Source organism: Roseomonas sp. WA12 (assembly GCF_054165765.1).
This window is the reverse complement of the sequence record NZ_CM135108.1, coordinates 1985360-2040130: the sequence shown is the minus strand read 5'-3', so window position 1 is coordinate 2040130 and position 54771 is coordinate 1985360. Positions and strand designations below refer to the sequence as shown.

Below are 54771 nucleotides of genomic sequence, written 5' to 3'. Positions count from 1 at the left end.
GATGCCTGGCTGGACCGCTCGGCCAAGCCCGCGCGGATGACGATCCAGGCGCCGCTGGTGAATCCGGCCTGGAAGGTAGAGATCACCGGGATCGCGCGCGCGACGTGACAGACGCCCAGGCGCGCCTCATGGGCTTTCTGCCTTGATCCTCAGCCAGGACGGGCGGGCCTGGCTGCGGCCGTTCCTGGCCACCATGGGGCTCGGGCTGCTAGTGGCCGTGGGGGTCTGGGACGACGAGCCCTGGCTGCCGCTGGCGGTGGCGGCGACGGCGGCGCTGGGCTTCGGTGTGCTGTTCCGGCTGTTTCCCGGCGGGCTGGATTTTGCGCTGGGCGCCGGGATCGGCTTCGCGACCTATGCGGCGCTGTTCGCGGTGATCGCGCGCTCGGCCTTCCCCGGGGCCTCGGCGATGATGCTCGGGGTGGCGTTCCTGGTGCCGGTCGCGGCTTTCCTGGCTGCCGTGGTGCACCGGCGCGCTCGGCTGCGGCGGATCGTGGAGCGGGGCGAGGGGCCGGACGAGCTGCATCTCCGGCGCATCGGGCGCTTCCTGGCGATGATGGCAGTGATCGCGGTGGCCAGCCTTTCTGTGCCGGCGAACCGGCTCTCCCCGGGCGCACAGGATACGGTGATGCTGGCGGGGGCGGGGCTAATCGGCTTCCTGGCGGCGCGGTCCGTGCGAGAGCTCGTGCGGCTGCTGGTCGACATGGCGCAGCTGATGGGGGCGCTCAGCGGGCGGGCGGTGGCGCTTGTGGTGCCGATCGCAGCCTATGCGGCGCTGTTCTCGCTCATCACCATCGTGTTCGCCTGCTTTTTCCGGGTGGCGGACCGGCTGTCGCAGCACGCGCTGTTCTCGGGGCCGGACGGGCCGATCCGGATCGGCTTCCGGGATGCGTTGCATTTCAGCGTGGTGACGATCTCGACCGTCGGCTACGGCGATATTTGGCCGACGGATGACGGGGCGCGGCTGCTCTCGGCTGTGGAGGTGCTGACGGGACAGCTGCTGCTGCTCTTCGGCTTTTACGAGATCACGCGGGACCGGCTCTCGGGCGATGGGGGCAAGGAGGGTTCGGCGGCGAAGGCTGACGGGGAGGAGGACGCGGCGGCCGAGGCCGAGACGGGCCGGGAGGCGGTACCCTCAGGGAGAGGTGGGGAGGAGCGCTGAGGGACTGGACAGCTGCCCGCGCGTCGCCGCATTTCGGTCCCCACTTCGCCGCCCCGGCCGAGCATAGCGGGCGGCAGATCAGTGCAGATGCGGAGTGGTGAATGGACGGGAATTGGCAGGGCCGGCGCGTGCTCGTCACCGGTGGGGCGGGCTTTCTGGGTTCGGCGCTCTGTCATGCCCTGGGCGCGGTGGGGGCAGAGGTGGTGGCGCTGGACGCGCTGCTGCCCGGCACCGGCGCGCGGCGGGCGAATCTGGAGGGGAGCGGGGCGCGGCTGGTCGAGGACGACCTGCGCGACGCGGACCTTCACCCGCTTGTCGATGGGATCGACGTGCTGTTCAACATGGCCGGGCAGACCAGCCATGCCGGCAGCCAGGCGGACCCCTTCACGGATCTGGCCATCAACGGGCATGCGCAGCTGCGGCTGATCGCGGCGCTGCGGCAGGGCGCGCCGGGCGCGCGGGTGGTGCATGCCTCCACGCGGCAGTTCTACGGGCGGCCTCAGGTGCTGCCGGTCTCCGAGGCGCATCCGATCGCGCCGCCGGACGCCAATGGCGTGTCCAAGTTCGCGGCCGAGCAGTACTGGCTTCTGGAGAACCGGGTGCACGGGCGGCCCGTGGCGGCGTTGCGGCTGACCAATTGCTACGGCCCGCGGATGCGGGTGATGGATGCGCGGCAGACCTTCCTGGGCATCTGGGTGCGGCGGGTGCTGGAGGGGCAGCCCTTCGAGGTGTGGGGCGGCGAGCAGCTGCGCGACTTTTCCTATGTTGACGACGTGGTGGCGGCCTTCCTGGCGGCGGCGGACGCGCTGGCCGGGCGGCCGGCCGAGGTGACGGGGCGGGCCTTCAATATTGGGGGCGACGCGCCGATCAGCCTGCAGGCGCTGGGCGATGCCATGGTGGTGGCGGCGGGTGAGGGGAGCTATCTGCTCAAGACCTTCCCGGCGGAGCGGGCGGCCATCGACATCGGGTCCTATCACGCCGACGATCGAGCTTTCCGGGCGGCGACGGGCTGGGCGCCGCGCGTGGGGCTGGCCGAGGGGCTTCGCCGCACGGTGGACTGGTTCCGACCCCGCCTTCCGGCCTATCTCTCCGACGAGACCTGAGGACTGACGCTTTCCATGGACGCCCCCGACATCATCGTGCCCCAGGCCGATCTCGGCGCCGCCTATCGTGCGCAGAAGACGGCCATCGACGCCGCGGTTTCGCGGGTTCTCTCCAGCGGGTGGTACATTCTCGGCCAGGAGGGGGCTGCCTTCGAGACGGAGTTCGCGGCCTGGCTCTCGGCGCCGGGTGGCGCGCCGGCGCCGTCGATGCAGGCGGTGGGCTGTGCCAACGGGACGGATGCGATCGCGCTCGTGCTGCGGGGGCTTAACATCGGGCCGGGCTGCGCTGTGGCGACCGTGTCCCACACCGCGGTGGCGACGGTGGCCGCGATCGAGATGGTGGGGGCGACGCCCGTGCTGATCGACATTGATCCGCGGACCTTCTGCATGGATGCGGCGGAGCTGCAAGCGGTGATCGCCAGCCCGCCGCCGGGGCTGCCGCCGATCCGCGCCGTGATCCCTGTGCACATCTACGGGCATGTCTGCGACATGGACGCCATTCTCGGCACCTGCCGCGCGGCCGGGATCGCGGTGGTGGAGGATGTGGCGCAGGCGCATGGGGCGCGGTTGGATGGGCGCATGGCCGGGACCATGGGCGATGCGGCGGCGTTCAGCCTGTATCCGACCAAGAATCTTGGCGCGCTGGGCGATGCGGGGGTGACTGCCACGCCTGATGCGGCGCTGGCGAAGCGCATGGCCGCGATCCGGCAGTATGGATGGCACACGCGCTACATCTCCGACGAGGTCGGGGTGAACACGCGGCTGGATGAGATGCAGGCGGCGATCCTGCGCGTGCGGCTGGGACTGCTGGATGCCAGCAATGCCCGCCGCCAGGCCATTGCCGCTGCGTATGACGCGGCACTGGCGGACGGCCCGTTTACCGCGCCCTTCCGTGCGCCCGGGGTGGAGCACGTGTTCCATCAATATGTCCTGCGCGTGCCGGACCGTGCGGGGGTGATGGACCGGCTGCGCGTTCAGGGCGTGATGACGGCCATTCACTACCCCGTGCCGGTGCATGAGCAGGGAGCGTATGCCGGGCGCATCGCCATGGGACCGGCGGGGTGCGCCGAGACCTCCCGCGCGGCGGGGGAGGTGATGAGCCTGCCGGTCTTCCCGGAGATGACGGACGCGCAGCTGGAGAAGGTTTGCGGGACACTTCGCGGGTTTCGTTGATCTTGCGCTAGCGGGCACGGTGAGACGTTGCCTGCCCCAAGCTCCCTCACCGGGGAGCCTGGGGCGCCGCCGCCGAGGGTTTTGACTGGCGTGCTGACCCTGCGCGCTGTTGCCCGAAACCTTGAAGCGGGGCCTGGGAGGCCCGTGCCTCCCCGGTGGAGGCGGGGTCGGGGAAGCAGCGCTTCCCCGGTGGGTATCAGCGCCGTCAGCTGAAGCCGCGGGCCAGTAGCTGCCCACCGAGCACGAGCAGCCCCAGGAAGAACCAGCGGCGGAAGGTCTCGGGGCTGACGCGACGGCGGAGGGCGTTGCCCAGGGCCATGCCGAGCAGGGTTGGAATCAGGGCGGCGAGGGATCCCCAGGCCAGGCTGGTGGTGAAGACGCCGGCGGTGCCCAGGGCGGTCGCGAGTGCCAGCGTCGAGACGGTGAAGGAGACGCCGAGGGCCTGGACCAGCTCGTCCCGCGTGAGGCCGAGGGCACCGAGATAGGGGACGGCGGGGATGACGAAGACGCCTGTGGCGCCGGTGATCACGCCCGTGGCGGTTCCGGCGACGGGGCCGGCCCAGGTTTCGTGGCGCGGTGGAACCCGAGGAAGTTTCCAGGGCAGGAGGCCCATGGCGGCGTAGGCGAGCAGGGCGGCGCCGAGGGCGGCCATGGCTGAGGTGGTGTCCGTGCCTGTGAGGAGGCCGGCCCCTAGCCAACTGCCGAGGAGGACGCCGGCGAGCATGGGCCAGAGACGGCGGAGCAGGGGCGCGAGGGCGGTGCCGCCGGCCATCTGCCAGAGATTGCTGATGATGGCGGGGATGACGAGGAGGGCAGCGGCCTCGGCGGGCGGCATGAGGGAGCCAAGCAGGCCCATGGCGATGGTGGGAAGGCCGAGGCCGATCACGCCTTTCACGAAACCGGCGAGGAGGAAGATGGCGGCGATGGCCGCGAGAGGCAGGAGGTCCATGGTCGTCCAGGGGTGGTGATGTGGCCAATTCTGTGGGCGGGTGGGCCTGCGATGCCTCGGTGCTGGCCGTAGCATGCGCGGGGCAGGGCGGGGTATCCGGATGGGATGGTCAGCACCGCCGCCCTTGCCGAGACCGCCGCCGCGCTGGGGGATCCCGCGCGGTTGAACATGCTTGCCGCGCTGATGGATGGGCGGGCGCTGACGGCTGGGGAGCTGGCGGGGGCGGCGGGCGTGGCGCCGACGACGGCCAGCGGGCATCTCGGGCGGCTGCTGGGGGCGGGGTTGCTGGCGGTGGAGAAGCAGGGGCGGCACCGGTATCACCGGTTAGCCTCGCCGGAGGTGGCGCGGGTGCTGGAAGGGCTGATGGCGCTTTCTGCCGCGCGGCCGGTGGCGCGGGCGCCGCGGACGGGGCCGCGGGACGCCGCGATGCGGGAAGCTCGGACCTGTTACGACCACCTGGCCGGGCGGCTGGCGGTGGGAATGGCGGATGCGATGGTCGCGCGCGGGCAGGTGGAGCTGACAGCGGATGGCGGGGCGCTGACGGAGGCGGGGGCGGGGTTTCTGGAGGGGTTGGGCGTTGCCGTGCCCTCCGGGCGGGGGCGGGCCTTCTGTCGGCCCTGCCTCGATTGGAGTGAGCGGCGCGCGCATCTTGCGGGAGCGCTTGGGGCAGCGCTTTGTCGGCGCTGCGTGGATCTGGGCTGGGTGCGGCGGGTCGCGGGGTCGCGGGCGCTGACCGTGACGCCCGCCGGACGGATGGGGCTGCGGGAGGCCTTCGGGTTGGATCAGCCGGGCTTGGTGGCGCGGTAGGGCCGGACGGATCGCATGCGCGGAGCGTCGGGGCTGGATCAGTCGTTGTCGGGGGAAATATCGGCGGCGCGGTAGCCCTGGGCATAGAGGAGGGCGCGGAGGTCGGTCTGGTCCACTCGGGCGCGGGCTGCGGCGGCCACGATGGGCTTGGCGCGGTAGGCGATGCCGAGGCCGGCGGCGCCGAGCATGGCCAGGTCGTTGGCGCCGTCGCCGACCGCGAGGGTGGCCGAGAGGGGGAGGGCTTTCTCGGCGGCGAGGCGGGTGAGGGTGGCGAGCTTTGCGTCGCGGTCGAAGACGGGCTCGGCGACCTCGCCGGTGAGGGACTTGCCGTCGTCGAGCAGGGTATTGGCGTGGTGGCTGTGGAAGCCGCAGAGCTGAGCCACGCGGGCGGTGAAGAAGGTGAATCCGCCAGAGGCGAGGGCGCAGTGGGCGCCGTTCGCGGCCATGGTGCGAACAAGGGCGCGGGCGCCGGGCATGAGGTGGGTTTGGGCCCATGTGGCCTCGAGCGCGTCGAGACTGAGGCCTTTCAGCATGGCGACGCGGGCGTGGAGGGCAGCGGCAAAGTCCAGCTCGCCGTTCATGCTGCGACGGGTGATCTCGGCGACCTCGTCCTTCAGGCCGGCATAGGCGGCGAGCTCGTCCAGCGTCTCCGAGGTGACAATGGTGCTGTCCATGTCGGCGATGAGGAGGAGCTTGCGGCGGCCCTCGGCGGGCTGGGCGATTGCGTCGATCGGCTCGGCGCCAAGGGCGGCCCGGGCGGCGGCGGTAGCCTGGTCGGGGTTGAGGTCGGCGAAGGGAAGGTCGGCCGCCTCGTTCGCGGCAAGCCAGTCCGGGGTGCCGGGGGCTGCGCCAAGGGCGGTGAGCGCGTCGCGCACGCGGGCGAGGGTGGCGGCCGAGAGCCCGCCCGGGGGTGCGACGAGGGTGAGGACATGCGACATGGGCGGGGTTCATGCCCCTGGGATCGCGATGGAGCAACCAGCCATAGCCGGAAGACGCGCCCTTCTGATCGCCGGGCCGACGGCCTCGGGAAAGTCGGCCCTCGCGCTGGCATTGGCGCGGCGGATCGGCGGCGTGGTGATCAATGCCGACTCGATGCAGCTGTACAGGGATTTGCGGATGCTGACGGCCCGGCCCTCCGCGGAGGAGGAGGCGATGGCGCCGCATGAGCTCTATGGTGTGCTGCCGGCGGCGCGGGCTGCCTCTGTCGCCTGGTGGCGAGAGGCGGCGCTGGAGGGGATGGGGCGCGCGGTGGCGGCGGGGCTGGTGCCGATCCTGTGCGGGGGGACGGGGCTGTATTTCAGCAGCCTGACGCGAGGACTTTCGGAGATGCCCGTCATCCCCGACGGGGTGCGGGAAGAGGCGCGGCGGCTGTTGGCGCAGGAGGGAGCAGCGGCGCTGCATGCACGGCTTCTCCAGGTTGATCCGGGCAGTGCCGCGCGGCTGCGGCCGGGGGATGGGCAGCGTGTTGCGCGGGCATGGGAGGTCTGGCGGGCGACGGGGCGGGGGATTGCGTCCTGGCAGGCGGATGCGCCGGCGACGGGACCGGCGCCTTTCGACTTTCACGCGGTGCTGATCGATCCGCCGCGGGATGCGTTGCGCGCAGCGATCGCGGCACGATGGGAAGGGATGGTGCGGGCTGGTGCGGTGGAGGAGGTGCGGGCGCTTGTGGCGCAGCGCCTGGATCCGGCGCTACCAGCTATGCGTGCGCATGGGGTGCCCGAGCTTTCGGCCGTGCTGGAAGGGCGGCTCTCACTGGCTGAGGCGGGCAAGCGGGCGGTGCTCGCCACCGGGCAGTACACGAAACGGCAAGCGACATGGTTTCGGCATCATTCGCTTGCGGACCCCCACTGCGCGCATACCATCAATGCGCGAATCGGCAGTGTTGCGCAACTTTCGGAAAGTCAGATCGGCGAAATCTTGTCGAACATGCAATTCGTGCATTGACGCTCGGGGGTGGGGGCCGTAGATCACCGGCCCGCGAAACTTTCCCCAGGAAACGCCGCATGTCCGCCACCCTGCCCGCCCAGACGGATTCCAGCACCCTGACGGGCGCCGAAATCGTCCTTCGTGCGCTGAAGGAGCAGGGCGTCGAAGTAATCTTCGGCTATCCCGGCGGCGCTGTCCTTCCGATCTACGATGCGCTGTTCCAGCAGAACGCCATTCGCCACATCCTGGTTCGCCACGAGCAGGCCGCGGTGCATGCGGCGGAGGGCTACGCGCGCTCCACCGGCAAGGTCGGCTGCGTGCTGGTGACTTCCGGCCCTGGTGCCACCAATGCGGTAACCGGGTTGGTGGATGCGCTGCTGGATTCCATCCCCGTGGTCTGCCTGACCGGGCAGGTGCCGACGCATCTGATCGGCAATGACGCCTTCCAGGAGGCGGACACGACCGGCATCACGCGGCCAGCGACGAAGCACAACTATCTCGTCAAGAAGATCGGCGACCTCGCGCGGACGGTGCATGACGCTTTCTATGTGGCGCGCTCGGGCCGGCCGGGTCCCGTGGTGGTGGATCTCCCGAAGGATATCCTGCTGGGGCGTGGGATCTATGAGGAGGCGCCGCGGGAGGAGCACCGGTCCTACCGGCCGGTAACGCGGCCAGAGCCGGAGCAGATCCGCAAGGCGGTGGCGCTGCTGAAGTCGGCCAAGCGGCCTGTGGTGTACGCCGGCGGTGGCGTCATCAATGCGGGGCCGGAGGCGAGCGAGCTGCTGACGCGCTTCGTGCGGATGGCGAACATGCCCTGCACGAACACGCTGATGGGGTTGGGCGTGTTCCCGGCCAGCGACCCGCGCTTCATCGGGATGCTGGGAATGCACGGCACGGTCGAGGCGAACCTCGCCATGCATGGCTGCGACGTGATGTTCAACATCGGCGCGCGCTTCGACGACCGGGTGACGGGGCGGCTGAACGCCTTCTCGCCGGGGTCCAAGAAGATCCATGCGGATATCGATCCGTCGAACATCAACAAGAACGTCAAAGTGGACGTGCCTGTCGTGGGCGATGCGGCCGAGGTGCTGCGCGCGCTGATCGCGGAGTGGGAGGCGGACGGCGCCGAGCAGGACCGCGAGGCGATCGCGGCCTGGTGGCGCGAGGTGGATTCCTGGAAGGCCCGGAACTGCCTGGCCTATGTGCAGGAAGGCAGCATCATCAAGCCGCAGCACGCGGTGAAGCGGCTTTACGAGATCACGCGCGAGACCGGGCGCGACACCTTCATCTCGACCGAGGTGGGGCAGCACCAGATGTGGGCGGCGCAGTATTTCGGCTTTGAGCGCCCGAACCGCTGGATGACCTCGGGCGGGCTGGGCACGATGGGCTACGGCCTGCCCGCGGCCGCGGGCGTGCAGATCGCGCATCCGGACGCGCTGGTGATCGACATCGCCGGCGAGGCGAGCATTCTGATGAACATCCAGGAGATGGGGACGCTGGCGCAGTACCGGCTGCCGGTGAAGGTGTTCATCCTGAACAACGAGTATATGGGCATGGTCCGGCAGTGGCAGGAGCTGCTGCACGGGTCCCGCTATTCCGAGAGCTATTCGGAGGCGCTGCCGGACTTCGTGAAGTTGGCGGAGAGCTTCCATGCGCGCGGGCTGCGGGCGACGGATGCGAGCCATCTGGACGAGGTGATCCGCGAGATGATCGCGCATCCCGGGCCGGTCATCGCGGATATCGCGGTGGACCAGAAGGAGAATGTGTTCCCGATGATCCCTTCGGGCGCCGCGCATAACGAGATGATCCTCGGCGCGGGGCAGCAGGGTGGCGTCGCGGGCGTGACGGATGAAGGCAAGGTGCTGGTGTGAGCATGTCCGAAACGTCGGCAGGTGCGGGGCAGCGAACGGCGACGATCGCGGTGCTTGTGGAGAATGAGTCCGGCGTGCTGGCGCGGGTGATCGGGCTGTTTTCCGGGCGCGGCTACAATATCGAGAGCCTGACCGTGGCGCCGGTGGATGAGGAGCGGCGGCTGTCGCGGATCACGGTCGTGACCACGGGCACGGACATGATCATCGAGCAGATCAAGGCGCAGCTGGACCGGCTGGTGCCGGTGCATACCGTGTCCGACCTGTCGCTGGAGGGGCCGCATCTGACGCGGGAGCTGGCCCTGATCAAGGTGGTCGGGCGCGGTGATACGCGGATGGAGGCGCTGCGGCTGGGCGATGCGTTCCGGGCGCGGGTGGTGGATGCCAGCCATGACAGCGCGACCTTTGAGATGACCGGCACGGCGGAGAAGATCGACGCCTTCGTGGCGCTGATGCGGCCGCTGGGGCTGGCCGAGGTTTCGCGGACGGGGGCGGTTGCGATCGCGCGCGGGCCGCGCAGTTTGGCTGCCTGACTTCGGCGGCGTAGGATTGCACTGAGACCCAAAGGGGGAATGCTGGGATGCGCGTTTACTACGACCGCGATGCGGATGTGAACCTGATCAAGGCCCGCAAGGTCGCGGTTATCGGCTTCGGCAGCCAGGGGCATGCGCATGCGATGAACATGCGCGATTCCGGCGTGAAGGATGTGGTGATCGGGCTGCGTCCCGGCGCTTCCGCGAAGAAGGCCGAGGCCGCGGGCTTCAAGGTGATGTCGCCGGCTGAGGCAGCTGCCTGGGCCGATGTGGTGATGGTGCTGACCCCCGATGAGGGCCAGGGCGACCTGTATCGCGAGCATCTGCACGCGAACATGAAGGAGGGCGCCGCGCTTGCCTTCGCGCATGGGCTGAACGTGCATTTCAACCTGCTCGATCCGCGCGCCGACATCGATGTGTTCATGATCGCGCCGAAGGGCCCGGGGCACACCGTACGGGGCGAGTACCAGAAGGGCGGCGGCGTGCCGTGCCTTGTGGCCGTGCACCAGAATCCCTCGGGCAACGCGCTGGAGATCGCGCTTTCCTACGCCAGCGCCATTGGCGGCGGGCGCTCGGGCGTGATCGAGACGACCTTCAAGGAGGAGTGCGAGACCGACCTGTTCGGCGAGCAGGCCGTGCTGTGCGGTGGTCTGGTTGAGCTGATCAAGGCCGGGTTCGAGACGCTGACCGAGGCGGGTTATGCGCCGGAGATGGCGTATTTCGAGTGCCTGCACGAGGTGAAGCTGATCGTCGACCTCATCTATGAGGGCGGCATTGCCAACATGAACTACTCCATCTCGAACACCGCCGAGTACGGCGAGTACGTGACGGGGCCGCGCATCGTGAATGCCGAGACGAAGGCGGAGATGAAGCGGGTTCTCGATGACATCCAGAGCGGCAAGTTCGCGCGCGACTGGATGCTGGAGAACAAGGTGAACCAGGCGAGCTTCAAGGCCACGCGCCGCCGGTTGGCCGAGCATCCGATCGAGCAGGTGGGCGAGCGGCTGCGGGGCATGATGCCCTGGATCAAGAAGAACCAGCTCGTCGATCAGACCAAGAACTAGGCCGTCGCGGGGGCCCGTGCCAGGACGGCACGGGCCCTTGCTCTATTCTGCGGGCGCGGGCTGCAGCGCGCCTCCGCGGCGCTCCATTGCGAGAGACAGTGCCGCCAGCCCAGCGGCGGCCACCGCGATGGCCGCCGCAATGAGGGGAAGCATCGGGTAGGTAGCGCCGTGAGTCAGCGCCATGCCGCTGATCCAGGCGCCGCTCGCATTTCCCAGGTTGAAGGCGCCCTGGTTGACGGTCGAGGCCAGGGTGGGCGCGCCAGGTGCCATCTGGATCACCCGCATCTGCATCGGGGTGCCGATGGATGAGATGGCGATGGCCCAGGCCAGGATGGCGGCGACGGCCGCGGCAGGCGTTGCCAGCACGCCCGACATCACCACCATCACGCTCGCCGCCACGAGCAGTAGGGCGATGACCATGGGCATCAGCCTCCAGTCAGCAAGCCTTCCGCCGAGGAGGTTGCCGATCGTCATGCCCAGCCCGACCACGAGCAGCACGGCGGAGATACCCTGGCCGGTGACGCCCGTCACGGTTTGCAGGGTCGGTGCGATATAGGTGAAGACTGCGAACATGGCGGCCGAGGCGAGCACGCTGATCAGCATGGCAAGCTGTACTTGCGGGCGGGCCATGGCGCGGAATTCCGCCGCGATGCCGCCGGTGCCGCGCGCGAGGTTGCGCGGCAACCAAAGGTGAAGCGCCAACATGGCAAGGCCGCCGATGGCCGCGACGCCCCAGAAGGTGGAGCGCCAGCCCGTAACCTGACCGATGGCCGTGCCGATCGGCACGCCCAACACGTTGGCGAGGGTAAGGCCCAAGAACATCAGGGCGATGGCACGGGCCTGGCGGCCGGGCGGCACCACCTGCGTGGCAACCACGGCGCCAAGACCGAAAAAAGCGGCGTGGGCAAAGGCGGTCAGCACGCGCGCGGCCATCAGCCAGCCATAGGAGGGGGCAAGCGCGCAGGCGAGATTGCCAATGACGAAGAGGCCCATGAGCGCGATCAGCACCGGCCGCCGCGGCGCACGCGAGGTGGCCAGCGCCATGATCGGTGCGCCCAGCACCACGCCGAGGGCGTAGCCGGAGACGAGGTATCCAGCCTGCGGGATGCTTACCCTCAGGTCCAGGGCGAGTTCGGGCAGCAGGCCCATGATGATGAATTCGGTCATCCCGATCCCGAAGGCGGCGATCGAGAGGGAGAGGAGCGGCAGGCCCATGGGTGCCTCCGGCAATGGTGCGGTGGAGCGTCGTCATTTGCTGCATCGCAGCATGGATGCAAGCGATGGTTCCGCATCCCTGCATCACGCATGCGGGACGATGGCCGTTTCGGTGCTTGCCCTTCTCCGGAGCGCGACGTAGCCTTCACGTCATGCAGGCGACCAACGCCCGTTCCGCGCCTTTCCGCACTGGCCCTTCGGCCGGCTTCGCCGCGCGCCCGGCTCTCGCCCTCCTCCTTCGACTTCGCCGCCCCTGGGCGTGACGCGCGGCTGACTGGCCCGCATCGCTCAGGGGGATCCCCGGGCGACGCGCCCGCATGTCTTCCACACGGCATTCAAGGAACGGCACAGATGGCCACCAACCACCCCAGCTTCGGCAATATTGCCGACGATCGCGTCATCATCTTCGACACCACGCTGCGCGACGGCGAGCAGTCCCCGGGGTTCTCCATGAACCTGGAAGAGAAGCTGCGCATGGCCGAGAGCCTGGCGGAGCTGGGCGCTGACGTGCTGGAGGCGGGTTTTCCGATCGCAAGCCCGGGCGATTTCGAGAGCGTGCACTCGATCGCCACGCGCTTCGCCAAGGGTGGGCCGGTGGTCTGCGGGCTGGCGCGGTCGGCGGATGGGGACATCATCCGGGCGGCCGAGGCGATCAAGCCGGCCGGGCGCGGACGTATCCACACCTTCATCTCGACCAGCGAGCTGCATATGCGCGTGAAGCTGCGCATGTCGGATGCGGATGTGCTGGCGGCGGTGGTGCGCAGCGTGACGCTGGCGCGGCAGCACACGGATGATGTGGAGTGGTCGGCCGAGGACGGAAGCCGCACCGATCCGGAATTCCTGTGCCGCTGCGTCGAGGCCGCAATCAAGGCGGGTGCGACGACGATCAACGTGCCGGACACGGTGGGCTATGCGCTGCCCGAGGACATGACGCGCATCTTCTCCATGCTGCGCGAGCGCGTGCCGGGGGCGGATGGGGTGATCTTCTCCACCCACAACCATGACGACCTAGGTCTGGCGGTTGCCAACACACTGGCGGCGATCCAGGCCGGGGCGCGGCAGGTGGAGTGCACGATCAACGGGATTGGCGAGCGCGCCGGCAACGCCTCGCTCGAAGAGGTGGCGATGGCGCTGCGGACCCGCGGGAACGCCATCGCGCGGAAGACGGGCATCCACACGCCGAACATCCTGCGGACCTCGCGGTTGCTGGCGACGATCACGGGTTTCGACGTGCAGCCGAACAAGGCGATCGTCGGGCGCAACGCCTTCGCGCATGAGAGCGGGATCCATCAGGACGGCGTTCTGAAGGATGCCTCCACTTACGAGATCATGACGCCGGAGAGCGTGGGCTGGACCACGAACTCCCTGGTGCTGGGCAAGCATTCCGGGCGCGCGGCCTTCCGGGACAAGCTGAAGGCACTGGGCTACGAGCTGGGCGACAACGCGCTGAACGACGCGTTCCGGCGCTTCAAGGACCTCGCCGACCGCAAGAAGGTCGTCTACGACGAGGACGTTTCGGCGTTGGTGGATGACGAGGTGGTTCGGCAGAACGACCGCGTGAAGCTGACGGCACTGACCGTCACCTCCGGCCTGAACACGCGACCGATGGCGACGCTGAAGCTCGAGATCGACGGCGAGGAGATCGAGGGCATGGCGGTGGGCGACGGCGCGGTGGACGCGACCTTCAACGCGATGCGCGTTGCCTATCCCCATGAGGTGGCGCTGAAACTGTACGCGGTGCAGTCCGTGACCGGCGGGACCGATGCGCAGGCGCGGGTGACCGTGCGCTTCGAGGAGCACGGCAAGCTTGTGGACGGGCAGGGGGCGGATACGGACACGATCGTCGCCTCGGCCCGGGCCTATGTGAATGCGCTCAACAAGCTGATGGTGAAGCGGGCGCGGACTGCGCCGGCGGAGATGGCAGCTCCGGCGGCCTGAAGGCCAGGGGGAGGTATCCCCCCTGGACCGCGTTCTGTGCGGCTGGCCCGAAGGCAAGCCTGAAGAAGATGGTGAGAGGCTCGGGGATATCCCCGGGCCTTTTCTCTTTACCCGGCTCGTAGGCGGGGGATCAGGGCTTCGGCATTTCCGGATTCGATGCGGCGCAGGGTGGCAACATCCAACCCGCATCCCGCCAGGCCCTGAACCTGTTCGAGGCTGGTGCGGTACGGGAAGTCGCTGCCCAGAACGAGTTGGCTGGAGGGGACGAGCTGCAGCAGGGCGCTCATGGCGACGGGGTTCGCGGCCTGAGCGGTGTCGTAAAGGAAGCGGCCCAGGGCGGGGCGGACGGCGCCGCCGGCGAGGCGGGCGGCCATGGCGGGGATGCGGGCCTGAAATTCCAGGCGCTCGATCACGAAGGGCATCGTCCCGCCGGCATGAGAAAAGATGAAGCGGATCTCCGGGTAGCGGGCAGCGGTGCCGCTGAACATCAGGCTGGCGATGCTGCGGGTCGTGTCGGTGCCGAACTCGACCACGGTGTCGAAAACGTTGGGGACCAGGTTCTCGCAGCATTGCGGGGAGAGCGGGTGGGTCGCGGCGACCGCGCGGCGGCGGTTCAGTTCTTCATAGAGCGGGTGGAAGGCGGCATCGCCGAGCCACTGCCTTCCGTAACTGGTGAAGAGGAGGACGCCGTCCGCTTTCAGCACATCCATCGCATAGGCGGCCTCGGTGAGGCTGCCGTCGATATCGGGCAGGGGAAGGGTGGCGAAGGCGCCGAAGCGGCCGGGGTGTCGCTGCATGAGCTCGGCCGCGTATTCATTGCAGACACGTGCCAGGCGGCGGCGCTCATCCCCCTCCACGAAGCTAAGGGCGGGGGTGCTCACGGAGAGCATGGCGACGTCGATGCCGGCAGCGTCCATGTCGGCAATGGTGCGCTCGGGAGTCCAGTCGCGGGCCACAGGGAGGAGATCGAGCTTCTGGAGGGCGGCGTCGCGCCAGGCCGGCGGGGTCAGGTGATGGTGGATGTCGATCCGGCGGGGGCGCGCGGCAGGCTGGGCCGTGACGGGGCCGGGTAGGGAGGCGGCGGTGCCGAGCGCCACGAGCCCGGACAGGAGGGAGCGACGGGGCAGGGCGGCGGTAGGGTGATGCCGGGCCGGGCGGGCTTTGCAGCCGCATCCGGCATGGAGGCCGCCCGCGTCGCAGGTGAGGCTGATCATGATCTGGCGTTCCGTTCCCTGCGGGACGCTCGTTCCGGCGGCCCTTTCGGAATGGAACGCCCCGTGGGGCGGGCGCGCAAGCGGTGCCGGAATCAGGAAGGGCGCCCCCGTAAGGAGGCGCCCCAATTGCTCTGATTGTCCTTTGGCCGCGGGAGTATGACCCCCGCGACTGACCGGCTCAGCGCCAGGCGGGACGGCCGAGGTTGATGTCGCGGCCGCTCGTCAGCGCGCCGCCGGCAGCACCGGCCGCGCCGCCGATGAGGGCGCCCGTGCCGGCATTGCCGCCGGTGATGGCGGCAACGCCCGCGCCGGCGCCGGCACCGAGAAGGCCGCCGGAGACCGCACGGTCACCGGTGCTGTAGCCGCAGGCGCCGAGGCTGAGGCTGGCAATGGCGAGGAGGGCGAGGCTGGTCTTCCGCATGAGCTTATTCCTTCGGGGTTGAACTATGTCCCTGGAACGCGCCTTCTTCGGCCTCGGTTGCGGGTTTGTCATCTTGCCCCAAAAAGACCCTTTTCCGGCTTGAGCGGCCCAGCCCTTGCGGCTAGTCACCCCATCGCCCGGCCCTGCCGGCCACTCCACGTTCTTCCGAGGTCAGATCCCCCATGTTCTCTCGCCTGTTCGGCTTCCTCTCCGCCGACATGGCCATCGACCTCGGCACCGCGAATACCCTGGTCTATGTGAAGGGCCGCGGCATCGTCCTGAACGAGCCGTCCGTCGTGGCCATCGCCGATATCCGTGGCCGCAAGCAGGTGCTGGCGGTGGGGGAGGAGGCCAAGCAGATGCTGGGCCGCACCCCTGGCAACATTGCTGCCATCCGCCCGCTGCGGGACGGCGTGATTGCCGACTTCGAGGTGGCGGAGGAGATGATCAAGCACTTCATCCGCAAGGTGCATAACCGGCGGAGCTTCGCCTCCCCGATGATCATCGTCTGCGTGCCCTCGGGCTCCACGGCGGTGGAGCGACGGGCAATCCAGGAGAGCGCCGAGAGTGCGGGCGCGCGGAAGGTATTGCTGATCGAGGAGCCGATGGCGGCGGCGATCGGGGCGGGGCTGCCGGTGACCGAGCCGTCGGGCTCTATGATCGTCGATATCGGCGGCGGGACGACTGAGGTGGCCGTCATTTCGCTGGGCGGCATCGTCTATGCCCGCTCCGTCCGCGTGGGCGGGGACAAGATGGACGAGGCCATCATCTCCTATATCCGGCGGCAGTTTAACCTCCTGATCGGCGAGAGCACGGCCGAGCGGATCAAGATGGGGATCGGCGCCGCTGCCCAGCCGGAGTTCGGGGAGGAGGGGCCGATCATCGAGGTGAAGGGCCGTGACCTGATGAACGGCGTGCCGCGGGAGGTCTATGTCTCCATGCGACAGATCTCGGAGAGCCTCGCTGAGCCGGTGTCCCAGATCGTGGAGGCGGTGAAGGTGGCGCTGGAGAACACGCCGCCGGAGCTGGCGGCTGACATCGTTGACAAGGGAATCGTGCTGACCGGCGGCGGCGCCCTGCTGCACGGGCTGGACGAGGTTTTGCGCGAGGCGACCGGTCTTCCGGTGAGCGTAGCGGAGGAGGCTCTCTCCTGTGTCGCGCTGGGCACGGGCCGTGCCCTTGAGGAAATGAAGCGGCTGCGCCACGTTCTCTCCTCCATGTACTAGCGTGTCATGGGCTATGATCGGGGAGCCGCTACGGTCGCCCGAACAGTAAGTTTTCTTCACGATCAATCTTCTGGGCGCCGTTCATCCTATATGGGCTGAGGCGTTGCGGGGCGGGAAGGGAGGGTCGGCTTGATACGTCTGAGTGTCCCCCTCCGGCAGGCCCTGGCGCGGCTCTCGGTGCCCGTGCTGATCGCCGCCGCCTTCGGCACGATGCTGCTGGGCAAGGCCGATACGCTTCTTGTCGAGCGCACCCGGATGGCTGTGGCCGACCTGCTGGCGCCTCTCTATTCCGTGGCGGCCGAGCCGATCGGGGCGGTGCGGGGCGCCGTCTCGGAAATGCAGGGGTTGCTCGACCTGCGGCAGGAGACAGCGCGGCTCCGGGAGGAGAACGATCGGCTGCATCGCTGGCAGGCCGCGGCCCTCGCGCTCGAGGCGGAGAACGCGCTGCTTCGCCGGCAACTCTCCTTCGTGCCCGATCCGGCGCCGCAGTTCCGCACGGCGCGGGTGGTGGCGGATGCGGGTGGGACCTATGCCAAGGCAGTGCTGATCGCGACCGGGCCGCTTCTCCATGTGGAAAAGGGACAGGTTGCGCTTGATGAGCGCGGCTTGGCCGGGCGGGTGACGGAGGTGGGGGCGCGGTCCGCCCGTATCCTTTTGGTCACCGACATGAACAGCCGGATCCCGGTGGTGCTGGAGGGCTCCCGCGCGCGGGCGATGATGGTTGGGACCAACGGCGCGCGGCCGCGGCTGCAGCACTGGCCGGCGGGGATGCAGCCGCAGGACGGGGACCGGGTGGTGACCTCGGCCGAGTCGGCGACCTTCCCGGCGGGACTTCCTGTGGGGATCGTGCATCTCGGCGAGACCGGGTGGCCGGAGGTGGAGCTGTTCGCGCAGCTGGACCGGCTGGATCTGCTGCGGATCTTTGAGTTCGGCCTGGCCGGTATTCTCCCGCCTGAGGCGGTCGCGCGGCCAGATCCATCCACCCGGCCGCGGCGGTAGGGGCGGCATGGCGCGTCCCGGACGCCCCGCCTCGGCCCCTGGCCTGCTGGCGCGGCTGGATGCGCTGGCGCGTGCGGCCGTGCCAGGGGTGAGCACGGCCATTGTCATGGTGGCGGCGGCGGCGCCCGTTGGCCTGCCGTCTTTGCTGCCGGCGATTGGCTTGGCGGGGGTGTTCTTCTGGAGCCTGTTCCGGCCGGCTTCCATGTCCGCACCGGTCGCCTTCGGGCTGGGGCTGCTGCAGGACCTTCTCGGCTTTGCGCCTTTGGGCATCGGGGTGCTGATCCTGCTGCTGGTGCATGGGTCGGCGCTGCGGCTGCGGCGGGTGCTGGTGCGGAAGTCCTTCCTGCTGGTGTGGCTGGCCTATTGCGGCTTCGCGGCGCTGGCGGTGGGGCTGGGCTATGTTTTGCACGCGCTGCTGGGCTGGCAGGTGCCGCCGACGACTCCGGCGATCGCCCAGCTGGGATTGAGCATCGGCATCTATCCCCTCCTCGCCTGGCTGATGGCCTGGGCGCATCGGGGGATGGAGCGGGCGGAGGCCCTAGCGTGAGGGAAAATCGGCGATGAGCGCGGCGCGGAAGGAGGAGGAGGCCCGGCGGGGGGTCTTTACCCGGCGTGCGCTGATGCTGGGGGCGGTGCAACTCGGGGCGTTGGGGTTCCTGGGGTACCGGCTGAACAAGCTGCAGGTGGAGGAGGGCGAGCGCTACGCGACGCTCGCGGAGGAAAACCGTATCTCGGCCCGGCTTCTCGCCCCGCCGCGCGGCCGGGTGCTGGACCGTGAGGGGCGGGTGATCGCGGGCAGCCAGCTGAACTGGCGGGCGTTGATCGTGGCGGAGGATGCGCGGGACGTGCCGGCGGTGCTGGACACCTTCCACAAGATCGTGCCGCTGACGGATGTGGAGCGCACCCGGATCGAGCGCGAGGTGCGGCGGCGGCGTCGATTCATCCCGGTTTCCGTCCGGGAGTTCCTGACCTGGGACGAGATGGCGCGCATCGAGATGAACGCGCCGGATCTGCCGGGCATCTCGGTGGATGTGGGGACGACGCGCGAGTATCCGGAGCGGGAGCACATGGCCCATGTGGTGGGCTATGTAGCGCCGCCGGCGGAAGCCGATATCGGCGAAGATCCGCTGCTGGAGCTCCCGGGCATCCGGGTGGGGCGCGCGGGCATCGAGCGGCATCATGACAAGGCGCTGCGGGGCCGTGCGGGGTCGATCCGGCTTGAGGTGAACGCGGTGGGACGCGTGATCCGGGAGCTGGACCGGCGCGAAGGGCAGCCCGGGCAGGACGTGCTGATCAGCGTGGATTCCGAGCTGCAGCGCACGGTGCGTGCCCGTTGCGAGGAGGGAACCAGCGCGGTGGTGCTGGATGCCCGGACCGGGGAGGTGCTGGCCATGGCCACGCAGCCATCCTTCGACCCGAATGTGTTCAATGCGGGTGTGTCCAACGCGCAGTGGCGGGAATGGACGAGCAAGCGGCAGACGCCGCTGATCAACAAGACGACCAACGGGCTGTATGCGCCGGGTTCCACCTTCAAGATGGTTGTGGCGCTGGCGGCCCTGGAGGCAAAGGTTTGCACGCCGGGGGACCGGGTGCCCTGCCCGGGCTATTACGACCTGGGCGACACGCGCTTCCACTGCCATTCCCGCTACGGCCATGGAAGCCTGGATATGCGGGCGGGCATCAAGCTCTCCTGCGACTGCTACTTCTACGAGATGGCCAAGCGGACGGGGATCGACCGCATCGCGGCGATGGCGAACCGCCTGGGGCTGGGCGTGGATCTCGAGATCGAGCTGCCGGGAACACGGCGGGGGCTGGTGCCGACGCGGGCCTGGCGGCAGGCGCAGGGCAAGCCGTGGAACCTGGGCGACACGGTCGTCCATGGGATCGGGCAGGGGTTCTACCAGCTCACCCCGTTGGCGCTGGCGACGATGACGGCGCGGCTGGCCACGGGGCGGGCGGTGCAGCCGCATCTGACGCGCCTTGTCGGCGGGCGGCCGGTGAAGGGGGTGCGGCCGGAGGACTGGCCATCCCTGGGCATTCCCGAGCGCGACCTGCGACTGGTGCGGGAGGCGATGTGGGCAGTGGTGAACGAGGAGGGCGGCACGGCGCGCGGGGCGCGGCTGCCGGGCAACCTCGGGCAACTGGCGGGCAAGACAGGGACGACGCAGGTGCGCCGCGTATCCCGCGAGCAGCGGGAGCGGGGGTTCCGGGTGGAATCCATGCCGCGGGAGTGGCGGCCCCACGCGCTGTTCGTTTGCTTCGCGCCTTATGACAACCCGCAATACGCCGTCATGGTGATTGTCGAGCACGGGACGAGCGGCTCGGGGGCGGCCGCCCCGCTCGCGCGCGACATCATGGCCGATACGATCAATCGATTCCGTCAGTCCTCGCCCACCGTCATGCCGGCCACGCCGGGCCGAGTGGCCGAGGCTGGGACGGGGATGCCTCGCCCATGATCCTTCGCGACCACGCCATCTACGAGCGCCGCCTGCTGATGCGCCAGCACAGCTTCGGTGTGCTGGAAAAGCTGTGGCAGGTGCCCTGGCTCTTCGTGCTGATGCTCTGCGGGGTGGCGGCCATCGGGTATGTGGCGCTGTATTCGGCGGGCGGCGGGGTGCCGGAGGCCTATGCGAGCAAGCACGCGCTGCGCTTCGGCTTCGGGCTGGTGCTGATGCTGTCCATCTCGCTGGTGGATATCCGGGTGATCGCGCGGCTGGCCTGGGTGGGATACGCCGTGGGGGTGGCGTTGCTGGTGCTGGTCCTGCTGCACGGGAATGTCGGCAAGGGTGCGCAGCGCTGGATCGATATCGGGCCGATCCAGCTGCAGCCTTCCGAGCTGATGAAGATCATGCTGGTGCTGGCGCTGGCCTCCTGGTTCCAGCGGGCATCCTGGGACCGGATGGGGAATGTGCTGTTCCTCATCCCGCCGGCATTGGCCGTGCTGGTGCCGGTGGCGCTGATCCTGAAGCAGCCGAATCTCGGCACTGCGCTGATCACCTGCATGATCGGAGCGTCGATGTTCTGGGCGGCGGGGGTGCGGTGGTGGAAGTTCGCCATACTGGCCGCGGGCGTGGGGTTCGCGGCGCCGATCGCCTATGAGCGGCTGCACGACTACCAGCGGGCGCGGATCACGACCTTCCTCGACCCCGAGAGCGATCCGTTGGGGGCGGGGTACAACATTATCCAGTCGAAGATCGCGCTGGGCTCCGGTGGGATGTGGGGGAAGGGGTTCCTGCAGGGGACGCAGGGGCATCTGAACTTCCTGCCGGAGAAGCAGACGGACTTCATCTTCACCATGATCGCCGAGGAGTTCGGGCTGGTGGGGGCGCTTGGGACACTCGGGTTACTGGCGCTGGTGATCCTGTTCGCGCTGCTGACGGCCCTGCGCTGCCGGCACCAGTTCGGGCGGCTGCTGGCGCTTGGGTTGGGGGTGAACTTTTTTCTCTATGTCTTCGTGAATGTGGCGATGGTGACGGGGAGCATTCCCGTCGGCGGGGTGCCACTGCCGTTGATCAGCCATGGCGGCTCCGCGATGCTGACGGTGATGCTGGGCTTCGGGTTGCTGGGCAGCGCCTATGTGCACCGGGACGTGGAGTTTGCGGCGGCGCGGGAGTAGTGCGCCCAACGACGCGCGAAGGGGGTTGACCTCTGCGACGGATCGGATAGAAGCCGCCTCCCGGGCAGACGCGGTTCGTCGGTCCGGTATGCTTTGGTTCGGGCGCATAGCTCAGTTGGTAGAGCAGCTGACTCTTAATCAGCGGGTCGTAGGTTCGAGCCCTACTGCGCCCACCATCCCCGGATCAGACCTTCCGATAATGTGTCTGGCTCCCTTGAGCGAGCTGTTTTTGTTTGTGCTTCCGGGAGGGCGGAACAGCACGCGGAATGGCAGCGGTCCACGTTACTCTTCAGAGTACGCGGTGGGGCGCGCTTCGGGATTGCGTGATTCCGTTTTCGACGTGCCCCGGGCGGCCAAACCTCCGCGGTTTCGAGCAGGTACCCTTCGGCGATAGAACAAGACGGATGGTGTAAGGGCGCGCCATGCCGGAGTTTGTTGCAGGATCTGGGCCGGGAGCAGGACCAGGCACATAGGCAAATTAAGCGACGGATTGACCCTAGGCGGTCCGGGCGAAAGTTTCGGAGATAAGAACGTCTGTGGCGCGCAAGCCACGAACTCGGAATACCCTCGCGCCTGACGCGCCACGGCCTCTGTTAGCAAGTCAAATCTACGCCATAATGGAGGCGTGATGAACACAAAGACGACATTTCTGCGCGCAGGCTGACTTTCGCCTGAGCACAATTTGGCAAGGGGTGCCGAAGATGTCTGCTGGAATTTCAGTCGATTTCGTGGTGGGGACGACCACGCGGGACGACGTGGTGGCCGAGCTTGATCGCCTGCGTGCTTGTGCGGCGCTCCGCGGGATGGACAGCCTGCAGGCTCTGCTGGAAGCCATCGTCAACGAGATGTCGGCTCCGTCAGGGGACTGACGGCGCGAGCGGCCGAGCCGCAGGCGGGCTGGGCCGCGCGCCAGCCCCGTATAAGGGGCTAGGGCGCGCGTTGTTGCTGGTGATCAGTCCCGACGGGGCATTTGGCTTTCAACCAGGGTCGCCCACCAGGACGCGCCGAGGGGCAGGACCGCGTCGTTGAAGTCGTAGCGGGGGTGATGGACCTGCGGGTCGGTCGGCGAGCGGCCGGCGCCCAGCATGAGATAGGCGCCGTCTTTGGCGTTCAGCATGAACGAGAAGTCCTCCCCGCCCATTGTGGGCTTCTCAAGTTCGACCACCCGGGTGTCGCCAACCACGGCGCGGGCGGCCCCGGCGGCCAGGACCGTGCTCTCCGGCTCGTTGATGGTGGCGGGGTACATGCGGTCGAAATACACTTCGGCCTTGGCGCCGAAGGCCTCTGCGATACCGGAGACGAGGGCCTTCACCTTGGTTTCCAGGATGTCGCCGATTTCGGGCTGGAACCAGCGGGCGGTGCCGCGGAGGTTCACCACCTCGGGGATGACGTTGAAGGCCATGCCGCCCTCGATCTTGCCGATTGTGATGACGGCACCCTCCACAGGCTCGACGTTGCGGGCGACCACCGACTGCAGGGCGGTGACGATCTGCGCGGCGATGACGATGGGGTCCACCCCCTGATGGGGCATGGCGCCGTGGGCGCCCTTGCCGGTGATGGTGATGCGGATGTCGGCGACGGCGGCCATCACGGGGCCGACACGCCAAAGGAAGGTGCCCTCGGGGGCGCCGGGCCAGTTGTGCAGGCCGAAGACGCGATCCATCGGGAAGCGGGTGAACAGGCCTTCCTGAACCATCACCTCGCCTCCGCCGCCCATCTCCTCGGCTGGCTGGAAGATCATGTAGGCGGTGCCGGAGAAGTTGCGGGTCTCGGCCAGGTAGCGGGCGGCGCCCAGCAGCATGGTGGTGTGGCCGTCATGGCCGCAGGCATGCATGACGCCGGGGGTGGTGGAGGCGTGAGGGACGCCGGATTCCTCGAGGATGGGGAGGGCGTCCATATCGGCGCGGAGGCCGATGGCGCCGCCCTGGCCCTTGCCCCTGATGACGCCGACCACGCCCGTGGTGGCGATGCCGGTGATCACCTCGTCGCAGCCGAATTCGCGCAGCTTCTCGGCGACGATGCGGCTGGTGCGAACCTCCTGGAAGTTCAGCTCGGGGTGCTGGTGGAAGTCGCGGCGCCAAGCCGTCATGTCGTCGTGGAATTCGGCGATGCGGTTAATGATGGGCATAGGGGCTCCGGTGGGCGTGTGCTGAGGATTCGCTAGCGCGGGGCGAAGGTGAGGGCCAGCCCTTCCTCAAGGCCGATGGGGTTCACGCCGAGTTCCGCGCGCATCGCGGTAATGTTGAAGGCCTTGTCTTCGGTAAGGCGGCGCAGCTCGGCGGCGCGGATGCGGGGGAGGCGGGGAATCAGGCGCAGCAGGGGGGCGGCGGCGATCAGGGGGGCAAGCGGGAGGGGGATGACGCGAGGCGGGGCGAAGCCGGCGGCGCGGCAGACAGCAGCCAGGAACTCGGCATAGGGAACGGGAGCGGGGCCTGCGACGGTGATGGCCTGGGGTTCCGGCCAGGCTCTGTCCAGCGCGGCGAGGACGGAGCGGGCGACGTCGGACTGGTGGATGGGCTGAACCAGGGCGTGGCCGCCGCCGGGGAGGGGAGCGACAGGCAGGCGGCGGAGAAGGGCGGCCAGGCGCTGGACGTTGTCCTCGCCCTGGGCGCCGTAGATCATGGTGGGGTGCAGGATGACGCCGGCTCGGCCGCTCTCCAGCAGCGCGGCCTCGCCGCGGCGGACGCCGTCGCCGTGCTCGTCCCGCCAGCGGGAGTAGCGGCGGGTGCTTCCCATGAGGACCACCGGCGCCTCGCTGGCCGCGAGGATGGCCGGGGCGTGGCGGGCATGGGCGCAGGAGGCGATGCGGGTGGCGCCGGCGAGCGCCGCGCGCAGGGCCGCAGGATCCCGCAGGTCGGCCAGGGCCGGTGCTCCGGGCAAGCCAGTGGCGGCCCACCGGGCGGCGTTGCGGACCACCGGGCGAAAGGGGGTGCCACGCTCAAGCAGGGCGCGGCAGAGGGCGGCACCGGAGCGGCCGGAAGCGCCGATGACGGCGACGGAACCTCCTTCTAGCGACATGTGCTCCAGCCTCCGCGGTCCAGGTGGAAATGGTCTCGATGGGCGGCGTTGTAGTCCGGGCCGAGGACGGCGCCGAATACCCGGCAAGCGGAATCGCGGACGGCGTGGAGGAAGGGCCCGGCAGGGGCGGGGGCGTCCCAGTCCCTGGGCAGGCCAATGCTGCGGCCGCTGGACAGGGTGAAGCCGGCCAGATCCAGGGCATCCGCGGTGGCGTGGCGGCTGCGGCGCCCACGCTCCTGGTGGTAGATGTTGCGGCAGTTGTAGGCGCCGAGATGGCGTATGCCGGTGACGCGCTCGCCGAAGGCCTCCTCAGCCGCGGGCTGCAGGCCGTGGCGCTCGAAGATGGTCCAGGCCGCGGCGAGAGGACAGTTCACCACGGGTGTGCTGGGGGAGTAGCGTAGCTCCCCTGGCAGGCGGACGGGCTCGGCGATGCCGCAGCCGTCGCGCAGTGGCTGGGCCGGCAGTTGCTGGAGCGGAATCCCGGAAAGGGCGAAGGAGGCGGCGCAGAGGCCAGGTTCGCGCCCCATGCGGGAGAGCTTGTATCGGGTCAGCAGGCCAGGCGGGGCGCGCAGGTCCAGCGGGGCGGTCGGGTCCCAGGCGGCAGGGAGAACCACCGCGCGGGGGAGCAGGGCGATCAGCGCCACCAGGAACGGGGGGAGGAGAAGGAGGAGCCAGCGGCGCATCGCTGTCGCAGATGGGGGTTACTGGCCAGGTGCGGCAGGGGTGCAGGGTGATGTGGTATCCTGTTACCACAGATGTTTTGCTTGACCGTGGGCGCGTGGGCGGCCATATCCCGCCTCACCTCTGAACTGAACTTTGAGAACATGCTCGAAACCCAGACCCGCTCGATCAAGCCGGCCGAGGTCCAGAAGGACTGGATCCTGATCGACGCCGATGGACTCGTCCTCGGCCGTCTCGCCGCGCTCGTCGCGAACCGCCTCCGCGGCAAGCACAAGACGACCTTCACCCCGCATGTGGATTGCGGTGACCATGTGGTCATCATCAATGCCCGCCGCGTGCGCCTGACCGGCAATAAGGCCGAGCAGAAGGTGTTCTACTGGCACACCGGCTATGCCGGCGGCATCAAGGGCCGTACCGCGCGGGAGGGCCTCGAGGGCCGCTTCCCCGAGCGCGTGCTGGAGAAGGCCGTGGAGCGCATGATCACGCGCAACAATCTCGGCCGTGCCCAGATGCGCAACCTGCATGTCTATGCCGGCGCCGAGCATCCGCATGCCGGCCAGGCGCCCAAGGCGTTGGATGTAGGCGCGCTGAACCGCAAGAACGTCGCCGCTGCGCAGAAGGCCGCCTGATCATGAGCGAGCAGACCACGGCCACCACGGCCACCTCCCTGGCCGACCTGAAGGATCTCGTCGCCGGCACCCCGGCCTCGCCCGAGAACGCGGCGATCACCCGCGAGCCGAAGCGCGACTCCCTCGGCCGCGCCTATGCGACCGGCCGCCGCAAGAACGCGATCGCCCGCGTCTGGATCAAGCCCGGCAAGGGTACGGTCGAGATCAACGGCAAGCCGGCGGCGAAGTACTTCGCCCGCCCCGTACTGCGCATGCTGATCGCCCAGCCCTTCCTGGTGGCCGATCGCTACCAGCAGTTCGACGTGTTCTGCACGGTCGTCGGCGGCGGGCTCTCGGGCCAGGCCGGCGCGGTGCGGCACGGGCTTTCCCGCGCGCTGACCAACTATGAGCCGGGCCTGCGCCCGATCCTCAAGAAGGCTGGCTTCCTGACGCGCGACCCGCGCGTGGTCGAGCGGAAGAAGTACGGCAAGCCGAAGGCCCGACGTTCGTTCCAGTTCAGCAAGCGCTGACGCCGGGCGGGTCCGGCGTCTCGCCGGTCCTGCACATGGACTGTTCATCTGGAGGGGCGGCCCGCAAGGGCCGCCCCTCTTGCGTTTCGGCAACCCCCAGCCCCAGTTTTCGATCCCCAAGGAGGGCCCGATGGCCAAAGGCAGCATTCCGAGCGTCTTCATCGACGGCGAGTCCGGCACAACCGGGCTTCAGATCATCGAGCGTCTTCACGGCCGCTCCGATCTCGCCCTGCGCTCGCTGCCGGCGGAGCGCCGCAAGGACCCCGAGGCCAAGCGCGAGATGTTCGCCGAGGTGGACTTGGTGATCCTCTGCCTGCCGGATGCGGCGGCGAAGGAGGCGACGGCTGTCGCGGCCGGGCTGGGAGCGCAGGCGCCGCGGTTGCTCGACGCCTCCACCGCACATCGGGTGGATCCGGATTGGGTCTATGGCGTGCCGGAGCTTGCGCCGGGGCAGGCAGCGGCCATCGCCGCGGCGCCGCGCGTGGCGAATCCCGGCTGCTACCCGACGGGCGGCATTCTGCTGATTCGGCCGCTGGTCGAGGCCGGGCTGCTGCCGCGCGACTATCCGCTCACGGTGAATGCCGTCTCCGGCTATTCCGGTGGCGGCAAGCAGATGATCGCCGCCTATGAGGAGGCGGAGGATGCGCCGGCCTTCGAGTTGTACGGGCTGGGGCTGGAGCACAAGCATCTTGCGGAGCTGCAGCACTACTCCCGCCTGGACCGGCGGCCGATCTTCGTGCCGAGCGTGGGCGACTTCCGTCAGGGGATGCTCGTCTCGATCCCGCTGCATCTGGACCTGCTGACGGGTCACCCGTCCCCTGCCGCGTTGGAGGCGGCGCTGTCGGCCTATTACGCGGATGCGGAGTTCGTGCGGGTGGTGTCGGCCGATGTGGGCGGGAAGATCGAGCCGGAGGCGCTGAACGGCACCAACCTGATCGAGGTGCGGGTCTATGGAAACGAGGCGCGCGGTCAGGCGGTGCTGGTCGCGCGGCTGGACAATCTCGGCAAGGGCGCCTCGGGGGCTGCGGTTCAGAACATGGAGCTGATGCTGGGGCTGGAAGCCGAGAACCGGCTGGGGCGCGCGGCATGAGCGGGCCGCTCTATCCTTTCCGCGGGCGCTGGCCGAGCATCCATGAGGGCGCCTTCGTGGCGCCCTCCGCCTCGGTGATCGGGGATGTTACCCTCGAGGAGGGAGCGAGCGTCTGGTACGGCTGTGTGCTGCGGGGGGACACGAACTTCATTCGCATCGGCGCGCGCAGCAATGTGCAGGACGGGACGATCGTGCATGTGAATGCCGGGACGATGCCGGCGGTGATCGGCGCTGACGTGACCATCGGCCACGCGTGCATCATCCATGCCTGCACGCTGGAGGACCGGGCCTTCGTCGGCATGGGCGCGACAGTGCTGGACAAGGCGGTGATCCGTGAGGGCGGGATGCTGGGCGCGGGCGGGCTGCTGGCGCCGGGCAAGGTGATCGGGCCGAATGAGCTTTGGCTGGGGGCACCTGCGCGGCTCGTACGCGTTATGTCGGCGGAGGAGCGGGCCGGCTGGGACCGGACCGCGCCCCATTACGTCGAGCTGGCGCGGGAGCACCGGGCCAGCCTTGGTGATGGTGCGCCCTAGGCCGGGATTTTCCCAGGGGTGACGCCGGTGCCGGAGGGGATCGAATGCGTCATCTTATCCTGATGCTGGTATTCGCCGTCGCGGGTTGCGCGGCGGATCCGGCGGGGGATGTACTGCCCGTGCCGCCGCTGGCGGGGCAGGGGACGCGCGATCCCGGGCTGAACGCGATTGAGGGCGCGGCGGAAGCCTTCGGGAACACCGAGGCGCTGCGTGGCCGCCCAGCGGATGCGGCGGTGGCGGTGAGCCGGCTGGAATGGGCGGCGCTCGCCGTGCCGGCCGACCGCAGCTTCTTCATCTATAGCACGATGACCGGCCCCGGTCTGACGGCAGCGCGGTGGGAGGTGCGGCGGGCCCTGGGCATCGCCACCGATGCGCCGGCGCCCGTGGTGATCGCAGGAATGGAGGGCGCGGCGGGAGCTCTGGCGCGTGGGGATTCGGTGGCGGCGGGCGCTGCGCTCTCCTCGCCCGTTTTCTCGCCGGACACGCTGGCCCGCCTTGCCGCCCTGCCGCGGCTGCCGCAAGCCAACCAGGCCACCCGGCGGGCGCAGCAGGATCTGGAGTTCGGGCGGTCGGACGACCAGGACCTGCAATGAGCCGGATCGGGGCTTGCGGGCGGGCCGTGACGCCGGGGCGTGGTCGGGGCAAGCTGGCGGACAGATGACAGCGAATCCCCCCGTCGCGCGGCGCCGAATCCTGGCCGCCCTGCTTGCCCTGCCGCCTCTCGCCGCCTGCGACGAGCTGCGACGGCCCAATCTCGTCTGGCCCGTGCCGCCCGGCTTGGTGCCTGCGGATGTCGATCCCGGGCGGGCGGCGGTTGCCGTGCTGGAACAGGGGCTGCAGGGCGCGAATGCTGGCATCTCCGGTAACCCGGTGCGGGTCGCGCGGGTGGCGGCGCTGCTGGAGTGGATGGCTGTGGAACTGATGTCCAACCCCCGCTGGGCGCCCGTGCCGGGGGATGCACGGGCCGGGATCGGGCTGGCGCGGGACGAGATGCGGGGGGCGCTGGGGGCCGATCCGCTGGCGGCCTCTCCGCGACTTGCGGCTGCGCTGGCGATGGCGCACCGGGCTCTGGCGCGCGGCGACCGGGCGGCAGCGGAGGCTGCGCTGCCTTCCGCGCTGTTCCCGCGCGGTGGTGCGGCGGCGCTGGCGCGGCTTTCGGATTCGGGGCCGCTGCCGCAGGGGGAGATCGCCAGCGGTGCGCTGGCCGCCGCGGTTCGGCTGCTGGACGAGACGAATGGCTGGGCGGCCGGGTTCGACACGCCCGTGCCGGCGGATCGCGGTGGGCGCGGGACCATGCCTTTCGGGATCTAGGACGTTCAGCGGGGGCTGGCCTGCGGCGCCCCCGGGGTGCCTGAAGCATTCGTCAGGCCAACGGTACTAGAACGCCTTCTGCCTCGGCCGAAGTGGCCGGGCAGTGGTTCGTTCCACCACCCGGCGATGTGGTTGGCCTGCCAGATCTTCGTCAGAGGCTGGCATGGCGGGGTTAGTCGCCCGCCATCACCTTCACATAACTGCCGGGCGCGTCCTCAAGCGCTGGCAGGGCGCCTGAACCGGGCTCGCGGGCCGGGACGGTGCTGCGATCCTGCGCGGTAATCCAACGCTGCCAATCCGGCCACCAGGAGCCAGCGAACTCGGTGGCGTGCTCGAACCACTCGGCGGGGTCGGCGGGGAAGGCGCCCGGGGCGTTGCTGGTGCCGACCCAGTGGCTGTATTTGCCGCTGTCGGGCGCATTCACGACGCCAGCGATGTGGCCGGAGGCGGCGAGGACGAAGCGGACCGGGCCGGAGAAGAGGCCCGTCGCGCGGTAGCTGCTTTTCCAGGGGGCAATGTGGTCCTCGCGCGTGGCAAGGATGTAGGTGGGCAGGGTGATGTCGCGCAGGTCGAGCGCCTCGCCGCCTAGCTCGATGCCGCCGGGACGCACGAGGTCGTTCTGCTGGTACATGCGGCGCAGGTAGAAGCTGTGCATCCTCGCGGGCATGCGGGTTGAATCGCCGTTCCAGAAGAGCAGGTCGAAGGGGAAGGGTTCCTGGCCCAGCAGGTAGTTCTGGACGACGAAGGACCAGATGAGGTCGTTGGCGCGCAGCATGTTGAAGGTGTCGGCCATTTCCGAGCCTTCGAGGAAACCGCGCTGGCTCATCTTGGCTTCGAGCGCCTGGAGCTGTTCTTCGTCGATGAAGACGCCCAACTCGCCGGACTCCTCGAAGTCCAGCATCGTGGTGAAGAAGGTGGCGGAGGCGATGCGGTGGTCTTGCCGCTTCGCCATATGGGCCAGGGTGGAGGCGAGCAGGGTGCCGCCCAGGCAGTAGCCAATCGCGTTGACTTGGCGCTCGCCGGTTGCCTGCTCGATCGCATCGAGCGCGGCGTAGGGGCCTAGGCGCATGTAATCGTCGAAGCCCATCTCGGCGAGGGATTCGTCCGGGTTCACCCAGGAGCAAACGAAGACGGTATGGCCCTGGGAGACGGCCCAGCGGACGAAGGAGTTCTTCGGGCGCAGGTCGAGGATGTAGAACTTGTTGATCCAGGGCGGCAGGATCAGCAACGGGCGTTTCATCACCGTTTCCGTAGTGGGGCTGTACTGGATCAGCTCCATCAGCGCGTTGCGGTAAACCACCTTCCCGGGCGTGACAGCGATGTTCTCGCCGATGGTGAACTTGCGCTCGTCAGTCATGTTGATGCGCAGCTTGCCGTGGCCCCTTTCCAAGTCCGTGAGGAGGTTGGAGAGGCCCTTGAGCAGGTTCTCGCCGCCGGTTTCGGCGGTGCGTCGCAGGACCTCGGGGTTGGTGAGCCAGAAATTCGTGGGGCTCATCGCGTCGACGAACTGGCGTGTGTAGAAATCGACCTTCTGCGCGGTCTTCGGGTTCAGGCCTTCCGCGCCATGGACCACGTTGGTGAAGTAGCGCGACGAGAGCAGGTAGGACTGCTTGATGAAGTCGAAGACCTCGTTCTCGCGCCAGGCGTCGTCCTTGAAGCGCTTATCGCCGCGTCGCTCGGCGATGACGGGCTCGGTCTGGCCGCCCATCATGCGGCGGGCGGTGTTCTGCCAGAGGGTGAGATAGTCCTGCCAGAAGCCGATCTGGGCCTGCACAATGCCGGCGGGGTTGGCCATCAGCCGCGCCGTCATCTCCAGGAAGGCGCTGCCGATGTTCATCGGATCGGGATTGGGGCGGCCCTCATTGGTGCTCTGCCGGCGGAGGAACTCAGTGACAATGCGCTGCCCGCGCTCGGCGACGTCGGCCATGGTGCGGCTGACCAGGGCGGGGTCGGGGAGGCGGAAGGCCGCTTCGGCGGCAGTGGAGGCGGCGGCCTTCTCGGGAGCCGGCGCAGATTGGGGCCGCGTGGTGCCTACCGGTGCGGCTGCGGGTGGGACCTGGTCGGGCTGAGCCTGGCTGGGTTGAGCTTCGGTGGGCGGAGCCTGGACGGGATGGGATTCAGCGACCGGGGTTGGGCCGCGCTGGGCTGCGGCCGGCGCCGGGGGAGCCTCACGCGAGGGTTCGGCGGGCGTGAGTTCCGGCGCGGGCGAAGAGGCGGCAATGGCCATGGCGAGGCGGGACGCCTCCGGCTCGGCGGCCGGGACCGGGGCGCCGGGCGGGTGGGCCAGCACCATCGGGGCCTGGATCTCGGGGGTAGGAATGGCGGGCTGGGATGGGGCGGGCTTGGCCTTCCGGGGCGCGGGCGGGCTGGCCTGCTCCTCGCCGCCCAGAGCGGCGGCGCCGGCTCTCGCGACCTCCTCGGTCTCCCTGGGCGGGGTGCGGCCTTTTGTCGGCTTCTGGCTCATCTCACCGTCTCTCCCTGGCCCGTGCGGCGGCCGGATCCCGGCGGGCCGAATGGCGGCCCGCGCCGTCAGCCCGTTGCTTCGGGGCCGGTCGCCCCGGCCTCGTCCTCGCGGCATCTCCCGGCGTGGCTTCCGCCGGGCGCCGTTCTGCGGCAAACCCCTGGGGTGAGGAGCGTGCGATGCAGCTAGGGGCCATGCCGTCCCGGACGGATTTCGTCCGGCGCGACAAAGCTAGGGACCGCGACGGGGCAGGACAAGCGCGCCCGGCGGCTCGAATGGCTGTTCGCGCCGCCGCAGCCGCCGCGTCGCTGGTGCTTGGCGGCTGCGTGGGCTCACCGGGTGAGAGCCCCTTCGAGTTCTACCGCCAGCTCTCCGGCGATGCGCTTCAGGGGCGGCCGCTGCCGCCGGGCATGCAGGAGCGCAGCCCGAATCTTGGCAGTGTGCCGCAACGGCCGGATCGCGGCCCGGCTTCCATGCGCTCTGAATTGTCGGACCTGCTGGCGGCCAACCGCGCGGCGGCGGCGAACCCGCCGACTCCCGGCGCGCCCGTGCCGGACCGGCCGGCAACCGAAGGGATGGCCGTGGTGCCCGCCGCGCCGCCGGCACCGCCCCGCCTGGCGCCAGCGCCCGCAATCGGCTCCGGAACGGCGACGGTGCTGCTGCCTGGCACTGAGGCGCCTTCTATCGGGGAGAGCGCCCCGGCCGCGCCGCCGCCCGAGCTGAACATTCCCTCCGCCCCCAATTTGGCGGCGCCGCCCAGCTTCGCGCCGATCGCGCCTCGCGGCCTCTGACCGCCGCCGCTATCCTGGCCCCCGCTGCTGCAAACCCCTGCCGACACCGAGCACCCGACGCCATGACCGACGAGTTCCACCGCATCCGCCGCCTGCCGCCCTATGTCTTTGCCGAGGTGAATGCTGCCAAGGCGAAGGCGCGTGGAGCGGCCGAGGATGTCGTCGATCTCGGGATGGGCAATCCGGATAGCCCGACGCCGCCGCACATCGTGGCCAAGCTGATCGAGGCAGTACAGGACCCGCGGACGCACCGGTACTCGGCGTCCAAAGGCATTCCCGGGCTGCGGAAGGCCCATGCGGCGTACTACGCTCGCCGCTTCGGGGTGAAGCTGGACCCGGAGACGGAGGTGATCGCGACGCTCGGCTCGAAGGAGGGGCTGGCGAATCTGGCGCAGGCCATTGCCTCCCCGGGCGACACGATCCTGGTGCCGAACCCGTCCTATCCGATCCATCAGTTCGGCTTCCTGATTGCGGGCGCTTCGGTGCGGAGCATTCCCTATACGCCGGATGACGAGATGCTGCGCGCGATCGACCGCGCGGTGCGGCATTCCGTGCCGAAGCCGACGGCCGTCATCGTCAACTTCCCGTCCAATCCGACGGCGCTGACCGCTTCCATCGAGTTCTATCGCGAACTGGTGGCCTTCTGCCGGCGGCATGAGATCTACATCCTGTCCGACCTCGCCTATGCCGAGCTGTATTACGGCGACGTGCCACCGCCCTCCGTGCTCGAGGTGGAGGGCGCGATGGATGTGGCGGTGGAGTTCACCTCCATGTCCAAGACCTACAACATGCCGGGCTGGCGCATGGGCTTCGCGGTGGGAAACCCGAAGCTGATCGCGGCGCTGACGCGGGTGAAGTCCTATCTCGACTACGGCGCCTTTACGCCGATCCAGGTGGCGGCAACCGCGGCGCTGAATGGGCCGCAAGACTGCATCGCGGAGATGCGGGCTCTGTACAAGGACCGGCGCGACGTGCTGGTGAAGGGGCTTCACGCGGCGGGGTGGGACGTGCCCTCGCCGGATGCCTCGATGTTCCTCTGGGCGCCGATCCCAGACCGGTTCAAGCATCTGGGGAGCGTGGAGTTCTCCAAGCTGCTACTGGCGCGGGCGAAGGTGGCGGTGGCGCCGGGCATCGGCTTCGGCGAGCACGGCGACGATCATGTCCGCATCGCGCTGGTGGAGAACAACCACCGCATCCGCCAGGCGCTGCGGGGGATCAAAAGCTTCCTGCAGGGCGACAATGTCGCGCCCGCTATGGATGAGGGCGCCAAAGAGGACGCGGTGCGCGCATGACCCGTCCTCTCGCGGTCGGTGTTGCCGGCCTTGGTACCGTCGGCGCGGGTGTGCTCGGGCTGCTGCGGCAGAATGCGGAGATCGTGGGCGCGCGAGCCGGGCGGCGGATTGCGGTGACGGCAGTGTCCTCGCGCGATCGCACGCGGGATCGCGGCATCGGGCTGGACGGGCTGCGCTGGTATGACGATGCCGTGGCGCTGGCGAATGATCCGGCGGTGGACGTTATCGTCGAGACGATCGGCGGCAGCGAGGGGCCGGCGCGGGCGCTGATCCAGGCGGCTCTGGCTGCGGGCAAGCCGGTGGTCACGGCCAACAAGGCGCTGCTGGCGATCCATGGCGCGGAACTGGCGGAGCTTGCCGCGAGATCGGGCGTGCCGCTGGCCTTCGAGGCGGCGGTGGCGGGCGGCATCCCGGCCATCAAGGCTATCCGCGAGGGGTTGGCGGGCAACCGCATCACCCGCGTGACCGGCATTCTGAACGGGACGTGCAACTACATCCTGACGCAGATGCGCGAGCGCGGCCGTGAGTTCGCGGAGGCGCTGAGCGAGGCGCAGAAGCTCGGCTATGCCGAGGCTGACCCGACCTTCGACGTCGATGGGATCGACGCGGCGCATAAGCTGGCGATCCTGGCGGCGCTGGCCTTCGGACGGCCGGTGGACTTCGGTGCGGTGCATGTAGAGGGGATCCGGGCGATCTCAGCCTTGGATATCCGGCTCGCGGAGGAGCTGGGATATCGCATTAAGCTCCTCGGCATTGCCTCCTGTGGCGAAGCGGGCGTGGAGTCGCGGGTGCATCCCTGCATGGTGCCGGCGTCCCACCCGGTCGCGACGGTGGATGGCGTTTACAACGCGGTGGTGGCCGAGGGTGACCATGTCGGGCGCGTGGTGCTGGTCGGGCGCGGGGCTGGAGCAGGGCCGACAGCCTCCGCCGTGGTTTCCGATCTCATCGACATCGCGCGCGGGCGGCATACGCCGGTCTGGGGCGCAGAGTCCTTCTCGGCGCTGCCCTCGGTGGGCATCGAGCGGCATTCCGGGGCCTATTACCTCAGGCTGATGGTGGTGGACCGGCCCGGGGTGATAGCGGATGTCACCGGCGCGCTCCGGGATGCCGGGATCAGCCTGGAATCCATGCTGCAGCGCGGGCGCGCGCCCGGGGAGGCGGTTCCCGTCGTCCTCACCACCCATGAATCGCGCGAGTCCGCGATGCGCGAGGCCATCGCCCGCATCGCGGCGCTCGACGCCGTGCTTGAACCTCCTGCCCTGATACGGATCGAAACCCCATGACCGAGCCCGCGACCATCAATCCCAACGCGCCGCTGCAGAGCGACCGTAACCTGGCCATGGAGCTGGTGCGCGTGACCGAGGCGGCGGCGCTTTCGGCCTCCCGCTGGATCGGGCGGGGGGACAAGAACAGCGCGGACGGTGCGGCGGTGGACGCCATGCGCCGCGCCTTCGACAGCGTCGCCATCTCCGGCACCGTGGTGATCGGTGAGGGGGAGATGGACGAGGCGCCGATGCTCTATATCGGCGAGAAGGTGGGCGCCGGCGGGCCCGAGGTGGACATCGCGGTTGACCCGCTGGAAGGCACTGCCATTTGCGCGCGCGGCATGCCGAACGCCATCGCGACCCTGGCCGTGGCGGAGAAGGGCGGGTTCCTGCACGCGCCCGACATCTACATGGACAAGATCGCCGTCGGCCCGGGGTTGCCGGAGGGGGTGGTGCATATCGATGCCAGCCCGCTGGAGAACCTGCGAAACCTGGCGCGCGCGAAGAAGGCGGAGATCGAGGATCTGGTGGTCTGCACGCTGGACCGCGACCGCCACAAGGACATCATCCGCGCCTGCCGCGAGGCCGGGGCGCGGATCATGCTGATCCCCGATGGCGACGTGGCGGGCGTGGTGGCCTGTTCGCAGCCGGAAGCCGGGGTGGACATGTATCTCGGCTGGGGTGGAGCGCCGGAGGGCGTGTTGGCGGCCGCGGCGCTGCGCTGCATTGGCGGGCAGATGCAGGGGCGGCTGATCTATGAGGATGACACCCAGCGCGAGCGCGCGAAGTCCATGGGGATTTCCGATCCCGACCGCATCTTCAACGTGGAGGACATGGCGCGGGGCGACGTGATGTTCTCGGCAACGGGCGTTACCACGGGCGCGATGTTGCGCGGCGTGCGGCGGCATGCGGCGGGAGCGGTGACGCATTCCATCGTGATGCGGAGCAAGACCGGCACCGTTCGGTACATCGAGGGGCACCATAATTTCACCCTCAAGCCGAACGCCTTCATTGCCTGACGGGGCATTGCCCAAGGGATCTCTCCCAGCGGCGCCTGGCGCTGAGCCCGGTGCCGTGCTCGGCGTCGAGCGCAGCGCGGCTGGGCGGCGCTGGGTGTGGCGCGAAGGGGATGCGCGAGTCGGGCTGGCGATCGCCCAGCGTCTGGACGTGCCGGAGATCGTCGGGCGGCTTCTGGCCGCGCGCGGGATCGGGGTGGAGACGGCGCAGGACTTCCTGGAGCCGAAGCTTCGGGCGTTGATGCCCGATCCGTCCACGATGCGGGACATGGAGCTGGCGGCCGAGCGGCTGGCCGCGGCGGTGCGCGCGGGCGAGCATGTGGCGGTATTCGCTGATTACGACGCGGATGGAGCCTGCGCCGGGGCGCTGATGACGCAGGTGCTGCGTGACCTCGGCGTGCCGGCGACGCATTACGTGCCGGACCGCATCAAGGAGGGCTACGGGCCGAATGCGCCGGCTGTTGCCGCGCTGTGCGATGCGGGGGCGACGCTGATCGTCTGCGTCGATTGCGGGATTGCAGCGCATCAAGCGCTGGACGCGGCGCGGGGCCGGGCGGATGTGGTGGTGCTGGACCACCACAAGGCGGAGGGGCCGCCGCCGGCGATCCTGGCGACGGTCAACCCGAACCGCCTTGATTGCGGCTCGGGGCTGCGGACGCTCTGCGCGGCAGCCGTGTGCTTCATGACGGCGGTGGCGCTGCATCGGAGCCTCAGGAAATCCGGCTTCTTCGACGGACGGGCGGAGCCGCCATTGCTCGACCTGCTCGACCTCGTCGCCACGGCGACGGTCTGTGACGTGATGCCGCTGACGGGGCTGAACCGCGCGTTCGTGGCCCAAGGGCTGCGGGTGATGGCGCGTCGGGCGCGGCCGGGGATCGCGGCGCTGCTCGAGGTGGCGGGTGTGAAGGATGTGCCGACGGCGCATTCCCTCGGCTTCGGGTTGGGGCCACGCATTAATGCCTCCGGCCGGATCGGGGAGGCGGATCTCGCGCTGCGGCTGCTGCTCGAGACGGACCCGTTGGAGGCGCGGACGGTGGCCGAGCAACTGGACGCGACCAATCGGCGCCGCCAGGAGGTGGAGGCGGAGGTGATGGGGACCGCGCTGTCCATGGCCGAGCGGGACGTGGCGGCGGGCCATCCGGTGCTGCTGATCCTTGGCGAGGGGTGGCATCCCGGGGTGGTCGGGATCGTCGCCGGGCGGGTGAAGGAGAGGTTCAACCGGCCGGTTCTCGTCGCGGGCGTGACGGGCGGGCTGGCTAAGGGATCGGGGCGATCGGTGCCCGGGCAGGATCTGGGGGCCGCCATCATCGCGGCGCGCCAGGCGGGGCTGCTGGAGACCGGCGGCGGGCATGCAATGGCGGCGGGGTTCAGCTTCCGCGCCGAGCGGCAGGAAGCCGTGCACGCCTTCCTGAACGAGCGACTGGCCGTGCCCGGCGGGTTGCCAGGAGTGGCGGCGCTGGTCGTGGAGGGAACGCTTTCGGTGGCGGCGGCCAACACGGCGTTGGCGGAGCAGATCGGGCGGCTGGCGCCCTTCGGCACCGGCAATGAGGAGCCGTTGTTTGCCATCCGCCATGCGCGGGTCGTCCGTGCAGACCGGGTGGGCAAGGAGGGCAACACCATCCGGCTGTTCCTGGAGGGCGAAGGAGGCGGGCGGCTGAAGGCCGTGTGCTTCCGTGCCAAGGAAGGGCCGCTGGCGGAGCTGCTGCTGGGCGCGCGGGGCCGGCCGCTACATTTGGCGGGGACGCTGCGGGCCGAGAGCTGGAACGGCGAGGTCACGACCAGCCTTCATGTGCTGGATGCGGCGCCGGCCTGACGCGCAGTGGGTTGTGCCGGGCGGCCTGGGGCCCTAACTCGCGGGCGCAAGCCCGGGGTGGCCTGACCGGCCGGCCCATGCACGCCCGAGATCGCGGAGCCCCCATGCACCCGAGCCGTTGCCTGATCGCCCTCCTTCTGCTTGCCGGCTGCGGCAGCGACTATTCCGCGGACACCTATTCCACCCGCGCAGTACAGCAGGCGAATCCGGCGCAGCAGGGTGTGATCATCGGTGCGCGGGAAGTGGCCATCTCCTCGGATGGTGCGCAGGGGGCGGCGGTTGGCGCGGCGGCCGGCGGCATTGTTGGCGCTGCGACTCCGGGCAGCAGCATGACTTCCGCCCTGGCCGGCGTGGGCGGCGGATTGATCGGCGGGCTGTTCGGCAACACCGCCGAACGCATGGTGAATGACAACCGCGGCACCGAGTACATCGTTCGCAAGACAAATGGCGAACTGGTGAGCATCACCCAGCGCGACGTGCCGCCGCTGCCGATCGGGCAGAAGGTGCTGGTGATCGCAGGGGCTCAGGCGCGGATCGTGCCGGATTACACGGTGCCGGTGGGGGATGCGGCTGGTGGGACGCCACCGGCGGGCGGGGGACAGCCTTCGGCCGTGCAGGCGCCGGTTCGGGCCGATCCGCCGGCTGCGGGCCTGCCCGCCGCCGCGCCGCAGCCCGCCGCCGAGAGCCCGGTACGGAGCGAGTTGCCGCCCGCTGCGCCTGCCGCGGAGCCGCCGCCCTCGCCGCGCGCGCCGCTCGTGCCGCCTGCGGCGCCACTTGCGCTCTGAGAGGTGCTGGACGGGGCGAAGCGGGCGTTGTAGTGACCGCGCGCCCCGGGTTTGCGGGGTAGGCCTGTCCCGTTCGTCTAGAGGCCTAGGACGCGGCCCTTTCAAGGCTGCAACACGGGTTCGAATCCCGTACGGGACGCCACTACCTCTGTAATTGCTGGGTTTTTCTGGTCTTCTCGCTCTCGTCCTAGAAGCGACCCACAATTCGCCCCGACCTTCGCAAGATCCGCGTTCCCTAGATTGGGCGCCTCGATTCGCAGCCCGGCGCACGCCTGTGGGGAGCGAGAAGGGCGAGGTCCTCTCCGCGGTTTACCGAACCTTCTTTGCGACAAAAGCTGGAACGGGGCGATCTCAGTGATACCCGGCCGATCAATCTAGGTGCTGATCCCAGACGCCGGGCAGCAAGGTCTTAGCTGTCACGTCCCTCACTCGGGCAAGTCGGGACGGATAGAAGCGGCATAGAAGGTTAGGATTGCCTCCGCCTCACCTGCGTCGTGATAAAGGACCGCCCTGGGTCAGCAAATTGGGCAGGTGAGGGATCGCGCCGCTTCTTCGCACGCGGCCCTGCAAACCTGGAAGCGCACGCAAGCCGCTTGGGTTTGACGCAGGACTTGCAGCGCCTTCGATCCGTTCCGGTCAACTTCGCCGGACCTTCCCGACGCCTCAACTCTGCGGTGGAGCTGCAGGCCAAGATCGAGCGGCCCGACCCCGAACAGGACCATGCTGGCGGGCTCGGGAACTTCAGTCGGGGCTGGCACTCATGGAGGACGGTCGATGCAGCCTCAACGATTGGCGCTAGAAAGCCCGCAGAGAATCAACATCCATTTCGGACGCGACTTTCTTCGTCCCTACTCGCCATCCTCACTTATTTTTACGCCCGACACATCGATTGCACGGCGTAAGGCAGTGACGATCGCACGAGAGGTGCGGGTGTGTCGCAGTTCGAAAGCCTTCACGGTACCGCTTGAGCAGTATGCGCGCGCAGCCAAGTCCTGGTGTGTCCAGCCAAGTTCCTTCCGAGCGGCCACGCACTGTTCTGGAGTCAGGCCAGGCGCCTCCCAATTCGAGGCCCTAGCCAAGGCTGATGCGTCTGGAGAGGGGCCTGCTGGAAGCTCTCTGGTATGTTTGGCTGGCGAGGTCATGGTGTGTTCCGACGTTCAGGTCGGTGCTCGGCAACGATCATGCCACCGTTCTAATTCAACATGTTAGCTGCTCGCGCCGCAGGCTATGTAAGGTAGCCCGACATCAGACAGCAGCGTTTGCCTCCGCTACCTTGGATCGATGTTTGCGCCTGCAGTCCTCAGACCGATTCGTCGGACCTCCGACCCGACCGCACTGGTAGATCGCTGAGATCGCTGGAATTGAGGCACAAACGCCCAGTCAACGGACCGGCTCTGCTTTCACTGTTCCCTAATCGTTCTCCTTCGGTCTAGCATCAGTCGCATGAGCCACCTTCATTATACCCACGCTCCTCCCACTGACTTGGACGTGCTGGCCGCTCGGCGCGCTGAGCTCGCCTATCGCCTAGCGGTCGGGCGTGGCTGCCCGAAATGGGAAGCTTGGGAACAGGCGGTGGCAGACTTCCGCGCTTGCCATCCGAACTGGCCGGTGGCGCTGGTGGAACGCGAGGCGGCGCGGACGGTCGGGGCTCTCGTTCTCAACCAGCGCACAGCTGCTGAGGCCAGAGTGAGGCAATCGGCGAATCGAATTCCGCTCGACCTTCTGGTGGACCTGACCACGCCCGAGACGGCGGAAAGCATGCGTGCGGCGACGCGCGTGGAGGAGTTGGGGGCCGGAGCGGTTTCGATCTTCCGTGGTGCTTGGAAGATGACCGGCAACGTCCGGCCAGTGAGTGCACAGCTTCCACTTAGAAGACAGTCGAGGAGCGACGTAACGCTCCACGTCTAGCCGGTTCGCCGTACCCCACGGCTCTTTTTTACTTTGCAGCGCTGGAACCGTAGCGAAATCGTCGCGGCGTGAAGCGTGCGGGCTTCCTGCCCGGGAAAACGTCTTGGAGCTTCGACCGTGGAGCGGCGCAAGCGGCAAGAGGTGACGGCTGGAGAGGTTCAGTTCACAACTGCCTCCCTGTCCGACCGGCAGGGTGGGCTGAGGATGCGGATGTTTTGGCGTGACTGACGGCCTCTACACGCGAGACAACCTGGCCGAATTCTGCGCGAAGTCGGGCTCGGCGATCGGGGAGCATACCTATGGTGCGCCCGAAGTGCGGTGGTGGGGGGAGCCTGCACGGCTGAGCATCGGGCGGTACTGCTCGATTGCCCAAGGGGTGGTCATCTTTCTAGGCGGGAATCATCGAACGGATTGGGTTTCCACCTACCCATTCAACAGTCTTCCAGCCTGGCCTGAAGCCGCAGGGATCGGCGGCCATCCTGCCACTCGCGGGGACGTCACGGTCGGCAGCGATGTCTGGATCGGGGAAGGTGCTTCGATCCTGTCCGGCATCTCGATAGGGCATGGGGCCGTCATTGGTGCCCGCTCCGTCGTCACGCGGTCTGTTGCGCCTTATGCGATCGTGGCCGGCAATCCGGCCAGACTCATACGGCGGAGATTTCCGGCCCACGTCGTCGATGCGCTTTTGGAGGCGGCTTGGTGGGACCGGACAGACGACGAGGTTCGGCCGCTTGTGCCGTTGCTTATGAGCGGAGACGTCGAGAGGTTGCTCAGTGCTCTTGGTGTTCGGACGAGGAGGCGTAGCTTCAGCAAGCTGCTGAGGTGGATGAGGTAGGACGGCCGTGCCGTGCGATCCGTCGCTGAACAGCGACGAAGGGTCGCCTGTTCTTCTGGATACCCTTGCAGGTCGAGGTGAGTGGCAGCGCGCTTCGCAATGCCTTGCCTGTGCTCGTCACAGTGACAAACGGGGGCTGCCACGTAGCGCCAGCCGTGGCTGGAACCTTTTCCATCCGGATCGCGTTCTTCTGGATTGGCACAACGGAGGAACGACAATGACGCTGAGCAGGTTGTTACTGCTGGGAGGCGTGGCGATCGGGATGGCGTTGTCTGCCGGATCCGCCTTCGCCGAACCTTGGAGAGGCGACGGCGGGTACCGGCGCTACGAGCGTCAGCATGACCGGCGCTGGTCGGAGCGGGACCGTTGGGAGCGCGATAGGCACGGTGGCTATGATCGCCGGCATGCGGACTACGAGAGGAGTCGCGCTTACGATCGGGGACGCCGGGATGCGCGCCGCGCTCCGGACACACGGGACCCTGTGGCAGCACTGGGGCTACGCGGGCGTTAAACGACTTGACGGGCTTGCATGACGCTAAAGCCGAGCTTTGGCGTCATGCGGTCGACGTCCTGCAGAATGTTTCAAACGGGGCGAGTTGCAGCGTCAGGAAAGGCGATTGAGTTCTTCGACGGGCCAGCCATGCAGCTTGCCCAGGATGTCGGTGAGGATTTCATCCGCCAGGACTAGGTCGGCAGCCCGAGCGTAGCGAACAAGGTCGTTAACGACCTCAATCCTGGGATCGCACGCCGCCTTGGATTCGGGCGCCGGGGCCTGTACGCGGGACGCTGTCTTGCCAGACTTCGCTCCCCGTGTGCCGCGCGAGGAGCCTTTTCCTGAATTGGCGGGCCATGACCCGAGGCGGGCGGTGCTCATGTTGCAATCCTACATGCGCTGCGACTGGATAGTTGTATCAAGTGTTTGTGATACAACTTCGACGCGCGCTGTAGAGACGATCGGTCCTCACTGCAAGCAGCATTGACGTTAGCAGCAGAAATTCTTGACGCTCCGACCATCGGCGAGTAAGGCGTCCCTCTCCGGGACATGTCCCGCTCGCCGGTCGGCCGCCCTCAGGGTGCCGGCTCCGTCGCCCCGCGAAGACTCGCGCAGCGACGCGATCGGTCGTGGGCGGTCCCAAACAGGATAGGTATATCCCGCCCGAATGTTCGAGGCGCTTTCCACCCGCCTGAATGGCGTTTTCGACAAGCTCCGCCGTCGCGGGGCTCTGTCGGAGGCTGACGTCAACGAGGCCCTTCGCGAGGTGCGCATCGCCCTACTGGAGGCCGATGTGGCCCTGCCGGTGGCGCGCGACCTGATTGCCAAGGTGCGCGAGCGAGCGGTCGGCGCGGAGGTGATCCGCAGCGTCTCGCCGGCCCAGCAGGTCATCAAGATCGTCAACGACGCGCTCGTCGAGGCGCTCGGGGGCGGGGAGGGGGCCGAGGCCTCCGGGCTGGACCTCAATGCGCCGTCCCCGGTGCCGATCCTGATGGTCGGGCTCCAGGGATCGGGCAAGACGACCACCTCGGGCAAGATCGCGCTGCGGCTGCGGAGCCGTGACAAGAAGAAGGTGCTGCTGGCCTCGCTGGACGTGGCGCGGCCGGCGGCGCAACTGCAGTTGCAGACGCTGGCGGGCCAGGCTGGGGTCACCTCGCTGCCGATCGTCGCCGGGCAGTCGCCGCTCGAGATTGCGGCGCGCGCCATGGATGTGGCGCGGCGCGAGCTCTACGACGTGGTGATCCTCGACACCGCCGGGCGCCTCTCCATCGATGATGCGCTGATGGAGGAGGTCGCTGCGGTGAAGGCCGCGACGCGGCCGCACCAGACCCTGCTCGTCGTCGACGCCATGACCGGCCAGGACGCGGTGAACACCGCGCGGAACTTCCAGGATCGCGTTGGCGTCAACGGCATCGTCATGACGCGCGTCGACGGCGATGCGCGCGGCGGTGCGGCGCTATCCATGCGGGCGGTGACGGGCGCACCGATCCGGCTGCTGGGTGCTGGCGAGAAGCTCGACGCGCTGGAGGACTTCCATCCCGACCGCATCGCCGGGCGTATTCTCGGCATGGGCGATATCGTGTCGCTCGTCGAGCGGGCGGCGGAGACGATCGACCGCGACGAGGCCGAGAAGCTTGCGGCCAAGATGCAGAAGGGGACCTTCGACCTGGAGGACTTCGCATCCCAGCTGAAGCAGGTCGGCAAGATGGGGAACCTCTCGGGGATCCTCGGCATGCTGCCCGGTATGGGCGCGATGAAGTCGCAGATTGCCAATGCGAAGATCGATGATGGGATGATCGGGCGTCAGTCCGCCATCATTTCCTCGATGACGCGCAAGGAGCGCAAGAATCCCGACATTATCAAGGCGGCGCGCAAAAAGCGCATCGCTGCGGGGTCCGGGGTCACGGTTCAGGATGTGAACCGGCTGCTGAAGCAGTTCGACGATATGTCCGCGATGATGAAGCGGATGAACAAGCTCGGTCAGAAGGGGCTGATGCGGGGCGGGCTCGGTGCCCTGCTCCCTGGCGCCGGAAACCGCAGACCTTTCTAGCCTGAGACAGAGAAGGACGACGACATGGGCCTCAAGATTCGCCTCGCCCGCGCCGGTGCCAAGAAGCGCCCCTACTACCACATCGTGGTGGCCGACAGCCGTTCGCCCCGCGACGGCCGCTTCATCGAGCGCCTGGGTTCCTACAACCCGATGCTGCCCTCCGACCATGCCGAGCGCGTGCGCCTGTTCGACGAGCGCCTGAAGCACTGGATCAGCCAGGGTGCGGTTGCGACCGACCGCGTGGCCAAGTTCCTCGGCAAGGCCGGGCTGGCGCCGATGCCGGTATTCGCTGAGCAGCCGAAGCAGTCGGCCCCGAAGAAGAAGGCGCAGGAGCGCGCCGCCGCGGCCGCTTCCGCCAGCGCGGCCTGAGGATAGCAGCGCCAGTCCATGTCCGCGTCGCGTCGCATCCTGGTCGGTGAGTTCGGCCGCCCGCACGGGGTGAGGGGGCTGATTCATCTCCGCTCCCACACAGCCGAGCCGGCGGCTATCGCCAGCTATGGCCCGCTCTCGGATGAGAGCGGGGCGCGGAGCTTCGCGCTGAAGTGGCTCTCGGAGGGGTTGGTGCAGGTGGAGGGTGTCGCGGACCGCGATGCCGCCGCCAAGCTGACCGGCACCCGTCTGTATGTGGATCGCGACGCGCTGCCTCCGCCCGATGAGGACGAGTTCTACCTTACCGACCTGATCGGCCTGCGCGCCGAGACGGAAGGCGGGGAGGTTCTCGGCACCGTTTCAGCGGTTGAGGACTTCGGCGCGGGCAGCGTGATCACGCTGCGAGACGAGGCCGGGCGGGAGACGCCGCTGCCCTTCACCAAGGCCGTCGTGCCCGTGGTGGAGATCGCGGCAGGACGCGTCGTCATCGTCATGCCGGGCGAGCAGGTCGTGCCGCCGCAGCCGGGAGAGGCGGAGGCCGGCGACACGCCGCGCCCCCGCCGTCCCTCCATGCGCCGCCGCAGCGGCGGGCGAGACGCAGCATGAGCTGGAACGCCACCGTCCTCACCCTTTTCCCGGGCATGTTCCCGGGGCCGCTGGGCACCTCGCTCGCCGGCCGGGGGATGGAGCGCGGGCTCTGGTCGCTGGAGGCGCGCGATATCCGCGCCGTCACCACCGACCGGCACCGCACGGTGGACGACACGCCCTTCGGGGGTGGCGCCGGCATGGTGCTGCGCCCGGATGTGGTGGATGCCGCGATCGCCGCCGCCATGCCGGAGGGCGATGCGCGCCCGCTGGTGTTCCTCACCCCGCGCGGTGCGCCGCTCCGGCAGTCGCTGGTGCGGGAACTGGCTTCCGGGCCGGGGGTGGTTGCGCTTTGCGGCCGCTACGAGGGGGTGGACCAGCGCGTGGTCGAGGCGCGCGGGATGATCGAGGTTTCCATCGGCGACTACGTCCTCTCCGGGGGCGAGTTGGCGGCGATGGTGCTGCTCGATGCCTGCGTGCGGCTGATCCCGGGCGTCATGGGCGCGGCGGAGAGCGCGGAGGAGGAGAGCTTTTCCGCGGGCCTGCTCGAGTATCCTCAGTACACCCGCCCTGCCGATTGGTGCGGCCTGCGCGTTCCGGAGGTCCTCCTCTCCGGTCATCACGCAGAGGTCGCCCGGTGGCGGCGCGAGCAATCGGAGGCCGTGACCCGCGAGCGGCGTCCCGACCTCCTGACCAATTCAGCGGCGCGTTCCGCGTCGCTCAATGAACAAGCGGCGCGTTCCGCGCCATTGCATCCGGCGGCAAGCCCCGCCTAAACGAGCGGAAGAGAAGGACCACAGCCATGAACCTGCTTCAGCAGTTCGAGCACGAGCAGATGACCCGCCTGGCGAGCACGCGCGCCACGCCGGACTTCGACGCCGGCGACAGCGTCCGCGTGATGGTGAAGGTGCAGGAAGGCGAGCGCATCCGCACCCAGGCCTTCGAGGGCGTGGTGATCGCGCGCTCGAACCGTGGCCTGAACAGCAACTTCACCGTCCGCAAGCTCTCCTATGGCGAGGGCGTGGAGCGTGTGTTCCCGCTGTACTCGCCGAACGTGGCGGAGATTCAGGTGGTTCGCCGCGGCAAGGTGCGGCGTGCGAAGCTGTACTACCTGCGTGGCCGCACCGGTAAGTCGGCGCGCATCCAGGAGCGCGCGGCGGTGCGCGGCAAGGGCGGCGCCTCCGCGGTGGCGGAGAGCCCGGCCGCTGCCAACGAGCAGCTGAACGAGCAGCAGGCGTAAGACGGGATGCGGCCCGCCAGGACAACCTGGCGGGCCGTTTCTCGATAGGTGAGAGGGGAAAAAGCATGTCGGCCACGAAGCCGCGTACCTTGTTCGACAAGATCTGGGACGCGCATATCGTCGAGCAGCTTCTGGACGGAACCTCCCTTCTCTACATCGACCGCCACCTCGTGCATGAGGTGACGAGCCCGCAGGCTTTCGAGGGGCTGCGGACCGCTGGGCGCCCCGTGCACCGGCTGGATGGCACTATCGCGGTGACTGACCACAACGTGCCAACCGACGCGACCCGTTTCACCGGCATCCAGGAGCCGGAGAGCGCGCTGCAGGTCGCGACGCTCGAGAAGAACGTGGCCGAGTTCGGGGTGAGCTACATCCCGCTGAACGACAAGCGTCAGGGCATCGTCCACATCATCGGTCCGGAGCTGGGCATCTCGCTGCCGGGCATGACGATCGTCTGTGGCGACAGCCACACCTCCACGCATGGCGCTATGGGCGCGCTGGCCTTCGGCATCGGTACTTCCGAGGTCGAGCACGTGCTGGCGACCCAGACGCTTCTGCAAAAGCCCGCAAAGAACATGCGGGTGACGGTGAACGGCAAGCTGGGCTTCGGCTGCACAGCCAAGGACATCGTGCTGGCCATCATCGGCAGGATCGGGACCGCGGGCGGCACCGGGCACGTGATCGAGTTCGCCGGGGAGGCGATCCGCGCGCTCGACATGGCCGGGCGCATGACGGTCTGCAACATGTCGATCGAGGCCGGGGCGCGCGCCGGGATGATCGCGCCGGACCAGACGACCTTTGATTATGTGCGCGAGCGGCCGATGGCGCCGAAGGGTGAGGCTCTGGAGCGGGCCATCGGTTGGTGGAGCACGCTGCCGACGGATGAGGGCGCGCATTTCGACAAGGAGGTCGTGCTCGACGCCGCCGACATCGTGCCGATGGTGAGCTGGGGCACGTCGCCTGAGGATGTGCTGCCGATCACGGGTGTGGTGCCGGATCCCGAGGCCGCTTCCGACGAGGCGCGGCGGGCGCAGCTTCGCCGCATGGTCGAGTATATGGGGCTGACGCCGGGCCAGCGGCTGCAGGACCTGAAGGTGGATGCGGTTTTCGTGGGGTCCTGCACCAACGGGCGGATCGAGGACATCCGCGCGGCCGCTGCGGTGGTACGCGGGCGCAAGGTGGCGCCCGGCGTGCGCGCCATGGTGGTGCCGGGCTCCGGGCTGGTGAAGGAGCAGGCGGAGCGGGAGGGGCTGGACGCGATTCTGAAGGAGGCCGGCTTCGAGTGGCGTGAGGCCGGGTGCTCCATGTGCCTTGGCATGAACCCGGACAAGATCCTGCCCGGGCAGCGCTGTGCCTCCACCTCCAACCGCAACTTCGAGGGGCGGCAGGGGAAGGGTGGGCGGACGCATCTGCTGTCGCCGGCGATGGCGGCTGCGGCGGCGGTGACCGGCTATCTGGCCGATGTGCGGGATATGTCGCGCGAAGGCGCGCCGGAGACGATGCAGTGACGCCCTTCACCACGCTCACCGGCATCGCGGCGCCGCTGCCGATGGCCAATGTCGATACCGACAAGATCATCCCCGCTCGCTTCCTCAAGACCATCGAACGCAAAGGACTGGGACGCGCAGCGTTTGCCGATATGCGCTTCAACGATGACGGCACCGAGAAGCCGGAGTTCGTGCTGAACCGTGAGCCCTATCGCGCGGCCGAGATCCTCATTGCGCATGAGAATTTCGGTTGCGGGTCCTCGCGCGAGCACGCGCCATGGGCACTGCTGGATTTCGGCATCCGCTGCGTCATCGCGCCGGATTTTGCGGACATTTTCTTCAACAACAGCTTCAAGAACGGGATCCTGCCGATCAAGCTGCCGCGGGAGATCTGCGACATGCTGATGGAGGATGCGCGCATGGGCGCGAACTCCCGCATCACGGTCGATCTCGCGCGCCAGGTGGTGGTGCGGCCGAACGGGGAGGAGATCCCGTTCGAGGTGGATCCACTTCGCAAGCACAGGCTGCTCAACGGGCTCGACGATATCGGCGAGACGATGCAGCGCGCCTCCGTCATCGAAGGCTTCGAGCAGAAGCAGCGCGCGGCGCAGCCCTGGCTCTACGGCTGAGAGTCCCGCGTCTCCCAAGGAAGTTCTGATGTCCGCAAACAAGAAGCTGCTGGTGCTGCCTGGTGACGGCATCGGCCCCGAGGTAATGCGCGAGGTCCGGCGCGTGGTGGACTGGATGGACCGGCGCCGGCACGTGACTTTCGCCATGGAGGAAGGGCTGGTCGGCGGCGCCGCCATTGACGCGGAGGGGCATCCCTGCCCGGACTCGACGATGGAGAAGGCAGCGCGGGCGGATGCCATCCTGTTCGGCTCGGTCGGCGGGCCGAAGTGGGACAGCCTGCCCTTCGACATGCGGCCGGAGCTCGGCATCCTTCGGCTGCGCAAGGATCTCGGGCTGTTCGCCAACCTGCGACCCGCGATCGTGTGGTCGCCGCTGGCGCAGGCCTCCTCGCTCAAGGCGGAGCTAGTGGACGGGCTCGACCTGATGATCGTGCGCGAGAGCACGGGCGGCATCTATTTCGGCGAGCCGCGCGGGGTTGAGATGATGGCCAACGGCATGCGCCGCGGCTTCGACACCGAATCCTACACGGAGGAGGAGATCACCCGCGTCGCGCGCGTCGGCTTTGAGCTGGCCCGCAAGCGCAGCAACCGGCTGACGAGCGTCGAGAAGGCCAATGTCATGCAGTCCGGCCGGTTTTGGCGGGAGATTGTGACGGCGGTGCACAAGGCCGAGTTTGCCGATGTCGAGCTGTCGCACATGTATGCGGACAATTGCGCCATGCAGTTGGCATCCCGCCCGAAGCAGTTCGACGTCATCCTGGCGAGCAATCTGTTCGGCGACGTTCTCTCGGATCTGGCGGCGGCGGTGACGGGCAGCCTGGGTATGCTGCCCTCGGCGACGCTCGGCGCGCCGGATTCGAGCGGGCGCCGCAACGCGCTCTACGAGCCGATCCACGGTTCGGCACCGGATATCGCGGGGCGGGGCATCGCCAATCCCTGCGCGCAGATCCTCTCCTTCGCGATGCTGCTTCGCTGGTCCTTCGGCATGGAGGAAGAGGCTGGGCTGATCGACAAGGCCGTGGAGAAGGTTCTCGCGGGCGGGCTGCGTACGGCGGACATTATGGTTCCGGGTGCTGCTCGGGTCGGTACCTCCGTGATGGGCGAGGCAGTGGTGCGCGAACTGGACAAGATCGCGGCCTGATCCGGCTGCACCGCGCGGCGTCCGGCGCCGGGAGGTGCCGGTCCTGCGGCGGTGCCAACGCCAAACGCAGAGGCCTGGCATGGCCTGCGGGCGATCCTGGACCGCACTCGCAGCCCCCTCTGGTACTAGGGGGTATGCCGCGGCGAGGCCGGGTTCAGGAATGCTGGTTTCAGGGGTTGCGTCGGAAATCCCGGAGCGCTAATCCCCGCCCCCAGGAAGTGCGCCCGTAGCTCAGCTGGATAGAGCACCAGACTACGAATCTGGGGGTCAGGAGTTCGAATCTCTTCGGGCGCGCCATCTTTCTTGTACCGCGTTCAGGTTTTGACTTTGGCGATGCGCCCGTAGCTCAGCTGGATAGAGCACCAGACTACGAATCTGGGGGTCAGGAGTTCGAATCTCTTCGGGCGCGCCAAATTCCGCCGCCTTCGCCGACGTGGCTCAAAGTATCTGGGCCTAGAAGATCCTCCGGACTGCAAGACCCGAGACGAGGGTCTGCACTATGCTCCGGCACTCCAACTCTAACGACTAGAGTGTTGAGTAGTGCCAGCCCATCTCGATGCTGCGGCACGCGTGCTCGGCTGAGCGGAGCGCATCGCTGTGCATGCCATGGGCCTGGGCGTAGCCGGTTAGGCTGGGATTGAAACGGTGGCGCTCAGCTTAAGGCGCCACTAAGTCCGAGAAGGGTTCGTTCCCCACCACCATGTCGGTGACACAGGCGCGCGGACCGAGGATCGGCATCTCGTCCTTCAGCACGCTGAAAAGTTGGAGCGGCGCTGCGGAAGGGGCGGCCTCCTCAAAGCGAGTGGTGGCGTCGGCTCTGATCCAATTCACGGATTGTGTTAACCGGAAGAAGTCGGACGCGCGGGCCGGGGCAGGGCGAGCAGAACGGCGTCGATCGTCTCTGACATGGCGACGGCGTTCAGCGTCTCGAGGCCGCCTGCTACATGGATGCCGACGATCGCGTCGGCCGTCTTGCCGTCGGACAGGTCGCGCAAGACTGCCAGGATCCTGGAGGTCTGGGGATCAGCCTCCAGCATGTCGCGGACCACGCGTTCGGCGATGGTGTTGGCACCGATGATGATGACCCGCTGATGTTGCAGCTTGCGGAGCTCGGCGAGGCGGACCAGGCGCGCAGGTCCTGCCGCCCGATGAGCGGGAGCAGGAGCTGCAGGCCGCGCCGGGCGATGAGCCAGTTCGGGCTCTCAAGCATTGACGGCGTGAAGCCCAGGGGCAGGCGCACTGCTGAAGCATAAAGATGTTGGTGCTCTGGGGGGCGACCGACCGTTTCACCCGGATGAACGCAGCGGGTACACGCGGCGGGAAGACGGACCTCCGCTGCGGGGGCACCTGCCCGACGAGGTGTTGCGGCCAAAGGCGGGGTAGCACGCCGCGGCCGATGCGGTCTGGGCGGCGCCGCGGTGCTGAATCGCCGGTTTGTGCCCGGGACGCGGCGCAAAGGCGGTGGACCGCCGGCAACGGCTGGGTCACGCTTCCCCCAACGAATGAAACGGGAGGGAAAGCATGATCCATAGGAGATCCGTTATCGGCGGCCTCGGCGCCGCCGCGGTCCTGCCGCTCGGGGCGCAGGCGCAGGAGGCCTATCCCTCGCGGCCAATCACCATGCTTGTGGGTTTCGCGCCCGGGGGCGGCACGGACATCGTGGCGCGCATGCTGTCGCCGCGGCTGCAGGAGGAGCTGGGGCAGCCGATCACGGTGGAGAACCGGGCCGGTGCCAGCGGAACCCTGGCCGCCGCCGCGGCCGCGCGCTCCCGGCCGGACGGCTATACGCTGCTCACCGGCACCGTCAGCACCCAGTGTACTGTGGCGCCGCTCATGCGGCCGCCGCCCTATGACCAGCTGCGCGATTTCACCCCGATCATGCTCCTTGGCACCCTGCCGCTGGTGGTGGTGGTGCGGGCGGATAGCCCGGCGCGTGATATTGCCGGGCTGAAGGCGCTGGCCGCCGAAAAGCCTGGCGGGCTGAATTACGGCACGTCAGGCGTGGGCAGCCAGCAGCACCTAGCGAGCGAGCTGCTGGCGCGCGAGGGCTCGATGCGGATGACGCACATCCCTTATCGCGGCACCGGGCAGTCGGTGAACGCGCTGCTGGCGGGCGATGTGGACGTGAACATCGACACGCTGGCGACCTATCTGCCGCATATCCGCGGTGGACGGATGCGGGCGCTGGCCACCACCCTGCCGCAGCGGGCCACGGCGCTGCCCGAGGTGCCGACGGTGGAGGAGCAGGGGTTCCCCGGCTACGACATGTCCGTCTGGTACATGGTGCTGGGGCCGGCGGGGTTGCCGGACGCGGTGGTGCGACGCTGGGAGTCTGCGCTCGGCCGAACCATTGCTGATCCCACGATCAACCGGCGTCTGATCGAGTCCGGCTACATCCCCGGCGGTGGCGGGGCCGCCGAGGCAGCGGCGCTGGTGCGGCGGGATGCTGAGCGGCTCGGCCGCGTGGTGGAGCTGGCGGGGGTTCGGCTGGAGTAGGGCTCCCCGGACGGAGCCTGCCGGGCTAGGGACTTTCGCCTGCGTTGGCGTACCCCTGAGAGGGACAGGCCGGGCCGGTAGTTTGCCTTTGGGTATTGGGAGCCGGACAGCTCCGCGGCTCATCGGTGCATTGCGCGGTTGCGGCGCGGTGGCGATTGCAACTACAGGACGTTTCCTGTCCTGGGCAGTCGCGGCATGGGCGTTTCGTCGACGTTGAACAAGTTCTGCGCAGCATTACGTCCGGGTGTGCCGGCAAGTGCCGGCCCGCCGCGGATCCACCGCCGGAGATGGGCCATGAACGTCCCGCCCGTATCGCTTGCGACCCTCCGCGGTGCCGCTCGGCAGGTCCTCGTGTTCGCTGCGGTGCTGTCCGTCCTGGGGGCGTTTGGGTCTGCGGTGCAGGGGAGCGAACCGCTTCGCCTGCAGGTGGTCGGCGGCTTGGCGGGAGTGAGCCAGTACACGCGGCTCGAGGAGCCGTTCTGGCGGCAGCGCCTGCCCGAGGTGACGGGCGGCCGCGTCACCGCCGACATCTCCCCTTTCGATCGCAGCGGGATCCGGGGACAGGAGGCGCTTCGGCTGCTTCGGCTGGGGGTGACCCCCTTCAGCACGGCGCTGCTCGGCCTCGTGGCGTCGGAGGAGCCGGAGCTTTCGGCGCTGGAGCTACCCGGGGTTTCGCCTGACATGCCGACCTTGCGCCGCACCATCAGTTCCAACCGCCCCTGGCTCGAGGCCATGCTGCGGGAACGGCACGCGACGGAGCTGCTGGCGGTCTATGTCTACCCGGCACAGGTGTTCTTCTGCGCCCGGCCCTTCGCGGGGCTGCTGGATCTGCGGGGGCGGCGGATTCGCACCTCCTCGGCCGCGCAGTCCGAGTGGGTCTCTGCCATCGGGGCGGTGCCGGTCGTGATCCCCTTCGCCGAGATCGTTCCTTCCATCCGCGCGGGCGTGGTGGAATGCGCGATCACCGGCACTTTGTCCGGCTGGCAGATCGGGTTGAACGAGGTGACCACCCACGTCCATGCCATGGCGCTGACCTGGGGCGTCTCACTGTTCGGGGCGAACATCGCGGCCTGGGAGGGGCTGCCGGCGGAGCTGCGCGACACGCTTCGGCGGGAGTTGGGCGAGCTGGAGCAGCGGATCTGGGAGGCTTCGGACGCCGAGACGGGGTTGGGCCTGGCCTGCAACACCGGGCAGCCGGACTGCCCGGCCGAGGCGGTGGCGGGGCGCACGCGAGGGCGGATGACGCTGGTCCGCGTGACGCCAGAGGATGACGCGCTGCGCCGCCGTCTGGTCCGTGAGGTAATCCTGCCACGCTGGGCCGACCGCTGCGGACCCGATTGTGCGGCGGAGTGGAACCGGCGTTCCGGGCAGACGCTCGGCGTCATGGTTCCTGCGGGGCGCTAGATCATGCCGCTCCGGCGCATCCTCTCCTTTGCCCAGCCACGCTCCGCAGGGCTTTGGATCCTGCTCGTCACCATCCTGCTGCTGGTGGTGCAGATGATGGTCGCGCAGACGATCGTGCGGCAGGGCAGGGCGGCTGCCATCGCCCAGGCACAGGAGGCGGTGGACATGGCGGCCGAGAGCGCGGCCGCCTCCATGAACCGCAGCTTTCTCTCGGTGGACAGCGCCCTGGCCGGGCTGCCGAACCTGCTGGCCCCGGCGCTCTCCGGCTTGGGCGCGGATGCTTCCCCCGCGGCCCGCTCTGCGGCGCTGTCGCGCGTGCTGATGGGGTTGAGCGACAGCAGCCTGGGCTTCCGGGACCTCGTCCTCCTGCCGCTGGAAGGGGGAACGCCGGTCGCGGCCGCGGTGGCCGGGTCCCGCCGGCGGCCGCCGCCCGTGCCGCATGCGGCGCTGCTCGCCCCACCCCAGGCAGCGGCTGGTGTCCGCGGTGGTGTGACGATCGCGGGGCCGGTGCCGAACCCGGCGACGGGCGAGTGGGCATTGTTTCTCGCCCGGCCGGTGACGCTCCTCAACCTGCCACCGCTTCTCGCGGTGGCGGAGGTTTCGGTACCGGTGGTGGCGGCTGGGCTGATGGGTTCCGGTTCAGGCAACGACTCCGAGGGACGGCGCGTGCTGCTGGTGCGGAGTGACGATCGGGTGCTGTTGGCCAGCGCCCCGCACGACGAATCGCGCATCGGCCGACCGGTGGCGCGCCCCCTGTCCGAGGGGCTGGAGCCCGGGCGCTTCGCGGCTGCGCGGCGTACGCTGTACCCGGCGATGCATGTTGTGGCGGTGCAGGAGAGCGGGCCGGCGCTGGTGGACTGGCAGGGGAACGAGTCCCGGATTCTCTACGCCGCGGGCGGGCTGGCGATCCTGACCGTCGCGATCGCGGCGCTGCTGGTGGCGATGCTGCACCAGCGCGACCAAGCCGAGGCCGAGCGGGCGCGCGGGCGGCAGCTTCTGGAGTCCTCGATCGAGGCGATGTCGGACGGCTTCGTCATGTGGGACGAGCAGGATCGGCTCATCGTCTGCAACGAGCGCTACCGCGACTTCTACCGCGCGAGCGCCCCGGCCATTCGCCCGGGTGCGACGCTGACCGAGATCATGCGCTACGGCGCCGAGCACGGGCAGTACCCGCAATCCGGTGCGGACAAGGAGGCGTTCGTCACCGAGGCAATGGCGCATTACCGTCATCCCTGGAACACCGCGCCGGTGGAGCGGCTCCTGCCAGACGGGCGCTGGGTCCTGGTGACCGAGCGGCGGGTGCCGGGAGGCGGCTCGGTCGGCATTCGCACGGACATTACGCAGCAGAAGCGCGCGGCCGCCGACCTTACCGAGGCGCGGGACCAAGCGGCGGCTGCGGGTGCGGCGAAGTCGCGTTTCCTCGCGCGGATGAGCCACGAGCTGCGGACGCCGCTGAATGGTGTCCTGGGCATGGCGCAGGCTCTGGCCGGGGACCCGGCGCTGACGCCCGAGCAGCGGGGCCGTGCGGCAATGCTGGAATCGGCGGGACGCCATCTGCTGGACGTCGCGAACGACGTGCTGGACCTGGCGCATGTGGAGGCGGGGCGCATGCCGCTGCGCCGCGCGCCGGCAGCGCTCGTCCCCCTGCTGGAGTCCTGCGCGGAGCTGATCCGGCCCGCGGCCGCCGCGCGCGACACGGTGGTGCGGACGGAGCATGATCCCGCGCTGC

General features: G+C 68.8%; 53 protein-coding genes and 4 tRNA genes (2 of these 57 only partly in view). 45 read left to right on the top strand and 12 right to left on the bottom strand.

The features are described 5' to 3' along the window. From ACVBD7_RS09660 to ACVBD7_RS09645, 4 genes are all read left to right on the top strand, one after another. Positions 1 to 108: the end of a RidA family protein gene (locus tag ACVBD7_RS09660; protein ID WP_458097268.1), read on the top strand. Its footprint begins 243 nt before the window's first position; 108 of the gene's 351 nt are visible here — the last part of the coding sequence; its start codon lies beyond the left edge, outside the window; the stop codon is at positions 106 to 108. Positions 109 to 142: 34 nt separating this feature from the next. Continuing rightward, positions 143 to 1159 (top strand): potassium channel family protein, encoded by a 1017-nt coding sequence (locus tag ACVBD7_RS09655; protein WP_458097267.1) that lies wholly within the window; start codon positions 143 to 145, stop codon positions 1157 to 1159. Between the two features lie 101 nt (positions 1160 to 1260). Continuing rightward, complete coding sequence (locus ACVBD7_RS09650) at positions 1261 to 2262, top strand: NAD-dependent epimerase/dehydratase family protein (RefSeq protein ID WP_458097266.1); 1002 nt, start codon at positions 1261 to 1263, stop codon at positions 2260 to 2262. Positions 2263 to 2277: 15 nt separating this feature from the next. Continuing rightward, complete coding sequence (locus tag ACVBD7_RS09645; RefSeq protein ID WP_458097265.1) at positions 2278 to 3435, top strand: DegT/DnrJ/EryC1/StrS family aminotransferase; 1158 nt, start codon at positions 2278 to 2280, stop codon at positions 3433 to 3435. Between the two features lie 205 nt (positions 3436 to 3640). Here ACVBD7_RS09645 and ACVBD7_RS09640 read toward each other — a convergent pair whose 3' ends face one another. Then, positions 3641 to 4384 carry a sulfite exporter TauE/SafE family protein gene (locus ACVBD7_RS09640; protein WP_458097264.1) on the bottom strand — a complete coding sequence of 248 codons (744 nt, stop codon included), beginning with the start codon at positions 4382 to 4384 and terminating at the stop codon, positions 3641 to 3643. A 105-nt stretch (positions 4385 to 4489) separates the two neighbouring features. On the opposite strand from ACVBD7_RS09640, the gene ACVBD7_RS09635 reads away from it, so the two are divergent. Next, positions 4490 to 5191 carry an ArsR/SmtB family transcription factor gene (locus ACVBD7_RS09635; RefSeq protein WP_458097263.1) on the top strand — a complete coding sequence of 234 codons (702 nt, stop codon included), beginning with the start codon at positions 4490 to 4492 and terminating at the stop codon, positions 5189 to 5191. A 38-nt stretch (positions 5192 to 5229) separates the two neighbouring features. Here ACVBD7_RS09635 and serB read toward each other — a convergent pair whose 3' ends face one another. Then, positions 5230 to 6129, bottom strand: coding sequence for a phosphoserine phosphatase SerB (serB, locus tag ACVBD7_RS09630; RefSeq protein WP_458097262.1), 900 nt, complete (start codon positions 6127 to 6129; stop codon positions 5230 to 5232). Positions 6130 to 6157: 28 nt separating this feature from the next. Between serB and miaA the strand changes: the two genes are divergently transcribed. From miaA to ilvC, 4 genes are read left to right on the top strand one after another with little or no spacing between them, the layout of a single operon-like run. Further along, the gene (gene miaA, locus ACVBD7_RS09625; protein WP_458097673.1) at positions 6158 to 7135 is read left to right on the top strand and encodes a tRNA (adenosine(37)-N6)-dimethylallyltransferase MiaA; all 978 of its coding nucleotides are present in this window, start codon (positions 6158 to 6160) and stop codon (positions 7133 to 7135) included. A gap of 59 nt (positions 7136 to 7194) precedes the next feature. Further along, positions 7195 to 8988, top strand: coding sequence for an acetolactate synthase 3 large subunit (locus tag ACVBD7_RS09620; RefSeq protein WP_458097261.1), 1794 nt, complete (start codon positions 7195 to 7197; stop codon positions 8986 to 8988). Between the two features lie 2 nt (positions 8989 to 8990). Continuing rightward, positions 8991 to 9518 (top strand): acetolactate synthase small subunit, encoded by a 528-nt coding sequence (gene ilvN / locus ACVBD7_RS09615; RefSeq protein ID WP_458097260.1) that lies wholly within the window; start codon positions 8991 to 8993, stop codon positions 9516 to 9518. Positions 9519 to 9565: 47 nt separating this feature from the next. Then, a complete protein-coding gene (gene ilvC / locus ACVBD7_RS09610) occupies positions 9566 to 10582 on the top strand; it encodes a ketol-acid reductoisomerase (protein WP_458097259.1) in 1017 nt (338 codons plus the stop codon). A gap of 42 nt (positions 10583 to 10624) precedes the next feature. On the opposite strand, the gene ACVBD7_RS09605 is transcribed toward ilvC, so the two are convergent. Then, entirely contained in the window at positions 10625 to 11797 is a 1173-nt protein-coding gene (locus ACVBD7_RS09605) for an MFS transporter (protein WP_458097258.1), read from the bottom strand. A 351-nt stretch (positions 11798 to 12148) separates the two neighbouring features. On the opposite strand from ACVBD7_RS09605, the gene ACVBD7_RS09600 reads away from it, so the two are divergent. Then, on the top strand, positions 12149 to 13735 hold the full coding sequence (locus ACVBD7_RS09600; protein ID WP_458097257.1) for a 2-isopropylmalate synthase: 1587 nt from the start codon (positions 12149 to 12151) through the stop codon (positions 13733 to 13735). 107 nt (positions 13736 to 13842) lie between these two features. Here the strand turns inward: ACVBD7_RS09600 and ACVBD7_RS09595 are convergent, their stop codons facing one another. Both ACVBD7_RS09595 and ACVBD7_RS09590 read right to left on the bottom strand, forming a co-directional pair. Next, positions 13843 to 14949 (bottom strand): amidohydrolase family protein, encoded by a 1107-nt coding sequence (locus ACVBD7_RS09595; RefSeq protein WP_458097256.1) that lies wholly within the window; start codon positions 14947 to 14949, stop codon positions 13843 to 13845. 178 nt (positions 14950 to 15127) lie between these two features. Further along, entirely contained in the window at positions 15128 to 15370 is a 243-nt protein-coding gene (locus ACVBD7_RS09590; protein ID WP_458097255.1) for a hypothetical protein, read from the bottom strand. A 182-nt stretch (positions 15371 to 15552) separates the two neighbouring features. Between ACVBD7_RS09590 and ACVBD7_RS09585 the strand changes: the two genes are divergently transcribed. The 7 genes from ACVBD7_RS09585 to ACVBD7_RS09555 all read left to right on the top strand — a co-directional run bounded on the left by ACVBD7_RS09585 (position 15553) and on the right by ACVBD7_RS09555 (position 22080). Then, entirely contained in the window at positions 15553 to 16596 is a 1044-nt protein-coding gene (locus ACVBD7_RS09585; protein WP_458097254.1) for a rod shape-determining protein, read from the top strand. 129 nt (positions 16597 to 16725) lie between these two features. Continuing rightward, positions 16726 to 17595 carry a rod shape-determining protein MreC gene (mreC, locus tag ACVBD7_RS09580; RefSeq protein ID WP_458097253.1) on the top strand — a complete coding sequence of 290 codons (870 nt, stop codon included), beginning with the start codon at positions 16726 to 16728 and terminating at the stop codon, positions 17593 to 17595. A 7-nt stretch (positions 17596 to 17602) separates the two neighbouring features. Continuing rightward, positions 17603 to 18142, top strand: a complete 540-nt coding sequence (gene mreD / locus ACVBD7_RS09575) for a rod shape-determining protein MreD (RefSeq protein WP_458097252.1) — start codon at positions 17603 to 17605, stop codon at positions 18140 to 18142. A gap of 13 nt (positions 18143 to 18155) precedes the next feature. Continuing rightward, positions 18156 to 20051 (top strand): penicillin-binding protein 2, encoded by a 1896-nt coding sequence (gene mrdA, locus ACVBD7_RS09570; protein ID WP_458097251.1) that lies wholly within the window; start codon positions 18156 to 18158, stop codon positions 20049 to 20051. After that, a complete protein-coding gene (gene rodA, locus ACVBD7_RS09565) occupies positions 20048 to 21211 on the top strand; it encodes a rod shape-determining protein RodA (protein ID WP_458097250.1) in 1164 nt (387 codons plus the stop codon). Before mrdA ends, rodA begins: the two co-directional genes overlap by 4 nt. Positions 21212 to 21311: 100 nt before the next feature. Then, a tRNA-Lys gene (locus ACVBD7_RS09560) sits at positions 21312 to 21387 on the top strand. Between the two features lie 525 nt (positions 21388 to 21912). Next, positions 21913 to 22080, top strand: a complete 168-nt coding sequence (locus ACVBD7_RS09555; protein WP_458097249.1) for a hypothetical protein — start codon at positions 21913 to 21915, stop codon at positions 22078 to 22080. An 83-nt stretch (positions 22081 to 22163) separates the two neighbouring features. Here the strand turns inward: ACVBD7_RS09555 and ACVBD7_RS09550 are convergent, their stop codons facing one another. From ACVBD7_RS09550 to ACVBD7_RS09540, 3 genes are read right to left on the bottom strand one after another with little or no spacing between them, the layout of a single operon-like run. Continuing rightward, positions 22164 to 23339 carry a M20 aminoacylase family protein gene (locus ACVBD7_RS09550; RefSeq protein WP_458097248.1) on the bottom strand — a complete coding sequence of 392 codons (1176 nt, stop codon included), beginning with the start codon at positions 23337 to 23339 and terminating at the stop codon, positions 22164 to 22166. A gap of 32 nt (positions 23340 to 23371) precedes the next feature. Continuing rightward, entirely contained in the window at positions 23372 to 24229 is an 858-nt protein-coding gene (locus tag ACVBD7_RS09545; protein ID WP_458097247.1) for an NAD(P)H-binding protein, read from the bottom strand. After that, on the bottom strand, positions 24220 to 24912 hold the full coding sequence (locus tag ACVBD7_RS09540) for an extensin-like domain-containing protein (protein ID WP_458097246.1): 693 nt from the start codon (positions 24910 to 24912) through the stop codon (positions 24220 to 24222). Before ACVBD7_RS09540 ends, ACVBD7_RS09545 begins: the two co-directional genes overlap by 10 nt. A 141-nt stretch (positions 24913 to 25053) precedes the next feature. Between ACVBD7_RS09540 and rplM the strand changes: the two genes are divergently transcribed. The 6 genes from rplM (at position 25054) to ACVBD7_RS09510 (ending at position 28982) form a co-directional block, all read left to right on the top strand. After that, entirely contained in the window at positions 25054 to 25539 is a 486-nt protein-coding gene (gene rplM / locus ACVBD7_RS09535; protein ID WP_458097245.1) for a 50S ribosomal protein L13, read from the top strand. A gap of 2 nt (positions 25540 to 25541) precedes the next feature. After that, entirely contained in the window at positions 25542 to 26048 is a 507-nt protein-coding gene (gene rpsI, locus ACVBD7_RS09530) for a 30S ribosomal protein S9 (protein ID WP_458097244.1), read from the top strand. A 130-nt stretch (positions 26049 to 26178) separates the two neighbouring features. Further along, positions 26179 to 27138, top strand: coding sequence for an N-acetyl-gamma-glutamyl-phosphate reductase (argC, locus tag ACVBD7_RS09525; protein ID WP_458097243.1), 960 nt, complete (start codon positions 26179 to 26181; stop codon positions 27136 to 27138). Continuing rightward, positions 27135 to 27671, top strand: a complete 537-nt coding sequence (locus ACVBD7_RS09520) for a gamma carbonic anhydrase family protein (RefSeq protein ID WP_458097242.1) — start codon at positions 27135 to 27137, stop codon at positions 27669 to 27671. The genes argC and ACVBD7_RS09520 overlap by 4 nt, the downstream gene beginning before the upstream one ends. A 44-nt stretch (positions 27672 to 27715) precedes the next feature. After that, positions 27716 to 28264: a hypothetical protein gene (locus tag ACVBD7_RS09515; protein WP_458097241.1), complete on the top strand. Its 549-nt coding sequence runs from the start codon at positions 27716 to 27718 to the stop codon at positions 28262 to 28264. 64 nt (positions 28265 to 28328) lie between these two features. Beyond that, a complete protein-coding gene (locus ACVBD7_RS09510; protein ID WP_458097240.1) occupies positions 28329 to 28982 on the top strand; it encodes a hypothetical protein in 654 nt (217 codons plus the stop codon). Positions 28983 to 29154: 172 nt separating this feature from the next. Here the strand turns inward: ACVBD7_RS09510 and phaC are convergent, their stop codons facing one another. After that, entirely contained in the window at positions 29155 to 31446 is a 2292-nt protein-coding gene (gene phaC / locus ACVBD7_RS09505; RefSeq protein WP_458097239.1) for a class I poly(R)-hydroxyalkanoic acid synthase, read from the bottom strand. Positions 31447 to 31718: 272 nt separating this feature from the next. On the opposite strand from phaC, the gene ACVBD7_RS09500 reads away from it, so the two are divergent. The 9 genes from ACVBD7_RS09500 (at position 31719) to ACVBD7_RS09460 (ending at position 41148) form a co-directional block, all read left to right on the top strand. Next, entirely contained in the window at positions 31719 to 32234 is a 516-nt protein-coding gene (locus ACVBD7_RS09500) for a hypothetical protein (RefSeq protein ID WP_458097238.1), read from the top strand. Positions 32235 to 32296: 62 nt separating this feature from the next. Continuing rightward, positions 32297 to 33526 carry an LL-diaminopimelate aminotransferase gene (locus ACVBD7_RS09495; protein ID WP_458097237.1) on the top strand — a complete coding sequence of 410 codons (1230 nt, stop codon included), beginning with the start codon at positions 32297 to 32299 and terminating at the stop codon, positions 33524 to 33526. Beyond that, the gene (locus ACVBD7_RS09490) at positions 33523 to 34809 is read left to right on the top strand and encodes a homoserine dehydrogenase (RefSeq protein ID WP_458097236.1); all 1287 of its coding nucleotides are present in this window, start codon (positions 33523 to 33525) and stop codon (positions 34807 to 34809) included. The genes ACVBD7_RS09495 and ACVBD7_RS09490 overlap by 4 nt, the downstream gene beginning before the upstream one ends. After that, complete coding sequence (gene glpX, locus ACVBD7_RS09485) at positions 34806 to 35810, top strand: class II fructose-bisphosphatase (RefSeq protein WP_458097235.1); 1005 nt, start codon at positions 34806 to 34808, stop codon at positions 35808 to 35810. The genes ACVBD7_RS09490 and glpX overlap by 4 nt, the downstream gene beginning before the upstream one ends. Positions 35811 to 35865: 55 nt before the next feature. Beyond that, positions 35866 to 37620, top strand: coding sequence for a single-stranded-DNA-specific exonuclease RecJ (gene recJ, locus ACVBD7_RS09480; RefSeq protein WP_458097234.1), 1755 nt, complete (start codon positions 35866 to 35868; stop codon positions 37618 to 37620). Between the two features lie 104 nt (positions 37621 to 37724). Then, the gene (locus ACVBD7_RS09475; protein ID WP_458097233.1) at positions 37725 to 38405 is read left to right on the top strand and encodes a hypothetical protein; all 681 of its coding nucleotides are present in this window, start codon (positions 37725 to 37727) and stop codon (positions 38403 to 38405) included. Positions 38406 to 38471: 66 nt separating this feature from the next. Beyond that, a tRNA-Glu gene (locus tag ACVBD7_RS09470) sits at positions 38472 to 38547 on the top strand. Positions 38548 to 39848: 1301 nt separating this feature from the next. Next, on the top strand, positions 39849 to 40313 hold the full coding sequence (locus tag ACVBD7_RS09465) for a hypothetical protein (RefSeq protein ID WP_458097232.1): 465 nt from the start codon (positions 39849 to 39851) through the stop codon (positions 40311 to 40313). 220 nt (positions 40314 to 40533) lie between these two features. After that, positions 40534 to 41148: a CatB-related O-acetyltransferase gene (locus tag ACVBD7_RS09460; RefSeq protein ID WP_458097231.1), complete on the top strand. Its 615-nt coding sequence runs from the start codon at positions 40534 to 40536 to the stop codon at positions 41146 to 41148. A 604-nt stretch (positions 41149 to 41752) separates the two neighbouring features. On the opposite strand, the gene ACVBD7_RS09455 is transcribed toward ACVBD7_RS09460, so the two are convergent. Further along, the gene (locus tag ACVBD7_RS09455; protein ID WP_458097230.1) at positions 41753 to 42022 is read right to left on the bottom strand and encodes a hypothetical protein; all 270 of its coding nucleotides are present in this window, start codon (positions 42020 to 42022) and stop codon (positions 41753 to 41755) included. Between the two features lie 286 nt (positions 42023 to 42308). Here ACVBD7_RS09455 and ffh point away from each other — a divergent pair, with 286 nt between their 5' ends. From ffh to ACVBD7_RS09405, 10 genes are all read left to right on the top strand, one after another. After that, entirely contained in the window at positions 42309 to 43691 is a 1383-nt protein-coding gene (gene ffh, locus ACVBD7_RS09450) for a signal recognition particle protein (protein WP_458097229.1), read from the top strand. A 24-nt stretch (positions 43692 to 43715) separates the two neighbouring features. Beyond that, positions 43716 to 44060 carry a 30S ribosomal protein S16 gene (rpsP, locus tag ACVBD7_RS09445; protein ID WP_458097228.1) on the top strand — a complete coding sequence of 115 codons (345 nt, stop codon included), beginning with the start codon at positions 43716 to 43718 and terminating at the stop codon, positions 44058 to 44060. 18 nt (positions 44061 to 44078) lie between these two features. Continuing rightward, a complete protein-coding gene (gene rimM, locus ACVBD7_RS09440) occupies positions 44079 to 44666 on the top strand; it encodes a ribosome maturation factor RimM (RefSeq protein WP_458097227.1) in 588 nt (195 codons plus the stop codon). Then, positions 44663 to 45421: a tRNA (guanosine(37)-N1)-methyltransferase TrmD gene (trmD, locus tag ACVBD7_RS09435; protein ID WP_458097226.1), complete on the top strand. Its 759-nt coding sequence runs from the start codon at positions 44663 to 44665 to the stop codon at positions 45419 to 45421. Before rimM ends, trmD begins: the two co-directional genes overlap by 4 nt. A gap of 26 nt (positions 45422 to 45447) precedes the next feature. Further along, the gene (gene rplS, locus ACVBD7_RS09430; RefSeq protein WP_458097225.1) at positions 45448 to 45885 is read left to right on the top strand and encodes a 50S ribosomal protein L19; all 438 of its coding nucleotides are present in this window, start codon (positions 45448 to 45450) and stop codon (positions 45883 to 45885) included. Positions 45886 to 45950: 65 nt separating this feature from the next. Next, entirely contained in the window at positions 45951 to 47393 is a 1443-nt protein-coding gene (gene leuC / locus ACVBD7_RS09425; protein WP_458097224.1) for a 3-isopropylmalate dehydratase large subunit, read from the top strand. Beyond that, the gene (gene leuD, locus ACVBD7_RS09420; RefSeq protein ID WP_458097223.1) at positions 47390 to 48001 is read left to right on the top strand and encodes a 3-isopropylmalate dehydratase small subunit; all 612 of its coding nucleotides are present in this window, start codon (positions 47390 to 47392) and stop codon (positions 47999 to 48001) included. The genes leuC and leuD overlap by 4 nt, the downstream gene beginning before the upstream one ends. 28 nt (positions 48002 to 48029) lie before the next feature. Continuing rightward, positions 48030 to 49142: a 3-isopropylmalate dehydrogenase gene (gene leuB / locus ACVBD7_RS09415; protein WP_458097222.1), complete on the top strand. Its 1113-nt coding sequence runs from the start codon at positions 48030 to 48032 to the stop codon at positions 49140 to 49142. Between the two features lie 220 nt (positions 49143 to 49362). Continuing rightward, positions 49363 to 49439 (top strand) — tRNA-Arg (locus ACVBD7_RS09410). A gap of 38 nt (positions 49440 to 49477) precedes the next feature. Beyond that, positions 49478 to 49554 (top strand) — tRNA-Arg (locus ACVBD7_RS09405). A gap of 245 nt (positions 49555 to 49799) precedes the next feature. On the opposite strand, the gene ACVBD7_RS09400 is transcribed toward ACVBD7_RS09405, so the two are convergent. Together ACVBD7_RS09400 and ACVBD7_RS09395 are read right to left on the bottom strand one after the other, a co-directional pair. Continuing rightward, complete coding sequence (locus ACVBD7_RS09400; protein WP_458097221.1) at positions 49800 to 49973, bottom strand: hypothetical protein; 174 nt, start codon at positions 49971 to 49973, stop codon at positions 49800 to 49802. A gap of 8 nt (positions 49974 to 49981) precedes the next feature. Continuing rightward, on the bottom strand, positions 49982 to 50137 hold the full coding sequence (locus ACVBD7_RS09395; protein WP_458097220.1) for a hypothetical protein: 156 nt from the start codon (positions 50135 to 50137) through the stop codon (positions 49982 to 49984). Positions 50138 to 50663: 526 nt separating this feature from the next. On the opposite strand from ACVBD7_RS09395, the gene ACVBD7_RS09390 reads away from it, so the two are divergent. From ACVBD7_RS09390 to ACVBD7_RS09380, 3 genes are all read left to right on the top strand, one after another. Continuing rightward, positions 50664 to 51638, top strand: coding sequence for a Bug family tripartite tricarboxylate transporter substrate binding protein (locus ACVBD7_RS09390; RefSeq protein WP_458097219.1), 975 nt, complete (start codon positions 50664 to 50666; stop codon positions 51636 to 51638). Positions 51639 to 51932: 294 nt separating this feature from the next. Beyond that, entirely contained in the window at positions 51933 to 53042 is a 1110-nt protein-coding gene (locus tag ACVBD7_RS09385; RefSeq protein WP_458097218.1) for a TRAP transporter substrate-binding protein, read from the top strand. 3 nt (positions 53043 to 53045) lie between these two features. Then, positions 53046 to 54771 carry the 5' portion of a PAS-domain containing protein gene (locus ACVBD7_RS09380; RefSeq protein ID WP_458097217.1) on the top strand. Its footprint extends 857 nt past the window's final position, so only the first 1726 of its 2583 coding nucleotides appear in the window; the start codon lies at positions 53046 to 53048; the stop codon falls past the right edge of the window.

What these genes read in the sequence shown, in the direction of transcription:
- ACVBD7_RS09465 (WP_458097232.1), top strand. Translation starts at nt 39,849, where the DNA reads ATGAGCCACCTTCATTATACCCACGCTCCTCCCACTGACTTGGACGTG.
- rpsI (WP_458097244.1), top strand. Translation starts at nt 25,542, where the DNA reads ATGAGCGAGCAGACCACGGCCACCACGGCCACCTCCCTGGCCGACCTG.
- ilvN (WP_458097260.1), top strand. Translation starts at nt 8,991, where the DNA reads ATGTCCGAAACGTCGGCAGGTGCGGGGCAGCGAACGGCGACGATCGCG.
- rplM (WP_458097245.1), top strand. Translation starts at nt 25,054, where the DNA reads ATGCTCGAAACCCAGACCCGCTCGATCAAGCCGGCCGAGGTCCAGAAG.
- ACVBD7_RS09520 (WP_458097242.1), top strand. Translation starts at nt 27,135, where the DNA reads ATGAGCGGGCCGCTCTATCCTTTCCGCGGGCGCTGGCCGAGCATCCAT.
- ACVBD7_RS09590 (WP_458097255.1), bottom strand. Translation starts at nt 15,370, where the DNA reads ATGCGGAAGACCAGCCTCGCCCTCCTCGCCATTGCCAGCCTCAGCCTC.
- ACVBD7_RS09475 (WP_458097233.1), top strand. Translation starts at nt 37,725, where the DNA reads ATGCACCCGAGCCGTTGCCTGATCGCCCTCCTTCTGCTTGCCGGCTGC.
- serB (WP_458097262.1), bottom strand. Translation starts at nt 6,129, where the DNA reads ATGTCGCATGTCCTCACCCTCGTCGCACCCCCGGGCGGGCTCTCGGCC.
- ACVBD7_RS09635 (WP_458097263.1), top strand. Translation starts at nt 4,490, where the DNA reads ATGGTCAGCACCGCCGCCCTTGCCGAGACCGCCGCCGCGCTGGGGGAT.
- mreD (WP_458097252.1), top strand. Translation starts at nt 17,603, where the DNA reads ATGGCGCGTCCCGGACGCCCCGCCTCGGCCCCTGGCCTGCTGGCGCGG.
- ACVBD7_RS09390 (WP_458097219.1), top strand. Translation starts at nt 50,664, where the DNA reads ATGATCCATAGGAGATCCGTTATCGGCGGCCTCGGCGCCGCCGCGGTC.
- ACVBD7_RS09605 (WP_458097258.1), bottom strand. Translation starts at nt 11,797, where the DNA reads ATGGGCCTGCCGCTCCTCTCCCTCTCGATCGCCGCCTTCGGGATCGGG.
- ACVBD7_RS09585 (WP_458097254.1), top strand. Translation starts at nt 15,553, where the DNA reads ATGTTCTCTCGCCTGTTCGGCTTCCTCTCCGCCGACATGGCCATCGAC.
- ACVBD7_RS09640 (WP_458097264.1), bottom strand. Translation starts at nt 4,384, where the DNA reads ATGGACCTCCTGCCTCTCGCGGCCATCGCCGCCATCTTCCTCCTCGCC.
- ilvC (WP_458097259.1), top strand. Translation starts at nt 9,566, where the DNA reads ATGCGCGTTTACTACGACCGCGATGCGGATGTGAACCTGATCAAGGCC.
- rodA (WP_458097250.1), top strand. Translation starts at nt 20,048, where the DNA reads ATGATCCTTCGCGACCACGCCATCTACGAGCGCCGCCTGCTGATGCGC.
- ACVBD7_RS09500 (WP_458097238.1), top strand. Translation starts at nt 31,719, where the DNA reads ATGGCTGTTCGCGCCGCCGCAGCCGCCGCGTCGCTGGTGCTTGGCGGC.
- ACVBD7_RS09620 (WP_458097261.1), top strand. Translation starts at nt 7,195, where the DNA reads ATGTCCGCCACCCTGCCCGCCCAGACGGATTCCAGCACCCTGACGGGC.
- ACVBD7_RS09540 (WP_458097246.1), bottom strand. Translation starts at nt 24,912, where the DNA reads ATGCGCCGCTGGCTCCTCCTTCTCCTCCCCCCGTTCCTGGTGGCGCTG.
- ACVBD7_RS09555 (WP_458097249.1), top strand. Translation starts at nt 21,913, where the DNA reads ATGTCTGCTGGAATTTCAGTCGATTTCGTGGTGGGGACGACCACGCGG.
- trmD (WP_458097226.1), top strand. Translation starts at nt 44,663, where the DNA reads ATGAGCTGGAACGCCACCGTCCTCACCCTTTTCCCGGGCATGTTCCCG.
- rimM (WP_458097227.1), top strand. Translation starts at nt 44,079, where the DNA reads ATGTCCGCGTCGCGTCGCATCCTGGTCGGTGAGTTCGGCCGCCCGCAC.
- ACVBD7_RS09385 (WP_458097218.1), top strand. Translation starts at nt 51,933, where the DNA reads ATGAACGTCCCGCCCGTATCGCTTGCGACCCTCCGCGGTGCCGCTCGG.
- ACVBD7_RS09455 (WP_458097230.1), bottom strand. Translation starts at nt 42,022, where the DNA reads ATGAGCACCGCCCGCCTCGGGTCATGGCCCGCCAATTCAGGAAAAGGC.
- rpsP (WP_458097228.1), top strand. Translation starts at nt 43,716, where the DNA reads ATGGGCCTCAAGATTCGCCTCGCCCGCGCCGGTGCCAAGAAGCGCCCC.
- ACVBD7_RS09495 (WP_458097237.1), top strand. Translation starts at nt 32,297, where the DNA reads ATGACCGACGAGTTCCACCGCATCCGCCGCCTGCCGCCCTATGTCTTT.
- rplS (WP_458097225.1), top strand. Translation starts at nt 45,448, where the DNA reads ATGAACCTGCTTCAGCAGTTCGAGCACGAGCAGATGACCCGCCTGGCG.
- leuC (WP_458097224.1), top strand. Translation starts at nt 45,951, where the DNA reads ATGTCGGCCACGAAGCCGCGTACCTTGTTCGACAAGATCTGGGACGCG.
- phaC (WP_458097239.1), bottom strand. Translation starts at nt 31,446, where the DNA reads ATGAGCCAGAAGCCGACAAAAGGCCGCACCCCGCCCAGGGAGACCGAG.
- ACVBD7_RS09515 (WP_458097241.1), top strand. Translation starts at nt 27,716, where the DNA reads ATGCGTCATCTTATCCTGATGCTGGTATTCGCCGTCGCGGGTTGCGCG.
- ACVBD7_RS09550 (WP_458097248.1), bottom strand. Translation starts at nt 23,339, where the DNA reads ATGCCCATCATTAACCGCATCGCCGAATTCCACGACGACATGACGGCT.
- argC (WP_458097243.1), top strand. Translation starts at nt 26,179, where the DNA reads ATGGCCAAAGGCAGCATTCCGAGCGTCTTCATCGACGGCGAGTCCGGC.
- ACVBD7_RS09490 (WP_458097236.1), top strand. Translation starts at nt 33,523, where the DNA reads ATGACCCGTCCTCTCGCGGTCGGTGTTGCCGGCCTTGGTACCGTCGGC.
- miaA (WP_458097673.1), top strand. Translation starts at nt 6,158, where the DNA reads ATGGAGCAACCAGCCATAGCCGGAAGACGCGCCCTTCTGATCGCCGGG.
- leuB (WP_458097222.1), top strand. Translation starts at nt 48,030, where the DNA reads ATGTCCGCAAACAAGAAGCTGCTGGTGCTGCCTGGTGACGGCATCGGC.
- ffh (WP_458097229.1), top strand. Translation starts at nt 42,309, where the DNA reads ATGTTCGAGGCGCTTTCCACCCGCCTGAATGGCGTTTTCGACAAGCTC.
- mrdA (WP_458097251.1), top strand. Translation starts at nt 18,156, where the DNA reads ATGAGCGCGGCGCGGAAGGAGGAGGAGGCCCGGCGGGGGGTCTTTACC.
- glpX (WP_458097235.1), top strand. Translation starts at nt 34,806, where the DNA reads ATGACCGAGCCCGCGACCATCAATCCCAACGCGCCGCTGCAGAGCGAC.
- ACVBD7_RS09645 (WP_458097265.1), top strand. Translation starts at nt 2,278, where the DNA reads ATGGACGCCCCCGACATCATCGTGCCCCAGGCCGATCTCGGCGCCGCC.
- ACVBD7_RS09650 (WP_458097266.1), top strand. Translation starts at nt 1,261, where the DNA reads ATGGACGGGAATTGGCAGGGCCGGCGCGTGCTCGTCACCGGTGGGGCG.
- ACVBD7_RS09595 (WP_458097256.1), bottom strand. Translation starts at nt 14,949, where the DNA reads ATGATCAGCCTCACCTGCGACGCGGGCGGCCTCCATGCCGGATGCGGC.
- ACVBD7_RS09510 (WP_458097240.1), top strand. Translation starts at nt 28,329, where the DNA reads ATGACAGCGAATCCCCCCGTCGCGCGGCGCCGAATCCTGGCCGCCCTG.
- ACVBD7_RS09545 (WP_458097247.1), bottom strand. Translation starts at nt 24,229, where the DNA reads ATGTCGCTAGAAGGAGGTTCCGTCGCCGTCATCGGCGCTTCCGGCCGC.
- ACVBD7_RS09600 (WP_458097257.1), top strand. Translation starts at nt 12,149, where the DNA reads ATGGCCACCAACCACCCCAGCTTCGGCAATATTGCCGACGATCGCGTC.